Origin of the sequence: Sphingomonas sp. (genome assembly GCF_039595165.1) — a bacterium.
GTDB lineage: Bacteria > Pseudomonadota > Alphaproteobacteria > Sphingomonadales > Sphingomonadaceae > Sphingomonas.
Window position 1 is genome coordinate 1 of record NZ_JBCNMA010000013.1, and the last position, 51271, is coordinate 51271.

Here is a 51271-nt window from a genome sequence, read left to right on the forward strand (position 1 = left end):
CTGGACGAAGATGCCCTCGAGCTCGATGTCGTGCTCCGCGCCCGAGCTGCGGTCCTTGTAAGTGAGGCCAGTCACCTTCTCGGCACCGTTGACGCGCGTGGTGAGCGCCGACGTGATGACCTTGACGTTGGACAGGCTGGCGAGCTTGCGCTGGAGCACGGCGTCGGCGCGGAGCTGGCTGTCATATTCGATCAGCGTGACGTGCGCGACGATGCCGGCGAGGTCGATCGCCGCCTCGACCCCGGAATTGCCGCCGCCGATCACCGCGACGCGCTTGCCCTTGAACAGCGGGCCGTCGCAGTGCGGGCAATAGGCGACGCCCTTGTTGCGATACTCCTCCTCGCCGGGGACGCCCATCTGGCGCCAGCGCGCGCCGGTGGAGAGGATGACCGTCCTGGCCTTGAGGCTGGCGCCGTTGGCCAGCACCACCTCGTGGAGCCCACCTTCGCGCGTCGCCGGGACGAGCTTGTCGGCGCGCTGGAGGTTCATGATGTCGACGTCATTGTCCTTGACGTGGCCTTCGAGCTGCGCGGCGAGCTTGGGACCTTCGGTATAGGGGACCGAGATGAAGTTCTCGATGCCCATCGTGTCGAGCACCTGGCCGCCGAAACGCTCGGCGGCTACGCCGACGCGCAGCCCCTTGCGCGCGGTGTAGATCGCCGCGGCCGCGCCGGCAGGGCCGCCGCCGACCACGAGCACGTCGAACGGCTCCTTGGCGCCGAGCTTCTCCGCCGCCTTGGCTTCGGCACCGCTGTCGAGCCTGGCGACGATCTGCTCGAGTTCCATCCGGCCCGAGCCGAACGGCTGGCCGTTGAGGAAGACGGTGGGGACGGCGAGCACCCGGCGGGCGTCGACCTCGTCCTTGAACAGCGCGCCGTCGATCGCGACGTGGCTGATCCTGGGGTTGAGCACCGCCATCAGGTTGAGCGCCTGCACCACGTCGGGGCAGTTCTGGCACGACAACGAGAAATAAGTCTCGAAATGCAGCTCGCCTTCGAGCCCCTTGACCTGCTCGATCACCTCCTGCGCGGCTTTGGAGGGGTGGCCGCCAACCTGGAGCAGGGCGAGAACCAGCGAGGTGAACTCGTGACCCATCGGGATGCCGGCGAAGCGCACGCCGATGTCGGTCCCGGCGCGGCGGATCATGAAGCTCGGCTTGCGCTTATCGTCGCCGCGGACGAGCGTGATCTTGCCGCTGAGCTCGGCGATCTCGGTGAGCAGGGTTTCGAGCTCGTGCGACTTGGCGTCATCGCCCAGGCTGGCGACCAGCTCCACCGATTCGCGGATATGGACCAGATAGCCCTCGAGCTGCTGCTTGAGATGTGCGTCGAGCATCGGAAACTCCTGAAACTGAAAACAAAACGGCCCGGGGCGACGGGAAGATTCGCCCCGGGCCGCCTGTGCGCCCGCTAAGGGGGAGGGGAGCGAGCGCTTGGGATCTTGCTTAGATCTTGCCGACGAGGTCGAGCGACGGGGCGAGGGTCTCTTCACCCTCTTCCCACTTGGCCGGGCAGACTTCGCCGGGGTGCGCCGCAACATACTGTGCCGCCTTGATCTTGCGCAGCAGCTCCTGCGCGTTGCGGCCGACGCCCTCGCTGGTGATCTCGACGATCTGGATCACGCCCTCGGGATCGATGACGAAGGTGCCGCGATCGGCCAGGCCCTGGCTCTCGCGCAGCACGTCGAAATTGGTCGCCAGCGCGTGGTTCTGGTCGCCCAGCATGTAATAGTTGATCTTGCCGATCGCGGGCGAGGTGTCGTGCCACGCCTTGTGGCTGAAATGCGTGTCGGTCGACACCGAATACACCTCGACGCCCATCTTCTGGAGGGTCGGGTAGACGTCGGCGAGGTCCTCGAGCTCGGTCGGGCAGACGAAGGTGAAGTCGGCCGGATAGAAGAAGAAGACGGCCCACTTGCCGCGCACGTCGGCGTCGGTGACCTCGACGAACTTGCCTTCCTTGAAGGCGGTCGCGGTGAACGGCTTGAGCGAGCTTCCGATGAGGGCCATGTTCTGGTTTCTCCGTTATGATGCAGTGCAGCTTGTGCGACGCCGCATCTAGGGTGCGGCGCAGCGCGAGTGAAATGGGAAGTCTCGTTCGGATTGATCGAGACAATCACTCAATTTCGGAGAATTGATCGGGCGATCAGACCAGCGCTTTGTAGACGCTGTAGCTGCTGGTAAGCGTCAGCACGATGCCGACCATGATCAGCAGCGTCTTGGTCGGCACCCGCTTGGCGAGCAGGGCACCGAACGGCGCAGCCAGCACGCCGCCGACGAGCAGGCCGACGACCGCCTCGGTGAATGCCGAGAGGCCGAGGTGGAAGATGAAGGTGATCGACACCGACAGGGTGAGGAAGAACTCGACGCTGTTGACCGTGCCGATCGTGTAGCGCGGCTGCGTGCCCTGGATCAGCAGGTTGCTGGTGACCACCGGGCCCCAGCCACCGCCGCCCGCCGCGTCGAGGAAACCGCCGGCGAGGCCGAGCGGCTCGACCACCCTCGGCTCCTTGTGATGGCGCGTCGGGAAGCTGATCCCGCGCCACAGCAGGTAGATGCCAATCGCCGCGAGATAAGCCATCACGAACGGCCGCGTGACCGAAGCGTCGAGCGAGGTGAGCAGATAGGCGCCGGTGACGCCGCCGATCACGCCGGGGACGAGCAGGCGGAAGAACAGCTTCCAGTTCACATTCTTGTGGATCGCATGGCTGATGCCCGAGACGCCGGTGGTGAAGCATTCGGCGAGATGGACGCCGGCCGACGCGGTGGCCGGAGGCACGCCGAGGACGCTGACCAGCAGAGTGCTCGAGATCACGCCGAACGCCATGCCCAGCGCGCCGTCGACGATCTGCGCGGCGAAACCGACAGCGAGGAAAGGAAGCAATGCCTGGAAGTCGAAGGCTTCGAACATCAATCCTCTTTCGCGCTGGTTGCGGGCGGCCGGGTGTGGCCCGGCATTTCAATCCCTACAAGATACATCGTGTTTAGACGAGACAAGCGGGAAAAATGCGCCAAGCTGGAAAAGTCATTGTTCCATGCCTAAATAGCCGCGCAGACAAAGGGGCCTGTTCCATGTTCCGTCGTCTCGGAGCCTATCTCGATTCGATTCGCGCGCGGGATCCCGCGCCACGGAGTCGCGCGGAAATCCTGCTTTATCCAGGGGTTTGGGCGCTGTTCTGGCACCGCGTCGCGCACCGGCTGTATCGCGCCGACCTGTTCTTCCTCGCCCGTTTCGTGAACCACGGCTCGCGCTGGCTGACCGGCATCGATATCCATCCGGGTGCGAAGATCGGGCGCAATTTTTTCATCGATCATGGCTTCGTGGTGATCGGCGAGACTGCCGAGATCGGGAATGACGTCACCATCTACCAGTGTGTGACACTCGGCGGGACGAGCCCCGACAATGGCGTCGCGGGCAAGCGGCACCCCACGCTGATGGACGGCGTGATCATCGGCTCGGGCGCGCAGGTGCTGGGGCCGATCACGGTGAGCCCGCGCGCGCGCATCGGCGCCAATGCGGTGGTGACCAAGGACGTGCCCGAGGGCGCGGTGATGGTCGGCATCCCGGCCAAGGCGACCTTGGTCGAAGCCGACAAGTGGCAGAAGGATTTCGTGCCTTATGGCACGCCGTGCAGCGAGCTCTACGACCCTGCGACGCAGAAGCTCGAGATCATGCGCTGCGAGCTCGAGGCGATGCGCAAGCGCGTCGACGAGTTGCTCGCCGAGCGTGAGACCCGGCGCAACGCCGAGGAGCAGCGCGACCGCGCGTGACCGGCATCGTCACCCCGTTTCCGCTGCGCGCGCCCGGCCAGGTCGGGTTCGAACGCGCCGAGCTGACGCGCATCCTCGACCTTTACGGTCGCATGGTCGCCGCCGGGCACTGGAAGGACTATGCCATCCAGATGGGCCGCGACGCTGCGGTCTTCGCCGCCTTCCGCCGCGCCGCCGAGCGGCCCGAGTTCCGGGTCGAGAAGCGCCCGGCGCTGCGCAACCGCCAGGGCATGTGGGCGCTGGTCAACGAGGCCGGCGCGGTGCTCAAGCGCGGGCACGAACTCGGCCCGGTGCTCGCCCCGGTCGAGCGGCGGCTGATGAAGCTGGTCGAGGACTAGGACAGGCCGCGGCGCCTCAGGCGGTGAAGCGCTTGGTGAAGCCCTTCACATTGCCCGCTTCCGCCGGCATCGCATCGACTCGCTCGACCTGCGCCATCATCGGCCCTTCGCGGCAGCGGTCGACAAAGGTGTCGAGCGCCATGTCCTCGCCGTCCGCGAGGATCTCGACTCGCCCGTCCTGAAGGTTGCGGACCCATCCGATCACGCCGAGCTGGCGCGCGGTGCGCACCGCCCAATCGCGATACCCGACGCGCTGCACGCGTCCCTCGATCACCAAACGCTGAGCACTCATATTCACTTGACCCCGCACACATGCGCCAACGCGGCGCATGCGATTGTCATAATTCAGGGATGGGGCGGCTGCGAAGGCCGCTCAGGCGCGAATCCGGGGCATTTCAGCGCGGATTCAGTGGTGTTAGGGTGCCGCGCATGAAGATCGACCTCAGCCACTACGAAAGGGGCGACAAGTTCGCCGGCGACTATGACGACGCGCTCGCAGCGGTGCAGGAGCGGCTGGAGCACATCCAGGTCGCGCACATCGTGCACAAGCGCGCCGCGATCCTGGTACTCGAAGGCTGGGACGCCGCGGGCAAGGGCGGGATCATCAAGCGCATGACCGCGCAATGGGACCCGCGCTTCTTCGAGGTGATGCCGATCAGCGCGCCGAGCGAGAACGAGCTCGCGCATCATTTCCTGTGGCGTTTCTGGCGACAGCTGCCCGCCAAGGGCCATATCGCGATCTTCGACCGCAGCTGGTACGGCCGCGTGCTGGTCGAGCGCGTCGAGGGCTATGCCGGCAAGGCCGAGTGGACGCGCGGCTATGACGAGATCAACGATTTCGAGGCGCAGCAGATCGACGCGGGGGCGACGGTGGTGAAGCTGTTCGTTCACATCACGCAGGAGAAGCAGGACAAGGAGCTCGCGGAGCGGCTCGACGATCCGTGGAAACGGTGGAAGACGGGCCCCGACGACTATCGCAACCGGGCGAGGCGGGCGGACTATATCGACGCGATCGAAGAGATGTTCGCGCGGACCAGCACCAAGGCCGCGCCGTGGACGGTGATCGACGGCAACAGCCGCAAGGCGGCGCGGATCGCGGCGCTTACCGCGATCGCTGACCAGCTCGCGGCGAAGGTGCCGATGGTGCCGCCCGCGATCGATCCCGAATTCGAGAAGATGGCGCGGCGCGCGCTGGCCGCAGGCAAGCCCTAGGTCGAGTTGCTGTCGGCGCCGCGCGCCGGCTTCACCGCGGTATCGTTGTCGATATCGTCCTGCTTCTCGACGTCGGCGCGCGCCTCAGGATCGCGGACGCGGTCGAGCTCGTTCCGTGACGCCATGTCGCGCGCGAGATTGCCGCCGCCGCTGCCCTGCGCCTCGGGGAAGGTGTCCTCTTCCTCGATCAGGTCGGCATCGGTGGTCGCGCTGTCGGTCTTGTTGATGTCCATCATCCGTCTCCTCGCATCCTCAATGGGCGAGGCGGGGAGGCGTTCCGTCAGGCGGGTGCGAACTGCCCGTTTTCGTCCATGACGTGCAGCACGCCATCGGCGATCGCGAAATAGGCGCCGTGGATCGTGAGCAGCCCCTTCGCCTCTCGCTCGGGGATGCAGGGGAAGGTGCGCAGATTGGCGATCGAGACCCGAACGGTCTCGAGCTCGAGGGCGCGGATCGCTTCAGGGCCATGGCCGTGTTGCTTCACGATGCGGTCGCGCGCCTCGTCGAGCAGATCGACCCAGTGCGCGATGAAGCCGCCTTCCCCCGGGCGGGCCCCGGCGAAGCGGTGCGAGAAGGCGGCATGAACGCCCCCGCATGCGCCATGCCCCATCACCACGATCTCTTCGACTTCAAGCTGAGTGACCGCGAATTCGAGTGCGGCGCTGACGCCGTGGCGGCCGCCACCGAGCTCGAAGGGAGGCACAAGGTTGGCGATGTTGCGCACCACGAACACCTCGCCCGGGTGTGTGCCGAAGATCGTCGCGGGGTCGACGCGACTGTCGGAGCAGGCGATGACCATCACTTTCGGACTCTGGCCGTGGCTCAGTTCCGCCCAGCGCGCATGCTCGCGCGGCCACTCCTCGGCGCGGAAGCGATGATAGCCGGCGACGAGATCGGAGAAGTGGGTGTGAGTCATACGGTCCCCCATGACGCAGGCGGTAGGGGCTGGCAAGCCGCGGGCGGGATCGCTATCTGCGCCCCATGAGCGAAATGGCCCCGATCCCCGAAGCCCGTCCAGAACGCCAGCGCAAACCCGACTGGATCCGCGTTAAGGCGCCGACCTCCGCCGGATTCGCCGCGACGCGCGCGCTGATGCGATCGAAGAGCCTGACGACGGTGTGCGAGGAAGCGGCCTGCCCGAACATCGGCGAATGCTGGAGCAAGAAGCACGCGACGGTGATGATCCTGGGCGACACCTGCACCCGTGCCTGCGCTTTCTGCAACGTCAAGACCGGCATGCCGCGCGCCGTCGATCCGATGGAGCCGAACAACGTTGCCGACGCCGCGGTGCAGATGGGGCTCGAGCATATCGTGATCACCTCGGTCGACCGGGACGACCTGCCCGACGGCGGGGCGAAGCAGTTCGTCAAGGTGATCGAGGCGATCCGCAAGGCGAGCCCTACCACCACGATCGAGATTCTGACGCCCGACTTCCGTAACAAGCACGAGCAGGCGATCGAGATGATCGTCGCGGCGCGGCCCGACGTCTACAACCACAATCTCGAGACGGTGCCGCGGCTCTATCCGACGATTCGCCCGGGTGCGCGCTATTATGCCTCGATCCGGCTGCTGGAGACGGTCAAGAAGCTCGATCCGTCGATCTTCACCAAGTCGGGCGTGATGCTCGGGCTGGGCGAGGAGCGGCTCGAGGTCCATCAGGTGATGGATGACATGCGCTCGGCCGACATCGATTTCCTGACGATGGGCCAGTATCTCCAGCCCACACCGCGCCACGCCAAGGTGCAGGATTTCGTGACCCCGCAGGCGTTCGACGCCTATGCCGCGATCGCCCGGGCCAAGGGCTTTCTGCTGGTCGCCTCCTCGCCGCTGACGCGGTCGAGCTACCATGCCGGCGACGACTTCGCGAAGATGAAGGCGGCGCGAGAGGCCAAGCTGGCAAAGGCGGCGGTTCCGGCCTGATGCCGAAGCACAGCGAGACCCGGCGGCTGCCCTATACGCCGGAGCAGATGTTCGACCTGGTCGCCGATGTCGGCCGCTATGGCGAGTTCCTGCCCTGGGTCAGCGCGGTGCGGGTCCGGTCGGACAGCGAGACCGAGATGGTCGCGGACCTGATCGTCGGCTTCAAGGGGCTGCGCGAGACGTTCAGCAGCCGGGTCGAGAAGCAGCGGCCGGAGCATATCCGGGTCGACTATCTCGACGGGCCGCTCAAGCACCTCCACAACGACTGGACCTTCCGGCCCGACGGGCAGGGCGGGGTGCTGATCGACTTCTGCGTCGACTTCGCCTTCAAGAGCCGGGTGTTCGAGATGCTGGCGGGGCAGGTATTCGACCGCGCGCTGCGGATGATGATCAACGCGTTCGAGGAACGCGCGGCGCGGCTCTACGGCGATTCGACGTCGGGCGCGGCGGGCTCGCCGGGGAGCAGCAGCTCGAGCGCGCACAGCGCCGCCTGAAGCCGCACGCCGCCGCGGCCGAGATCGCCGAACTCGCGAGTATCGGCGACCACCACATCGGGGTTGGCATCCTTCTCGGCACGGGCGAAGACGACATGGCCGACGGGCTTCTTGTCGCTCCCGCCGCCGGGGCCGGCGATGCCGGTGATCGCCACCGCGACATCGGCGCCGCTTTCCTCGAGCGCGCCCTGCGCCATGCTCCACGCCGTCGCGATCGACACCGCGCCGAAGGTCTCCAGCACGTCGCGGCTGACCTTGAGCTCGGCCATCTTGGCGTTGTTCGAGTAGACCACGAATCCGGCCATCAGCACCTCGGACGAGCCGGGGATTTCGGTGATCGCGGCGCTGACCAGGCCGCCGGTGCAGCTTTCGGCGACCGCGACGGTGCGGCCGGCGAGGCGGTTGGCATCGACGACCTTACGGGCGGCCTCGACCAGCTTCTGGGGGAGAATCGTGTCCATCATCGCGGGCGGGCCATAGTGCATATCGGAAGCCTTGGCGCGCGCTTTTCGTCATTCTGGCTGAGCTGGAGCAGCGCGGCGAACACCGCCGCGAGATTGCGCGGCGGCAGCGGCGCGAGATTGGACACGATCTTGTCCAGCCCCGGACAATCGGCGGGCTGGATCTGTTGCGCGATCGCGGGCGCGACGATCGTGCGCACCGCGGGCATCGCGAACTGCGAGTCGGCGATCGCCTCCCCGCCCGGCCCGAGCAGCTTGCGGATGCCGCCCTGCGCCGCGGGCATCGCGGGCGCCACACCGGCGTTGATGCGCGCCAGGAATGCGGCGCTGGGCTGGCGAAGGAACGGCTGCTGCGGGCAGGCGCGGCCCATCTCGCGGATGACATCGGGCAGCATCACCTGGAACAGCGCTTCGGCCTCGCCATCGGTGAGACACGGACGGGCGGATTGGGCCGAGGCGGCGGTCGAAGCAGCAAGGCCGGCCCAGAGCAGGGCCGTGGCGGCGAGACGGGAAATACGCATGGGAGTTACTCCGGTACACGGACCGTGGCGATGGCCTGGGCGGCCATGCCTTCGCCGCGGCCGGTGAAGCCCAGCCGCTCGGTGGTGGTCGCCTTGAGGCTAACCCGTGAGACGGGGAGGCTCAAGATGGCGGCGATGCTGGCGCGGATCGCCTCGCGGTGCGGGCCGATCTTGGGCGCCTCGCAGATCAGGGTGAGGTCGACGAAGTCGATGGTCCCGCCCTGTTCTCGAACCAGTGCGGCGGCGTGTTCGAGAAACCGCGCCGAAGCCGCGCCGCGCCATTGGGGGTCACTCGGCGGGAAGTGCATGCCGATATCGCCCGCGCCGATCGTGCCGAGCAGCGCGTCGGTGATGGCGTGGAGCGCGACGTCGGCGTCGCTGTGGCCCGATAGGCCCCTGTCGTGGGAGATCAGGATGCCGCCGAGCCACAGCTCCTGCCCCGCTTCGAAGCGGTGGACGTCGAAGCCAGTGGCGCTGCGCGAGACCAGGGGGGGAGCATGGCGGGCCTCGGCGGCGGCGAAGTCCTGGGGGTGGGTGATCTTTTCGAGCATGGGGTCTCCCGGGACCAGCATGACGTCATGGCCCGCGCGGCGGAGCATCTGAGCGTCGTCGGTGGCCTCTTCATGTTCCGGCCACACGCGGTGGGCGGCGAGGATCGCGTCGAAGTGGAAGGCTTGAGGCGTCTGGATGCGGTTGAGGCCGGTACGGGGCACGTTGTTGCCGAGCGTCGCGTCGCCATGGGCCAGCGTGTCCGCGACGGGGAGGACGGGGACGGCCCCCGGAGCGTGGTCGAGCGCTTCGAGCAGGGCGTCGATCACGGCAGCGGGGAGGAAGGGGCGGGCGGCGTCGTGGATGAGGACACGGGTGACGCCCTTGGCTGCGAGGGATTCCAGGCCGGCGCGGACGGAGTCGCGGCGTTCGGTGCCGCCAGTGACGAAATTGACAGATTCACCGAGATTTTCGCGGGTGTAAACTTCCTGCCCTTCGCCGATGACGACGGTGACTTCGGTTATCGCGGGGTGGGAAGATAGCGCAGCAACACTATGCGTGAGCATGGGTTTTCCGCAGAGCATAGCGAACTGCTTGGGGACGGAGCCGCCGGCGCGGACACCCTTTCCGGCGGCGACGATGAGGGCGGCGATTGTCATTGGATGCGGGCCGCGGAGGTTCGGAAAGTCCCAAAAGTCACACTGCCACGCGCGCGAAGGCGTAAGCATGCCGCGAGCGAACGGATAACGGGATGGGAGACGGGGTTTCGCATCCCGGCTGCGTAGCGTTTGGAGGGCGTGTAGGAAAGTTTGCTAGGCCTACGGATTAGCGGATCTTTGGTTGGCTTGGACGGAACGGCGCAAAAACCCTCAACACGGTCGGTGCCTCATCGGAGATCTTTCCAACCGCGCATCGTGGTAGATGAGCTTCATCTTGAAGCGGTCGGTCTCAATCATTGTGGCAAACATATCTCGCCGCAGCCGCGCTGACCAAACCGCAGCCTCCTTGTCGTCGTTGAGAAAAACGAAACCCGGATCGGCCAGTGACCAGTTTGTACCGAAAGGATATCCGCCCGGTTCCCCGGCCGCCTCCCAGCGTTCATAGTCGGTCAGTTCATCGCGCCAGGAATGCTGCCAGGTGTCATCACTCAACGCGGTCGCATTGGTCGAACTCGACGACATGGGTAAGCGTGAGCAAATAGGTTCCGCGCGCGGGATCGAAGCAGTTTTCGATCTCGAAGACATAATCGCGGCCATGATCCGCGAGGCCGTGCCCCATAACGCCGAAATCGTCCGTCGGTAGATGGTGGTCGTGCAGAAGCTGAAGGAGCGGACTCATTCCGAAGTCGTAGAAGTGGGCGACACGGCTTACAAGCTGGCGCAGGCGAAGAAGCGGGACACTGGCTCAAGGCCCGGGGTGATGGAGAGAGGAGACAAGAAGACACTCCCCAACGCCTCCCGCAGGCGGGAGGGGCAAGAAGAGATCGGCGATAGTACCTCCCTTGCATCTCCCCCGTTGCGCCTGTAGAGGCCGCTGCCTATTTTTCAGGCACACATGACGATGCTCAAGCCCATCCAGATCGGCCCGGTGACGGTCGAGACGCCGGTGCTGCTCGCGCCGATGACGGGGGTCACCGACCTGCCGTTCCGCCGGCTCGTGCGCCGCTACGGCTCGGGGCTCAACGTCACGGAGATGATCGCGAGCCAGGCGGCGATCCGCGAGACGCGCCAGTCGATCCAGAAGGCGGCATGGGACCCGATCGAGGAGCCGGTGTCGATGCAGCTGGTCGGCTGCACGCCCTATGAGATGGGCGAGGCGGCGAAGCTCAACGAGGATCGCGGGGCGGCGATCATCGACATCAACATGGGCTGCCCGGTGCGCAAGGTGACCAATGGCGATGCCGGGTCGGCGCTGATGCGCGTGCCGGAGCTGGCCGCGCAGCTGATCGAGGCGTGCGTCAAGGCCGTGAAGGTGCCGGTGACCGTCAAGATGCGCATGGGCTGGTGCCATGACAGCCTCAACGCGCCCGAGTTGGCGCGCGTCGCCGAGGATATCGGCGCCAAGATGATCACGGTGCACGGGCGCACCCGCAACCAGATGTACAAGGGCAGCGCCGACTGGGCGTTCGTCCGCAAGGTCAAGGATGCGGTGTCGATCCCGGTGATCGTCAACGGCGACATCTGTTCGCCCGAGGATGCGCGCACGGCGCTCGAGCAGTCGGGCGCCGACGGTGTGATGATCGGGCGCGGTGCGTATGGCAGGCCGTGGCTGCTGCGCCAGGTAATGGACTCGCTGAGCGGGCAGGGGGAACGGCCGGACCCGAGCATCGACGAGCAATATGCCCTGATCGCAGAGCATTACGCCACGATGCTCGACCATTATGGCGAGATGACCGGCGTCAACCTCATGCGCAAGCACATCGGTTGGTACACCAAGGGGCTCCACGGTTCGGCGGAGTTCCGCAACAAGGTGAACCAGGAAGCCAAGGCGGCGACGGTGCTGGCGATGCTCGACGAGTTCTATGGCCAGTTCCGCGGAAAGCCGCTGCACGAGCTATGGCCCCGCCAAGAAGCGGCCTGAGGCCGCCGCCGCAAGCCGGCGAGCCCGACCTGACCGAGATTTTCGGCGGCCTGCCGGTGGCCGCGCTGGTGCTCGATCCGCAGGACCGGGTGGTGCGCGCCAACATGGCGTGCGAGCATCTGCTCAATCATAGCGAAAAGGCGATGCTGGGACAGCGGCTCGATCGCATCGTGACGCCGCCCGAAGGCTATCTGGGGCGGCGCGACGGGCACGGCTTCGCGGCCTTCGACGTCGAGATCGAGCCGACCCGGTCGCCGCGCATCCGCGTCGATTTCGTCGAGCAGCCGATCACCGAGCATCCCGGCTGGCGCATCGTGACCTTGCACCAGGCGCCGACCTCGCGCCGGCTGTCGGTGGGCGCCGACCGCAGTGCCGGCGCGCGCGCCGCGGTGGGTGCGGCGGCGATGCTGGCGCACGAGATCAAGAACCCGTTGTCGGGCATCCGCGGTGCGGCGCAGCTGCTGGCCGATGACGGCGGCGAAGGGCGCGCCGAGCTCACCCAGCTGATCACCACCGAGGTCGACCGCATCGCCGCGCTGATCGACCGGATGCAGGACTTCACCGACACGCGCCCGCCCAAGCTGGCGCCGCACAACATCTATCCGTTGCTCGACCATGCGCGGCGCGTTGCACTGGCCGGGTTTGCGCGCGGGATCGTGATCGAGGAGCGCTTCGATCCCTCGCTGCCGCCGGTGATGATGGACAAGGACGCGTTCCAGCAGGTGGCGATGAACTTGCTCAAGAACGCCGCCGAGGCCCTCAAGGACACGCCCGAGCCGCGGATCGTGCTGGCGACTCAGTATCGCCATGGCGTCGCGATGCGGCCGGCGCCCGACCAGCCGCGGCGCTGGCTGCCGATCGAATTCTCGGTCAGCGACAACGGGCCGGGCGCGCCGGCCGACATCGCCAGCCATTTGTTCGAGCCCTTCGTGTCGGGCAAGCCCGAGGGCAAGGGGCTGGGCCTTCCGCTGGTCGAGAAGCTGGTGCGCGACATGGGCGGGGTGGTCGAATATGCGCGGGCGGGCGATCCCGAGATGACGGTGTTCCGCGTCAACTTGCCGAGGGCGGACGGGTGATGCTCGACTGGGTCGATATCGTCGGCTGGGCCGGCGCGGTGCTGGTGCTGGCGGCCTATGGCCTCGTCTCGACCAAGCGGCTCGACGGCGACAGCGTGATCTATCAGCTGCTCAACGTCGCGGGTGCGGCGGGGATGCTGGTCAACACCTATGTCCGCGGGGCACTGCCCTCGGCGGCGCTCAACGTGATCTGGATCGGAGTCGGCATCTACGTGCTGGCGCGGATCGCGTTTCGAACGCGGCAAGACGCATGAGCGTGACCGGCTCCGTCCTGATCTGCGACGACGACGCCGCGATCCGCACCGTCGTGACCCAGGCGCTGCGCCGGGCCGGGCATCGCGTGACCGCCGCGGCCTCGCTGGGCGAGCTCAAGCGGGAAATGCGCGGTGCCATCCCCGACGTGGTGGTGACCGACGTGGTGCTGCCCGACGGCAACGGGCTCGACTTCGTCGCGACGCTGACAGGGGAATATCCCGACCTGCCGGTGATCGTGCTGTCGGCGCAGAACACGCTGGCGACCGCGGTGCGCGCGACCGAGGCGGGGGCGTTCGATTACCTGCCCAAGCCGTTCGACCTCGACGCGCTGACCACCGCTGTCGGGAGCGCGCTGGCGCGCGGGCGGCGGCTGGTCGACGACCTCCCCGCCGCGGAGGATCATGCGCTGTCGCTGATCGGGCGCTCGCCGGCGATGCAGGACGTGTACCGGGTCATCGCGCGGGTGGTCTCGAACGAGCTCACCGTGCTGATCAGCGGGGAGAGCGGGACCGGCAAGGAGCTGGTGGCGCAGGCGATCCACGATCTGGGGCCGCGGCGGCGCGCGCCGTTCGTCGCGCTCAACATGGCGGCGATTCCGCGCGAGCTGATCGAGGCCGAGCTGTTCGGGCATGAGAAGGGCGCCTTCACCGGCGCGGCGGCGCGGGTGGCGGGCAAGTTCGAGCAGGCGTCGGGCGGCACGCTGTTCCTCGACGAGATCGGCGACATGCCGATGGAGGCGCAGACTCGGCTGCTGCGCGTGCTGCAGTCGGGCGAGTTCACGACGGTGGGCGGGGCGCGGGCGATCCGTGCGGACGTGCGCATCGTCGCGGCGACCAACAAGGACCTGATGGGGCAGGTGGTGGCGGGGGCGTTCCGCGAGGACCTGTTCTACCGCCTCAACGTGGTGCCGATCGCGCTGCCGGCGCTGCGCGAACGCCGGCAGGACATCAAGCTGCTCGCGCGGCATTTCCTCGACCGTGCGGTCGAGGACGGGCTGCCGCGCAAGGCGATCGGCGACGATGCGATCGCGGCGCTCGAGGCGCATGACTGGCCAGGCAATGTCCGCGAGCTCGAGAACCTGATGCGGCGCATGGCCGCGCTGCACCGCGACGAGTGGATCGACGCGGCGGCGGTGCGCACGATGCTGGGCGAGGCGGCGGCCTTGCTTCCCGCGGCGCGCGACGAGGGGATCGAAGCGGCGGTGCATGCGCGGCTGGCGCGGATCGCGGTGGAGGAGCCCAAGGTGCTGGAGGACGGCACGCTCTACGACCGCATCATCGGCGAGGTCGAACGCCCGCTGATCGAGGCGATGCTGGCACGCCATGGCCAGAACCAGCTGCGCGCGGCGCGGGCGCTAGGGATCAATCGGAATACGTTGCGCAAGCGGCTGGATACGCTGGGGATCGATGTCGGCGGGCGGCAGGACGATGCGGTCTAGCGGCGGCGCGTTCGAATAAGTGTGTTTTCAAGGCAACGGTCTTGTTGTAGCCCTGCAACGATGACTGCCGTCGCCGAGCCGATTGTCGAGACCGAAGTGCCCGCGCGGCGCTTCACGGTTACGCCAATCCTCGAGCTGGTGGTGTTCGGGATCGCGGTCGGCGTGATGCTGACCACTTACTTTGTGGTCAGCGGCAATACCGGATCGCAACGGTTGTTGACCCCGCCACTGGTCGCGCTGCTGCTGGTGTCGAACCTCGTGCCGCTGGTCGCGCTGATCGTGCTGATCGGCCGCCGTATCGCGATGCAGCGCGCGGCGCGTTCGCCGCTCGGCGGGCGGGCGCGGCTGCACGTTCGGCTGGTGGCGATCTTCTCGATCCTGGCCAGCGTGCCGACCATCTTCGTGTCGATCGTGGCATCGCTGCTGTTCCAGTATGGCGTCGAGTTCTGGTACTCCGATCGCGCGCGATCGATGCTGGAGAATGCGTCTGCGGTGGCAACCGGCAGCTTCGACGATCTCAGTCAGCGTGTCGGCGCGAATACCGAAGCGATGGCAATCGACCTAGCGGTCCGCCTGACCGAGGTGCCGATCGACAGCCAGGACTTCATCAATACCCTGTTGGTGCAAACGACGCAGCGCGAGCTTTCCGAAGCGGCGATCGTCCGGCAGTCCGGAAATGGCGAGCTGCAGACGCTTGCGATTCTGAATCCCTACGAGCGCCTCATCGAGGAGCAGGTCAGCGCCAGCGCGATCCGCGAGCTCAAGGCAGGAAAGAAGCCCGTGGTGGTCGAGGATGCCGGCGGGCGCATCCGCGCGCTCACTCGCTTCCCCAACAGTCAAGATACGTACCTCTACGCCGCGCGCGTCGTCGACCCTGCGCTGCTGGAACGCAAGGCGCGGGCGGAATCAGTGGTGAGCAGCTATCGCACACTGACCGAGCGCTCGCGCACGCTGCAGCTGCAGTTCAACGTCGCGCTGCTGCTGCTGTCGTTGCTGATCGTGGGCCTCGCGGTATGGGTCGCGCTGGAGATCGCCGACCGGCTCGTGCGGCCCGTCGGCGACCTGGTGAAGGCGGCGCGCGACGTGGCCGAGGGCGATCTCGGCACACGCGTACCGACGCCCAAGTCCGAGGACGAGATCGGCATCCTCGCCACCGCGTTCAACCGCATGACCGACCGGCTGCAGGAGCAGACCAACGCGCTGGTCGACGCCAATGCCGAATCCGAGAGCCGCCGCGCGCTGATCGAGGCGGTGATGTCCGGCGTGACCGCGGGCGTGGTGTCGATCGACGCCGACCGCCGCATCCGCGTGATCAACAGCTCGGCCATGGCGCTGCTCAACCCCGGCGAGGCGCCGGTCGGGCGCGTGCTCGGCGAGATCGCGCCCGAGCTCGACGCGGTGCTCGACGGCGCGCTGCGCGAGGATATCGTGCAGATCACCACCGGCGGCGAGGCGCGTACGCTGGCGGTGAAGGTCACCCGCGACGAGGCGGGGCAGGTGCTGACCTTCGACGACATCACGCAGCAGTTGCTCGACCAGCGCCGCGCGGCCTGGTCCGACGTGGCGCGGCGCATCGCGCACGAGATCAAGAACCCGCTGACCCCGATCCAGCTCGCCGCCGAGCGCCTCCAGCGGCGCTACGGCAAACAAGTCGATGCCGAGGACGGCACCTTCGCCAAGCTCACCGACACGATCGTGCGCCAGGTCGGCGACCTGCGGCGCATGGTCGACGAATTCTCGTCCTTCGCGCGCATGCCCAAGCCGATCTTCCGCGAGGAGTCGCTGCTCGACATCGCACGCCAGACGATGTTCCTGCACGAGGTGGCGAAGCCCGAGATCCGCTTCAGCCTCACTCATCCCGATCCGGTGCCGACCCTGGTGTGCGACCGCCGCCAGCTCGGCCAGGCGCTGACGAACCTGGTCAAGAACGCGGTCGAGGCGGTCGAGGCGCGCACCGAGACCGAGAGCGGCGAGCCGGGCATGGTGTCGATGACGATTCGGGCCGGCGAGGGGCATCAGCTGCTGCTCGACATCGCCGACAACGGCATCGGGCTGCCCGCCGAGCGCGAGCGGATCGTCGAGCCCTATATGACGACGCGAAGCCGCGGCACCGGCCTGGGGCTCGCGATCGTCAAGAAGATCGTCGAGGAGCATTTCGGGACGATGGCGTTCGCCGACCGGCCGGGCGGCGGCACGCTCGTCACCTTGTGCTTCGACACCGCCACGCTGGAGCGGTTGACGGGAACCGGCGGCGAGGACGGGGAGGCGCCGGGGGGCGCCGTGCCCGCCGCACTCACAAGAACGAAGAACGGGTAGGCGTATGACGTTGGACATTCTGGTCGTCGACGACGAGAGCGACATCCGCGAGCTGGTCGCGGGCGTGCTCGAGGACGAGGGCTATGAAACGCGCGGCGCGGCGGACAGCGACGCCGCGCTGGAGGCGATCGCCGAGCGGCGGCCGAGCCTGGTGCTGCTCGACGTGTGGCTGCAGGGATCGCGGCTCGACGGGCTCGAGCTGCTCGACGAGATCAAGCGGCGCGACGCCTCGATCCCGGTGCTGGTGATTTCGGGCCATGGCAACCTCGACACCGCGGTGGCGGCGATCCGGCGCGGCGCATCCGACTTCATCGAGAAGCCGTTCGAGGCCGAGCGACTGCTGCTGCTGGTCGAGCGCGCGACCGAGACCGAGCGGCTGCGGCGCGAAGTCGCCTCGCTGCGCGCGAGCGTGGGGCGTGAGACCGACCTCACCGGCAGCTCGGGATCGATCAACGGGGTGCGCGCGACGCTCAAGCGCGTGGCGGCGACGGGCAGCCGGGTGATGATCACCGGTGGCCCGGGCACCGGCAAGGAGGTTGCCGCGCGGCTGCTGCACGAGTGGAGCAACCGCGCGACCGGGCCATTCGTGATCGTCAGCGCGGCGCGGATGACCCCGGAGCGCGTCGAGGAGGAGCTGTTCGGCGTCGAGGACGGCGACCTGGTCCATCCGGGACTGCTCGAGCAGGCTCATGGCGGGACCTTGTTCCTCGACGAGATCGCCGACATGCCAATGGCGACTCAGGGTCGCATCCTGCGCGTGCTGACCGAGCAGAAGTTCAACCGCGTCGGCGGGCAGCGCCAGGTCAAGGTCGATGTCCGCGTGGTCTCCGCGACCGCGCGCGACCTGATGGGCGAGATCGCCGAGGGACGCTTCCGCGAGGACCTGTTCTACCGGCTCAACGTCGTGCCGGTGGCGATCCCTCATCTGACCGAGCGGCGCGAGGACATCCCGCCGCTGGTCGAGCATTTCGTCGCGCATTACGCCAACGAGCGCCGCGTGCCGACGCCTGAGGTCGCACCCGATGCGATGGTCGCGCTGCAAAGCTATGAATGGCCGGGCAATGTCCGCCAGCTGCGCAACGTGGTCGAAGCGACGGTGATCCTCGCGCCGGGCGACCGGATCGGCCGCATCGACATCGACATGCTGCCGACCGAAGTGCTCGGCCGGCGCAATAGCGAGAGCGACGGCGCCGGCGCGACCGCGATGATGGGCGCGCCGCTCAAGGAAGCGCGCGAGACGTTCGAGCGCGAGTATCTGCGCATCCAGATCCGGCGCTTTTCGGGCAACATCTCGCGCACCGCGCACTTCATCGGGATGGAGCGCTCGGCACTGCACCGCAAGCTCAAGCTACTCGGGATCCACGAGGGTCGCGAGGAATGATCGAATCCTCCCCCGCCAAGGGTGGCGGGATTTCCAGCATCACGCTGCCGTTACGTAAACGCTTGTCGGGCGAGCTATAGACCTTCGCCTGCCGACCCCTTACATTGCCGCCACGCGCCTCGGGTGGCGCGCCTCCGACGCCGGGAAACGGCGCCATTGCGGGAAAAATCCCGCCAAGAACAGGACCGCTAATATGGCCGACAAGCAGACCTCGCTCCAGGACCTCTTCCTGAACGCGCTCCGCAAATCCAAGACCCCCGTCACGATGTTCCTGGTCAAGGGCGTCAAGCTGCAGGGCATCGTCACCTGGTTCGACAATTTCTCCGTGCTGCTGCGCCGCGACGGCCAGTCGCAACTGATCTACAAGCACGCCATCTCCACGATCATGCCCTCGGGCGCGGTCGACGTCGCGTCGATCGTCGACGCGGTGCCCGAGAACGCCTCCAAGAACCCGGTTCTGCAGGAGATTTTCCTGAACGCCGTCAAGCGGCAGCAGGAGAATGTCACGATGTTCCTGGTCAATGGCGTGATGCTGCAGGGCGGGATTGCGGCGTTCGACCTGTTCTGCATGCTGCTCCAGCGCGACGGGGTCTACCAACTGGTCTACAAGCACGCGGTGTCGACCATTCAGCCGGCGCATCCGCTGAACCTCGCCGACGATGGCGAGGAGGGGTGAGGGGCGACCTCGCCTAGCGGCCTATGAGTACCGGCTTCGATCGTGATCAGGACGAATTCGCGCGCGGCGCGCGAGCAGTCGTCGTCTATCCCGACCTCGGCGGCAGCACACGTGACGCCGAGGCGCGGCTGGAGGAGACCGCCGGCCTCGCGCTCGCCATCGGCGTGGAAGTGGTCGAGCGCGTGCCGCTGCGCATCCGCGCGCCCAAGCCGGGCACGCTGATCGGATCGGGCCAGGTCGAAGCGCTCGCCGAGACGGTGCGCGACCGCGAGCTGGGGCTCGCCGTGTTCGACGCCGCACTGACCCCGGTGCAGCAGCGCAACCTGGAGACCGGGCTCGGCTGCAAAGTGATCGACCGGACCGGGCTGATCCTCGAGATCTTCGGCGAGCGCGCCCGGACGGCCGAGGGCCGGTTGCAGGTCGAGCTTGCGCATCTGGACTATCAGGCGGGCCGGCTCGTGCGCAGCTGGACTCACCTCGAGCGCCAGCGCGGCGGCTTCGGCTTCCTCGGCGGCCCGGGCGAGACTCAGATCGAGGCCGACCGCCGGCTGATCCGCGACCGCATGGCGCGGCTGAAGCGCGAGCTCGATTCGGTGAGCCGCACGCGCGGGCTGCACCGCGAGCGGCGCCAGCGCGCGCCGTGGCCGGTGATCGCGCTGGTGGGCTACACCAACGCCGGAAAGTCCACGCTTTTCAATCGTATGACCGGCGCTGACGTCATGGCGGAGAATCTGCTGTTCGCGACGCTCGACCCGACATTGCGGCAGATTTCGCTGCCGGGCATCGACAAGGCGATCCTCTCCGACACGGTGGGTTTCGTCTCGGAACTGCCCACCCAGCTCGTTGCCGCGTTCAAGGCGACGCTCGAGGAAGTGGTGTCGGCCGACCTCCTGATCCATGTCCGCGATATCGCCCATCCCGACAGCGCCGCGCAGAAGGACGATGTCGAGAAGGTACTGAGCGAACTGGGCGTCGATGCGGCAACGCCGCGGCTCGAGGCGTGGAACAAGCTCGACCTGCTCGACGACGCGCGCCGCGGCGGGTTGCTCGCCGAGGCGGACAAGCGTGACGATGTCGTCGCGGTGTCGGCGCTGAGCGGGGAGGGGATCGATACGCTGGTCGACAAGGTGTCGGGCCTGCTCACCCAGGGCCATCGCCGCTACACCATCACGCTCGATCCCAGCGACGGCGCAGGTGCGGCATGGCTTCACCAGCATGGCGACGTCGTCGAGCACTGGATGGCCGGCGAACGCGCGGTCTATGAGGTGCGGATGGCACCCAAGGATTATGAGAGGTTCGAGGTTCGAGGCGCATGATGTTGAACAAGCGTGCGTTTCTTGCGCTTGCAACAATCGCGCTCGTCTCCGCCGCACCGCCCGAGCCGGCGACCGTGCGGGTCCGGCTGGTGACCTCGGCGGGCAACATCACGGTGGCGCTCGACGCGCGGCGGGCACCGAAGACGGTCGCCAACTTCATGTTCTATGTCGATGACGGGCGGCTGGAGGGCACGAGCTTCTACCGCACGGCGCGGCGCAAGGGTGACCCGAAGCTGGGCTTCGTCCAGGGCGGGATCGGCACCGACGCGCGACGGATCCTGCCCGCTCTGCCGCTCGAGCCGACCAGTCGCACGGGGATCAGGCATGTGAGCGGCGCGATCTCGATGGCGCATGGGCTCGATCCCAATTCGGCGAACGGCAATTTCTCGATCATGGTCGGCGACAATCCCGCGCTCGACGCGCGGCCGGGCAATCCCGGTTTTGCGGCGTTCGGCAAGGTGGTCGGCGGGATGGACGTGGTGCGCCGCATCCTCGCGCTGCCGAGCGGAGGCGGGCGCGGGGTGATGCGCGGGCAGATGATCCTCAAGCCGGTGCGGATCCTGCGCGCAGAGCGGCTCGACGGGGCGCCGCGCCCGAGCGGACGCCCCAAGCCGTGGCTGATCAAGATGCCGTGGCGCGACAGCTGACCGAACCGTCAGCTTTTCCCCTCGATCGGGCGATTCCCACTTGCTGCAACGCAGCATCATCGTCACATTGTAGGGATGGATACCAACGGGGCCGACTCGCCGGCCAACCCGACACCGATCGTGCTGGAGGGGATCGTCAGACAGCTATGCCTGACCGCGACCTATAACCGCACGCGCATGGTGCTGGCGCCGCACATCCTCTACCAGCGCGGCGAGGCGCTCTATGTCGACGCTCAGGTGGTGTCGCGCGACTTCGTGATCCCGCGCGAGGAGAAGATCGGCACGTTCAAGATCGACGGGCTCAAGGGCCTGACGCTGACCGAGCGGAGCTTCGCGATCAGCAAGCTGTTCGAGCCCGAAGCCGAGAAATATGCCGGCACCACGCTGATGGCGGTCGAGACGGCGGTCAGCGCCGCTTAGCGGCCACCCACAATTCCTCTTTCGCATTGAGCGAGAGCCCGGCGAAGGCGTCGCCGGCCTCCGCTTCCATCGCGCGAAAGCGGCCTTCGAACTTGGCATTGGCGGCGCGAAGCGCGGCTTCGGGGTCGATGCCGAGCTTGCGCGACCAGTTGACCACCGCGAACAGCAAGTCGCCGATCTCCTCCGCGCGAGTCGCGTCGTCGGCCGCCTCGACCTCGGCGAGTTCCTCGTCGATCTTGGCGCGGGCGCCGCTGGGATCGGGCCAGTCGAAGCCGGTGCGTGCGGCGCGCTTCTGGAGCTTCTCGGCACGGGTGAGGGCGGGGAGACCGATCGCGACGCCGTCGAGCGCGCCCGCCGCCCCCTTGCTCCCCCGCTCGGCGGCCTTGATTTGTTCCCAGAGGTGATGGCCGCCCTCGGCCGCGCCACGGAAGATGTGCGGATGGCGGCGCTCCATCTTGTCGCAGATCCCGGCAATGACGTCGGCCAGGTCGAATTGGCCGGCTTCTTCCGCCATGCGGCTATGGAAGATCACCTGGAGCAGCAGGTCGCCAAGCTCGTCCTTGAGATCGGGCATATCGTGGCGTTCGATCGCGTCGGCGACCTCATAGGCTTCCTCGATCGTGTACGGCGCGATCGTGGCGAAGGTCTGGACGGTATCCCATTCGCAGCCGGTCACGGGATCGCGCAGCCGCGCCATGATCGCCATCAGCCGCTCGATCCCGGGGGGCTCGATCGCCGCGAGATCGATGGCAGGGGGCAATTTCCGGTCACTCATACGAAAGTCCGATAATACACATTATGTTAAATCACATTGCGGTTGCGGTGCGCGGTTGCGGCTCGAGGATCAGGACGTTCCCCTCCACCCGCCACGAACGCAGTCGCGACAGGAAGTTCATCCCCAGCACGTCGAGATCGCCGAAGCTCGGCGCGACGAACACGACGAGGTCGTCGGTGCCGAGCGGCCCGACCTCGACTCGCTCGGCGCGTGCGCGACGTGCCTCAACCGTGCCGTTGGCAGTCGACACGCGCACCGGCGCGCCGCGGTCATAGTCGATGCCGGCAGCCTGCGCGGTCGCCGCGCTGATCGCGCTCACCGTGGCGCCGCTGTCGATCAGCATGCGCCGCTCGACGCCGTTGATCGTCGCACGCGCCCAGAAATGGCCGTCGGGCGACAGGCGAATGCGCACGGTCTCGCCCTCGGCGACCTGTGGGGCTTCCGAGATGCCGATCTGCGCGCCGAGCGTATTTAGCTGGTCGAGGATCGTGTGACGGTTGACGACCAGGAGATAGAGCAGCCCGCCGATCACCGCCCAGCCGAGGATCGTCTTGACGATGAAACCCATGGGCAGCCGCCGGATGCTGAGCGAGCCCAGAACCAGCACCAGGAACCCGACCAGCGCGACGAGCTGAACGATCTGCGATTCGTTCAAACCTGAATCTCCATGCCGTCATAGCCGGGCTCGACCCCTTTGGGCAGCTCGGCCAGCAGCGTTCTATAGTCCATCGTCTTGTCCATATGCACGAGGACGGTGCGGCGTGCACCGCATTTGCGCGCCCAGGCGAGCGTCTGTGCCAGATGTGGGTGCGTCGGATGCGGCTCGTGGCGGAGCGCATCCGCGACCCACAGGTCGAGGCCAGTATAGAGCCGTTCCATGTCCGCGGTAAATTCATTGAAATCAGTTGCATATCCAACTGATCTCCCATCATGTTCAAAGCGCAGGCCGGCCGAGATGATGCCGCCATGCGGCTGATCGACCGTGCCGATCCGGATATCGCCGATGGTCATGCCGTCGGCGAGGAGGTCCATCGTCGCGGTCGCGCGATACGGGCCACCGCCCTCGAACACATAGCGGAAGCGCTCGGGCAGGCCGCGCATCGTCGCCTCCGGGGCGAACCCCGGCACCGGGGCGCCGCGCATGTGCATCAGCTGACGCAGGTCGTCGATGCCGTGGCAGTGATCGGCATGGTCGTGAGTCCAGATGACCGCATCGACGTCCGCGACATCGGCAGCGAGCAACTGTGCGCGCATGTCGGGACTGGTGTCGACGAGGATACGCGTGGTCGCGCTCTCGACCAGGATCGAGGCGCGGGTGCGGCGGTTGCGCGGCTCGCCAGGGTCGCAGGTCCCCCAGTCGTTGCCGATCCTCGGGACGCCCGAGGAAGTCCCGGAGCCGAGGATGCGGACTTTCACGCCCCCACCCTTACACCAACGTTTTCGCGAACAGTTCGTGGAAGTTGGCGCGCGTCGCCTCGGCCAGCTCCTCGGGATCCTCGCCGCGCAGCTGCGCGAGGAAGCGACAGGTGTCGGCGACGAAGGCCGGCTCGCCGGTCTTGCCCCGGTGCGGCACGGGAGCAAGGAAGGGGGCGTCGGTCTCGATCAGCAACCGCTCCAGCGGCAGGCGCGCGGCGGTGTCCTGGAGGTCGCGGGCATTCTTGAAGGTCACGATGCCGGAGATCGAGATGTAGAAGCCGAGCTCCATTGCCTTGTCGGCGAAATCGCCGCTCGCAGTGAAGCAGTGGATCACGCCGGGATAGGCGCCCTTCCCCATCTCGTCGGCGAGGATGCGTGCCGTGTCTTCCTCGGCGTCGCGGGTGTGGACGATCAGCGGGAGGCCGGTCTCGCGGCTCGCGGCGATATGGGCGCGGAAGCTCGCCTGCTGGCGGGCGCGGTCGCTATGGTCGTAATAATAGTCGAGCCCGGTCTCGCCGATGCCCACCACGCGCGGATGCCGGGCGCGATCGACGAGCCTGGCAGTGTCGATGTGCGGATGCTCGTCCGCCTCGTGGGGGTGGATGCCGACGGTGGCCCAGACGTCGGGCTCGCGCTCGGCGGTGGCGAGCACCTCGTCCCATTCGCGCTCGCGCGTGGCGATGTTGAGCATCGCCACCACGCCGCTCGCGCGGGCGCGCGCCAGGATGTCGGGCTGCTGCTCGCCGAGCCCCTTGTAGTTCAAGTGGCAATGGCTGTCGGCAAGCCTCATGCGGCCGCGTCCGCCAGCTCGAGCCGCGGAAACACGCCGGTCGGCGGCGCGAGGCGGAAGCTCGAGGAGGTCAAGGCGTCGTACCAGCCCTTGTCGTCGAGCGCGGCGTGATCGCGCGCGTCCTGGCCGAGCTGGTCGAGGATTTTGCCGGCGGATTCGGGGATCACCGGCAGCACCAGGATGGCGAGATCGCGGATCGCGCGGACGAGGGTGCCGAGCACGGCGTGCATCCGCTCAGCGTCGGTCTTGCGCAGCGCCCAGGGTGCCTGCGCATCGATATACTGGTTGCAGGCGAAGACAGCGCGCATCCACGCTTCCAGCGCCTGGCCGAGCGCGAGGTTCCCGAACGCCTCGCGGAACTCGCGGCCGGCGTCGTCCACGATGGCGAGCAGTTCGGCATCGGCTGCGTCACCGCGCCCCGCCCCCGGCAGCTCACCCTCGAGGTTCTTGGCGATGAACGCCAGCGTGCGTTGCGCGAGATTGCCGAAGCTGTTGGCGAGATCGGCGTTGGCGCGGGTGACGATCGCTTCGTCGCTGAAGCTGCCGTCGCTGCCGAAATTGACCTCGCGCAGCAGGAAATAGCGCAGCGCATCGACGCCATAGAGCCGCGCCAGCTCCATCGGGTCCACGACATTGCCCGTCGATTTCGACATCTTCTCGCCGCGGTTGAGGATGAAGCCGTGTGCGAACACCTGTTTGGGCAGCGCGATGCCGGCGGACATCAGGAACGCCGGCCAGTAGACGGTATGGAAGCGCGTGATGTCCTTGCCGATCAGATGCAGGTTCGCCGGCCAGTAATGTGCCAGCGGGGCATTCGTGTCGGGATAGCCGATACCCGTCAGATAGTTGGTCAGCGCGTCGACCCAGACATACATGACGTGCCCCGGCGAATCCGGCACCGGCACGCCCCAGTCGAAGCTGGTGCGCGAGATCGACAGGTCGACCAGCCCGCCCTCGACGAACTTGACGATCTCGTTGCGCGACCGCTCGGGCCGGATGAAATCGGGCTGCGCGACATAGAGGTCGAGCAGCTTCTGCTGGTAGTTGGAGAGCTTGAAGAACCACGTCTCCTCGGCGGTCCACTCGACCGGCGTGCCCTGGGGCGAAAGCCTGACGCCCCCTTCCCCTTCGGTCAGCTCCTTCTCCTCGTAGAACGCCTCGTCGCGGACCGAGTACCAGCCCTCGTAGCGGTCGAGATAGAGATCGCCATTGGCCTCCATCGCCTGCCAGATCGCCTGGCTGGCGGCATAGTGATCGGCGTCGACGGTGCGGATGAAGCGATCATATGAAATATTCAGATCGCGTGCCATATCACTGAAATAGGATGACATTTCATCCGCAAGCTGGCGCGCAGTGAGGTCGCGTGCACGGGCGGTCTGCGCCATCTTGAGGCCATGCTCGTCGGTACCGGTCATGAAGCGCACGTCGCGCCCCGCCTGGCGCTGGAAGCGGGCGATCGCATCGGCGGCGATCATTTCATAGGCATGCCCGATATGCGGCTTGCCGTTGGGGTAATGGATCGCGGTGGTGATGTAATAGGGTTCGGCCATGCGGCGGCTCTAGAACAAGCGCGCGCGGGTTTGAAGCGCTAGCGCGCCGCCAGCCGTGCGAGAATGCCGCCCATCTCGAATACCGTCGCCTGCGCGTCGAGCGACTGGGCGAGCGCGAGCGGGCCGAGCTGGGCGGCCTGTTCATAGGCGTCGAGCGCGTCGGCGAGCGCCCTGCCCTGCTTGCCGCGCGCCTCTGCGGCGATGAAGGCGGGGACGCGGGCGAGGAACGCCTCATAGCGCGGCTGTGCGGCCTTGGGCCCGAGGGTTTTGGCGAGCCGCGAGCGGACCGCGTTGTCCGGGTCGCCGCGGGTGGCGATCGCCGACATCTCCGTATCCAGCGTGGCGAGATCGAGCCCGGCAAAGCCCAGCGCCTTGCCCGGCGAGCCGCCGCCGGCCTTGACCAGCGCGTCGATCTCGGCCGCGCTCGCCGTAGGCAGCTCGGCACGCAGCACCGAGGCGACCTCGGCATCGCTCAGCGGGTCGAAGCGCAGCAGGCGGCAGCGCGAGCGGATCGTGGGGAGCAGCCGGCCGGGGGAATGGCTGACGAGCAGGAAGATCGTCCCCTCGGGCGGTTCCTCGAGATTCTTGAGCAGCGCGTTGGCGGCGCCGGGGCGCTCGACGTCGTCGATCGCATCGATCACCACGACTCGCCGCGCCGACATGCTCGGCTTGGTCGCGAACATCGGACCCAGGCCGCGCACCTGCGCGATCGGGATCGAGCGCGCCAGATTCTCGCCGGGCTTGTCGGGATCCTTGGGCAGCCGCGCCATTTCGCGATAGTCGGGATGCGCGCCGGCCTCGATCATGCGGCGCGTGGGGCTGTCTTCGGGCACGTCGAAATCGCCGGCCCCGCCCTTCCCCGCCGCCTCGGCCAGCATGCGCATCGCCGCCTGGCGCGCGAAGCTCGCCTTGCCGACGCCCTCGGGGCCGGCGAACAGCCAGGCGTGGTGGAGCTGAGCGCCGGACATGGCGGCACGGAAGGCGGCCTTTGCCGCGGCGTTGCCGGCAAGTGACGTCATGGCAGCAGGTCGGCGAGCGCGTCGAGAAGTGACGCCGTGACGTCATCCTTCTCGCGCGAGGCGTCGATCACGCGAACCCGATCGGGCTCGGCCGCGGCGATGCGGCGGAAGTGCGCGGCGACCGCGGCGTGGAAGTCCGGCCCGCGCGCGCCGAAGCGGTCGTTGGCCCCGCCGTCACGCGCCAAAGCGCGCTCAGCGCCTGCCCCGGCGGGCAAGTCGAGAAAGAAGGTACGGTCGGGCAGCAGGCCCTTCGAGCCGAAGCCGTGCAGCGCGAGGATCGCGGCGTCGTCGATATCCTGCGCGCCCTGATAGGCGCGGGTCGAATCGACATAGCGGTCGCAGATCACCCAGCTGCCGGATTCGACCGCGGGGCGGATCAGCTTCTCGACATGGTCGGCGCGCGCGGCGGCGAACAGCAGCGTCTCGGCATGCGCGCTCCAGCGGTTGACCGCGCCCTGCATCAGCAGGCCGCGGATCGCTTCCGCCCCCTCGGTGCCGCCCGGCTCGCGAGTCAGCACCACGGGGATGCCGCGTTGCTCCAGCGCTTCCGCCAGCCGGCGCGCCTGGGTGGACTTGCCGGCGCCCTCCCCGCCCTCGAGGCTGAGGAAGCGCCCCCTCACGCGAACAGCGACATGAGGCCGGCCCAGGCGCGGCCGAAGAAGCCCGCCTCGCCGACATCGGCCTCCGCCACCAGCGGCATGCGCTGCTCGGGCAGGCCCGGCGCGGTGACGACGAGATCGGCAATGTGCGTGCCGGCCTTGATCGGCGCCTTGATCGGGCCCTGATAGACGACCTTGGCGCTGAACTGCGGGCTGGTGCCGGCGGGGATCGCCACGGCGAGGTCCCGCGGGGCGATCAGGCCGACCTCGGACGCGTCGCCGAGCTGGACCTGCGCGGCATCGACCTTGCGGCCCTTGCTGACGACCTTCTGCGAGGACCAGGCACGGAAGCCCCAGTTCATGAACTTGACCGATTCATCGATGCGCTGGTTGAAGCTGCCGAGCCCGGCGACGACCATCACCAGACGGCGGCCATTCTGCTGCGCCGAGCCGGTGAAGCCGTAGCCCGCCTCCTCGGTATGGCCGGTCTTGAGGCCGTCGGCGCCCTGTACCTTGCCGAGTAGCGGGTCGCGGTTGGCCTGGGTGATCGGCGCGCCGCCCATGGTGGTGCCGAAGGTGAAGCTCTCGCGCGAGTAGAAGCGCTTGTAAAGGTCCGGATGGTTCGAGATCGTCGCCTTTGCGAGCTTGGCGAGATCGCGCGCCGTGACATAAGTGCGGCCCTCGTCGGGCCAGCCGTTCGAGGTGCCGAAGCGGCTGTTGGACAGGCCGATCTCCTTCGCCTTCTGGTTCATCAGGTTGACGAAGGCTTCCTCGGTCCCGGCGATCGCCTCGGCCAGCACGACGCAGGCGTCATTGCCGGAGACGACGACGATGCCGTTGAGCAGATTCTCGACGCTCACCTTCTGACCCGGCGACAGGAACATCGTCGAACCCGCTGAAGGGCCGTGCCATTTCGCCCAGGTCTCCGGCCGCACATCGACCATCTGGTCGAGCTTGAGCTTGCCCTGCTTGATCAGGTCGAACGCGACATAGGCGGTCATCATCTTGGCCATCGACGCGGGCGGCATACGCCGATCGGCGTCCTTGGCGAAGAGCACCGCGCCCGAGGACAGATCCTCCATGAACGCGACCGGCGCCGCGGTGTCGAACGGCGGGGTCTGCGCGGCGGTCGGCGCGATGACGGTGGCAAAGGCGGCGGCGGTAAGCAGGAACGTCTTCATGGGTCTCTTCAAGTCCGAAAGATGGGTCAGGGAACGGAGATCAGGCGGGCATCGCCATAGCCGCGTTTGGCGGCGTCGGCACGCGCGCGCTCGGCGGCGGCGCGGTTGGGGAACGGGCCGAGCTGGACGCGATGGAAGTTGCCCGCGCTTCGCACGCTGCCGCCGAGCTGGTCGGCAAGCGCACGGGCACGCTGGGCATTGGACAGGGCGGCGACCTGGACGAACAGGCCGCTGGTGGCGCGGGCGGGCCTGGCGGGCACCGGCGCGGTGGGCGGCGCTTTGGCCGGCTGGACCTTCGCGGGGCGCGGCCCCGGGCGGGGCGGCGGGGCGGCCTTGGCCACGGCCGGCGTCTGCTCGGCGAGCTTCCGGCGCAGTCCGACGAGCAATGCCTGGGGGGCATCGGCGCGCGGCGGCGCGGCCTGCCCGGCGGACAGCAACACCGAATCCTGCGGGGTCACGGTGACGCGGCGCACGCGCACGGCCGGATTGCCCGACACGCCAAGCTGCGCGGCGGCACCGCCGGAGAGCTCGATCAGCCCTTGCCCCTCTCCGCGTACCTGCACCAGGATGGTCTTGCCGCTGTCGAGCGCGGTGACCTCGGCGAAGCTGCCCGCGGTCAGCTCGTCGCTCAGCGCGAAGACGCCCTGGCCTTCGGCGTAACCGGCCAGGCCGACACGATCGTAACGCGCCTCACCGGGACGCAATTGCGAGGACCCCTGCGGGCCGGCGCTGGGCGGAGGGCCATCTTCCGCGCCAATCGGCGACGATTCGTCCTGGGCCGTCGCGGGCGGCAGCTCCTCGAGACGCTGCGCCGCGCTCGCGCCGCTCCCGACGAACATCAGCAGGGGCAGGAGCAGGCTAGTGTTCGACTTCATCGGCGAGCAACCCCACGGACAGCGCATAGAAATTGGAGCAGTTATAGTCGAGGATCACGCGGTAGTTGCCGGTGAGCAGATAGGCGGTCCTGCCCGGTCCGTCGGGCTCGAGCAAGGTCGCCTGGATATTGGCGTCGGGCCAGCTTCCCGATTGCGGGACGATGCCGAGCGCGCGCCACTCGGCCATCGTCTTCCACCTCGAGTGCCGGTCGAACACGCGGCCACAGCGCGGCGAGTTTGTGCGGTTGGCGATCGCGGCGCGGTCGAAGCCCGAGGGCACGTTGACCGCGACGCCCCAGGGCTGGCCCGGCCGCCACCCGGCGTTGACGAAGTAATTGGCGATCGAGGCGAGCGTATCCGCCTCGTTCGACCAGATGTTGGCGACGCCGTCGCCGTCGCCGTCGCGAGCGAGGCGCAGATAGATCGAGGGCAGGAACTGCGGATAGCCGAACGCCCCCGCCCAGCTTCCCACCAGCCGCTCGCGCGGTACGCCACGGTCGATCATCTTCATCGTCGCGATGAACTCGCCCGAGAAGAGCGTGCGGCGGCGGCCCTCATAGGCGAGCGTCGCCAAGCTGCGCGGCAGGTCGAAATCGCCGGTGTAGCTGCCGTAATTGGTCTCGTGCCCGAAGATCGCGACCATGATCGATTCGGGTACCCCAGTCTCGCGCTCGACTCGTGCGAGCTGCGCGCGCAGGCGGCGATAAGTCGCGCGGCCACGGTTGATCCGGGCGGCATCGACATGGCGCGCCTTGTACGGCGCGAAGTTCGGGATCGGGGCGTTGGGATTGGTCCCGCCGGGCTGATCGCGGTCGAGTGCGACCACGCGCGGATTGTAGCTGAGCGTCGGCAGCACTCGGTCGAGCGTCCGCGCGCTCACCCCTTCGCGCAGCGCCTGCTGGCGGAGGGGTCCGTTGATATAGGCCTGGAACCCAGCCTCGTCCTGAGCCGCGGCAGGAGCGCCGGCGACCATGCACGCCGCAATCACCGTTCCCGCCAAACCGATACGCCGTACAAGGCCCTGAAAATCCCGCATCCGGCATCTGTGCCACAGCGTTTGGCGGGCATGAACCCCCTGCTTGCCGAAAAGGCGAGGCTCTTGCAGAAAACACGGCGAACGCCCAAAGGCGCGGTCGCGCGGAGAGGTGGCCGAGTGGTTTAAGGCAGCGGTCTTGAAAACCGCCGTGGGTTCACGCTCACCGTGGGTTCGAATCCCACCCTCTCCGCCAATTGCGCTCGATCTGCACAATCAGGCGGGAACATAGGTCAGCCTGACCGTTTCCTCGCCGATGACGTCGGTGGAAACCAAGCGGAGCCGCGGTCGCGGACCGGCGAAGAACGGTTTGCCGCGACCGAGCACGACCGGATGGAAGTAAAGCCGATATTCGTCGATCAGGCCGAGGTCGGTGAGGCTTCCTGCGAGCGCCGGTCCGGAAACCGCGATCTCCCCGTCGAGCCGGGCCTTCAGAGGCGCAGCGTGGCGAAAGTGGCGCCGCCGGTCAGCTCCGGCCGATCAACCGCTTCGCGATCGTGTCCGCCACCTCGCTCGACGGCGCGCCGGTGCGCTCGCTCTCGTCCCACACCTCGTCGAGCCGCTCGGGGATCTTGGCGATACGCGCCTCGACCTCGGCGCGGTTGCCCTTGCCGAGATATTCGAGGCCGACATTGATGATGCCGCCGGCGTTGATGACATAGTCCGGCGCATAGAGGATGCCGCGGGCATGGATGCGCGCGCCCTCCGCCGGCGTCGCCAGCTGGTTGTTGGCACCGCCCGCGACGACCTTGCAGTCGAGCGCGGCGATCGACTCTTCGGTCAGGATCGCGCCGAGCGCGTTGGGGCTGATCACATCGGCCGCGACGCGCAGGATTTCGTCGGCTGCGACCGTATCGGCGCCCAGTTCGGCCGCCAGCGCCGCCGCCTTGTCGGCGTTGACGTCGGCCAGCGTCAGCTTGGCGGCGTCCGCGGCGAGACGGCGGGCGAGCCCCCCGCCGACGCTGCCGACACCCTGGATCGCGACATGGATGCCCGCCATCGAGTCCGCGCCGAGCGCGCGCTTAGCCGCGGCCTTGACGCCGAGATAGATGCCGAGCGCAGTGAACGGGCCGGGGTCGCCGCCCGCCTCCCCGCCTTCGACCGGCAGGCCGGAGACGTGGCGCGTGCGGGTCGCGATGACCTTCATCCGCTCCTCGGACATGCCGACATCCTCGGCGGTAACGTAGCGGCCGCCGAGCGATTCGACCGCCTCGCCGAAAGCGAGCAGCTGCGCCTCGCTGATCGTCGCGCCGCGCTCGGGTGCCAGCACCACGCCCTTGCCGCCGCCGAGCGGAAGCCCCGCCATCGCGTTCTTGAACGACATGCCGCGCGATAGGCGCAGCGCGTCGGTGATCGCCGCGCCGCTATCGGCATAGTGCCAGAAGCGCACCCCGCCCGCCGCCGGTCCGAGCTGGGTCGAGTGGATCGCGATGACCGCCCTGAGTCCACTCGCCGGATCGGTGATGAGGTGCACGCCCTCATGCTCGTCGAAATCGGGAAGGTCCCAGACCGCGCTCATACGCCCGCTCCACTTGCGCTAACAAAATTTCCGAAGCGCGTAATATTGTTCTGCGCGACGAAGCGCCAGCCCTAATGTAGCGAGGCGGAAAAATGGGGCGACCGACGGGACTTGAACCCGCAACCCCCGGCATCACAAGCCGGTGCTCTAACCAATTGAACTACGGTCGCCGTGGAGCCGGGCGCTTAGCGGCACGACAGGCTTACCGTCAAGCCACTCTCCGGAAGACGGCGCGATATGGGGATGGCGGGTCCCCGCGGCAACCGCGCCGCTGCCCCGTGCGATGCGAATCGCCTCCTCGGCGGTGATCCGCCCTTCCCGCGCCAGTGTCCGCGCCGAGGCCGCGAGCGTGGGGGCGGCGAGGAAGGCGTGGCGGGCGAGCAACGCGGCATCGCGTCCCTCGGCGAGCAGGCCGTGGAAGGCGGTATCGACCGCGATCGCCTCGAACGCGAGCGCTGTTTCGGCATAGCCGGTGCCGTCGCACGCGCCGCAGCCGGCCGGTCGATAGATCACCGTGCCGGGATCGATGCCGAGCAGCGCCGACTCGGACGCTTGCGCCTGGTCCGGAAGCCGGCACGCGCCGCACAGCCGCCGCGCGCCATGCGCCGCGACCACGGCGCGCAAGCCGGCGCCGAGCAAATGGCGCTCGATCCGCAGCCCGCGCAGCTGATCGATCGCGGCGACAGCACCGGGCGCGTCGCTGGCGACGACGATGCGCTGGCCCGTGCGCGCGAGATCGAAGGCCAGCGCCGCGGTGGTCCGGTCGAGCAGGCCGTCGACGAGGATCGCGTCGCAATCCATCCGCGCCGCCGCTTCGAGGGCAGCGCGTTCGCCCGCGACCCACGGTGCGTAACCGCGCCGCGCCGATCCGGCGAGCGCCTCGGCAAGGCCACGCCGGTCGCCGGCATCAGGCGCCGCGGCGAGCACGACGCCGCCCGCCAGCGCCAGCGCGCCGGCGATCGACTTGCGCATGCCGCCGGGCATGCCGAGCCTGGCGAGCGAATCATGGGCTGCGCCGTGCGCGTCGATCCGGATCACGATGCGGCCGTCCATGCGGCTGGCGTCGGGCCGCGAGCCCGCCAGGTCGAGCCAGGGCGGCGGGGCCTGGAACTGCGCGATCGGCGCAAGCCCCTGCCCTTGTCGTGTCATCGCGGTGACCGACCCGCCCTCCACGCGCAGATGCAAGGTGGTGGCGCCATCGCGCGCGGCGGCGGCGATGAGGTCTTCAAGAGCCGGCACCGGTGTCATGTGTCGCAGCTATGTCGCTTGCATGACAGTTTCACTTCCATTTCATGACTCTTTCGAGACGTTCTTTCGATGGGTCTTGCACAGCTGGCGATCCCGAAAACCTTCTGGCATCTAGCGCCAATGATCACCCCCTCCGGCTTTCCCATCGAACCGGTCGTCGAGCGGCTGTCACGCGAGCCGGGCGTCCAGAAAGTGCCGAGCCCCAAGCTCACGCTCTTCGTGCGCAAGAACTTCCTCGAGCCCGAATTGTGTGCTGAGCTGATGGCGCTGATCGACCATGACCGGCGGCCGTCGCTGGTGTCCGACTATAATGGCGACAACGCCTTCCGGACGAGCGAGACCTGCGACCTCTCCGCCGATCTCCCGGCGACTCAGGAAGTCGACCGGCGGATCGCCGCATTGACCGGCCTGTCGCCCGCGCATGGCGAGCCGCTGCAAGGGCAGCGCTACGCCATCGGCCAGGAGTTCAAGGCGCACACCGACTATTTCGAGCCGACCGGCGTGGACTTCACCAAGTTCTGCTCGGTCGCGGGCCAGCGCACCTGGACGGTGATGATCTATCTCAACGACGTCGAGGCGGGTGGTGCGACGCGGTTCAAGGCGATCGACAAAATCGTGCAGCCGGAGACCGGGAAATTGCTCGCGTGGAGCAACCTGCGCGCCAACGGCACGCCCAATCCCTCGACCCTGCATCACGCGATGAAGGTCCGCGCGGGCCTCAAATACGTCATCACCAAATGGTTTCGCGAACGCCCTTGGGGCTGAGGCAAGAAGAAGCCCCGGCCGCGCAGGAGCGACCGGGGCCTTCCCCCTTTTATTCCGACCGCGCGGCGATCAGAATTTTGCGCTGGCGCTGATGCTGAACACCCGGCCCAGGCGATAGCGGTTGATGTGGACGAGGCCGTTTTCGCCGAAGTCCTGATACTCGCTGTAGCGCGTGCCGGTGAGGTTGCGCGCCTCGAACTTGAGCTCTAACTCGCCACCCAGCACGTCGATCCCCTGGCGCGCGACGACATCGAGCCGGATGCCCGGCTTTTCGATGATGTCGGGCAGCAGGTTCGGACCGCGGTTGGTCACGCGCTCGCTGGCATAGTTGAACAGCACCGTCAGCTGCGAGAGCGATTCGGTGTCCTCAATGCCGAACTGGAAGTTGACCAAATGATCCGACTGGCCGGTGAGCGGCGCGCCGTCACGGAAGATCAGGTTGGCGGGCAGCAGCACCGGCGTGCCGCTGCCGTTCTGGATCGGGCTCGGCACCAGCGAGTCGTCGGCTTCGATCTCCGACTTGGTGTAGGTGTAGTTGAGCGACAGCATCAGCCGGCGCGTGGCGAAGAACTCGCTGCCCAGCGTGTCGAGCGGGACGTACTTCAGCACCTCGAACTCGGCGCCGTAGAGCTTCGCCGACGGGGCGTAGGAGAAGCCGGTCTGCAGCGGCGATTCGTTGGTCGGGAAGAACGCGACCTGCTCGGTCGGATTCTTGATGTCCTTGTAGAAGCCGGCGAGCGTGATGCGCTGGCCCTTGGGCATGAACCACTCGTAGCGCGCCTCGAAGTTCTTGAGCTCCGAGTCCCGCAGCTGCGGGTTGCCGAAGAACAGGCGGTCGGATTCGAAGTCGCGATAGACCTGCGGCGCGAGCTCGCGGAATTGCGGGCGCGCGATCGTCTTCGAGCCGTGGAGACGCAGCTGCATGTCGGGCGCGAAGTTCCAGGTGACCGTCGCGGCCGGCAGCCAATAGTCATTGGCGATCGTGGTGCCGACGAACTGAGTCGAGCTGGTCGTCACCGTCTGCTTGCCGTCCTCGTAGCGCACGCCGAGCGTGGCGCGCAGCCCGTCGGCGAGCTCGCCTTCGGCCTGGAGGTAACCGGCATGGATCCGCAGCTTGGCGTCGTACGCCGCCGCGCCGTCCGCGCCCGAGACGTTGAACAGCCGGATACAGCCCTCGCCGTCCGGGTTGACGCAGGCGTTCATGATCGAGTCGACCGAGAGCAGCAGGTCGGGCCGCAGATAGCTCCACGGCGTCGAGATGCTGCCGCCGAGATACGAGCGGTAGCGGAAGTCGTAGCGGAACGAGGCGCGCTGCGTGTCGCTGTAGAAATAGCCCGCCGAGATCGTGATCGGCCGCGCCGTCGGCAGGCGATAGGCGACGTCCGCCTGGCCGCTCCACAGATCCTCGCTGAGCTCGCTGAACGCGATCGTCGCGGCTTCGCCGAGGCCGTTGAGGCTGTTGACGTAAGCGCCCTGTCCGCCCGCGGCATTCTTGTCGAAGCGGTAGCTGAAATAGCGCTCATACGGCGCGTTGCGCTCGGTATTGGCGTAGCTGCCGCGCAGGTCGACCTTGAAATCGTCGAACTTGAACTCGCCCGCTATCTGGGTGTTGATCAGCTGGCGCTCGAACCAGTTGGTGTTCTGCTGGACGACGAGATCGCCGCTGCTGTTCGGATAGATCGTCGCCGCACCGAGACGCGCCTGCTTGAGCGTGTCGTGGATATAGACGTTGGTCCAGCGCACCTTGTGCTCGCCGAACTCGGCGCCGAAGCCGAGCAGGCCGTTCACCACCGCGCGATTGTCGGTGAGCACGGTGTGGAAGTCGCTGCGCAGCGCGCCGTCGACGTCCGTGGTGTCCTGCTGGGTCGCGTCGCGGGTGCGGAAGCTGTTGCTGACGCTCGCCGAGGCGATCACGCCGAGGCGGACCGAGCCGACATCGACCGAGTGGCCGAGGTTGAGGTCGCCGCTCCAGTTGGGCGGGAGGTGATAGTTGGCCCCGACCAGCGTGGTCTCGGCGTTGGTCAGCGTCGCGATCTGTGCCGAGCTGAATCCCGGCTGGGTCAGACCGCCCTCGCGGATGAAGGCCGGAACGTCGCGCTCGCCGGTGTCGTAGCCGAGCGTGTCGAGACGGCCGCCGTCATAGACATAGCCGAGCTCGCTGGTCGAAACGGTATCGAACCCCACCGACCCGCCGAACTGGATGAAGCTCTCCTCAGGCACCGCGCGGGTGGTGAGGTTGATCACGCCGCCGCCGAACTCGCCGGGATAGTTCACCGAATAGGTCTTCTGGACCAGCGCCGAGCCGACGATCGTGGTCGGGAAGATGTCGAGCGGCACGGTACGCTTGAGCGGCTCGGGCGAGGGCAGCGGCGAGCCGTTGAGCATCGACGAGGAATAGCGGTCGCCGAGGCCGCGGACGAAGACGAAGCCGTTGCCGACGACGCTGAGGCCGGTAACGCGGGTCAGCGCGCCGGCGATGTCGCCCTCACCCGTGCGGGCGATGTCCTCGGCCGACAGGACCGAGATCACCTGCGGCGTCGCGCGGATGACGTTGGGGATGTTGCGGCCCGTGACGACGATTTCCTCGCCGGCATCGACATCGACGCCGGGCGCCGAGATCTCCGGGGTTTCCTGCGCGTCGGCCGGAGCTTCGGCCTCGGTCTCGACCTGGGCCGGAGACGTGGTGGTTGCGGGCGGCGTGGCGATGTCCTGCGCCAGCGCCGCCGGCGACACCAGCTGGGTCGAGACGAGGAGCAGGGTTCCAAATGCGAGGCGCTTGGTCATGGTCGCGGGTCCGGAGTCTTGAGGTCTGTCTTGTTGGCGAATGCCGGGACAGCGGGGTCAACCGCCGCCCCGGCACAAGCCGTCGAGCGCAAGGGCGCGGGATTACGCGCCGTTGCAGGCGAAGTAGACCGAGTTGAACTTCGGCGGGCCTTCCTCCTGCAGCGCCGCGTCGGCCGGACGGATCGTCGTCTTGCCGCCGGCGGTCGTCGCGCCCGCCACGATGTTGAGGCACGGGACCGCGGACTTCACGATGCCGTTGACGAAGGTATAGTCCGCGCCGCCGCGGAGACGGATCGCCGCGGGCGCGGCAGCCGTCTGGATGAAGGTGAAGTTCGCGAGACGGCCGAACTGGCGCGGCAGGAAGTCCTCGTTGTTGTTCGAGTCGATCTCGGTCGAGAAGGAGTCGTTGGTCGCGCCGATGGTCTTCTGCACCACGATCGCGAACTGGATGAAACCGCGCCAGCCCACATCGGTATCCAGGCCGTCGTCGTCCGAGCCGGTGAGCGCGAGATATTTGAGGTTGCTGGTGCCGCCGAAGATCTCGATGCCGTCGTCCGAGCTGTTGTGGACCTGAACGTGGTCGATCACGGTGCCCGAGCCGACGCCGCCGAGGGTCAGACCCTGCAGCTCGTTGCCGAGGCTGATCTCGGTGCCCGAATAGCGGATCTGGACATACTGGACGGTGCCGCTGCTGTCGTTCTGGACGTTGCCGCCGTAGAGTGCGTTGCCGGTGCCCTCGACGACGTTCTCGCAGGTCGTGCTGGTGCCGCCGGCGTCGTTCGAGCCGGTCGAGCAGTTCGAGATCGGCGCGCGGCCGGCGAGGATGATGCCGCCCCACTGGCCCTGGCTCGCATCCGAGTTGGTCGCCGGGTTGAGGTTCTGCGTCGAGGTGAAGATGATCGGCGCGCTGGCGGTGCCGATCGCGTTCATCTTCGAACCGCGGTTGACGACCAGGAAGTCGTTCGCGGCATCGGCGTTGTTGGCGACGAACAGCACGCCCGCACCGATGTTCAGCGTCGCCGCGGCGCCGCCGGCGCCGGTCGCGCCGACATCGGTGCCGACATCGACGCGGCCGTTGATCTGATAGGCGACGCCGTCGACCTTGTTCAGCGTGACGGTGCCCGAGATCAGCGCCGGGAGGCGGCACAGGCGATAGTTGGTGTTGGTGCCGGCGTCGGTGGTGCCGGCCGGGCACGCGCTGGCGGCCGGAGCCGCAGCCGAACGCGCCAGCGAGGCGATGCAGGTGCTGGCCGTGGGAGCGGGCGACGCGCCGAAGTTCGCGGTGCTCGAGTTGCAGGTCCAGTTCTGGAACGCGGTGTCACCCGCGCCGCCGATCGCGCCGATGAAGCTCGTGCTCACGAAGAACGCGTTCAGCGTCGAGGCGTTGAAGGGGGTGACACCCGCGGCGGCGCCCTGCGCGACCAGCGCGTTGAGCGGGTTCGAGCCGGCGACGGTGTTGTTGGTGCCCGCGTTGAAGACGGTGAGCTGCTCGTCGCGCGTCACGGTCACGCCGTTCACGGTGGTCTCGGCGAACGAAGCGGTGGGGGTCGGCGACGGCGACGGCGACGGGCTCGGCGAAGGGCTCGGCGAGGGCGGCGGGACGACGATCGTGCCCGGTCCAGGCGAGGCGACGCTCGACGCGCCGTCGCAGGCAGCCAGCGTGGCGCCAGCGACGCTGGTCATCAGAATGATGCTGAAACGCTTGAAGTCGGCCATGAAAATCTCCGTTCCGGTGACCCGGTCTATCTGGGTGCGGGCGCACTGGCCCCGGATCGACTCGGAACATCCCCCTGCCGATCGCAGGGGCCGCGCTAGGCATGTCACATGACGCGCGGATGGGATTTCGGAGAAAGTTCAGTGACTGATTTGTGACTGATTGGTGACGATGCTGCAGCGCCACAGTTCTCGACGTACCGACGATATTGCATCTCGCGCGGGCAAAGAAAAACCCGCCAGGCGGCGCCCGGCGGGTCTTTGCGGATGGTGGGCGCGGCAAGGATTGAACTTGCGACCCCTGCGGTGTGAACACAGTGCTCTACCACTGAGCTACGCGCCCAAGCTCCGGCGAACCAAAGCCCCCCGATCGCTCGGGGAGCGGAGCCTCTAGGAGGACGGAGCGGGCTTGTCCAGCCCCGTCGCCCAAATCAATCCATGGCTGTCAGTTGACCGCGTCCTTGAGGCCCTTGCCGGCCTTGAACTTGGGCTGCGACGAGGCCTTGATCGCCATCGGCTCGCCGGTGCGCGGGTTGCGGCCGGTCGACGCCTTGCGCTTCGAGACCGAGAACGTGCCGAAGCCGACGAGGCGGACTTCATCGCCCTTCTTGAGCGCGGTGGTGACCGCGTCGAACACCGCTTCCACGGCCTTGCTCGCATCGCCCTTGCCGAGCCCAGCGGTGTCAGCGACCGTCGCGATCAGTTCCTGCTTGTTCATGCCCTTAGAACCCCTGCTCTTCTGTGGCTTTTGTGATGAGAAGACTCGCGGCGTCGAAACGCCGGTTGGGCAGCAAACAGTCTTGGCCCGCCGCTGTAAAGCGGAAAGCGCGCAAAATGCGCCGAACCCACGCGATAATCTGCCTTAATGCTCCGTCGACTAGTGGCGAAGCGTCTCCCCTCCGGTCAGCTGCGCGGGCGGCTGCGCCGCGAGCTCGTCGGCCTCGGTCCAGTCGATCGCGGCGAGCGGTTCGGTCAGCGCGAGCTCGAGCACCTGGTCGACATGCGCGACGGGGATGATCTTCAGGCCCTCGCGGATGTTCGCCGGGATCTCGGCGAGATCCTTCTCATTCTCCTGCGGGATCAGCACGGTGGTGATGCCCCCACGGAGCGCGGCGAGCAGCTTTTCCTTGAGCCCGCCGATCGGCAGCACGCGGCCGCGCAGCGTGACCTCGCCGGTCATCGCCACGTCCTTGCGCACCGGCACGCCGTTGAGCGTCGAGACGATCGCGGTGACGATGCCGATGCCGGCCGACGGGCCGTCCTTGGGCACCGCGCCTTCGGGCAGGTGGATATGGATGTCCTTGCGCGCGAAGATGCTGGGCTTGATGCCATAGGCCGGGGCGCGCGCCTTGATGAAGCTGAACGCGGCCTCGACCGATTCCTTCATCACGTCGCCGAGCTTGCCGGTGGTCTTGATCGCGCCCTTGCCGGGCACGGTGACGCTCTCGATCGTCAGCAGCTCGCCGCCGACCTCGGTCCAGGCAAGCCCGGTGACCGCGCCGATCTGGTGCTCCTCCTCGCCGATGCCGAAGCGGTATTTCCGCACCCCGGCGAACTCGTGGAGGTTCTCGGGCGTCACCGTGACGCTCTCGGCCTTGCCCTCGAGAATGCGGCGCAGGGCCTTGCGCGCGAGCTTGGCGATCTCGCGCTCGAGCGTGCGGACACCGGCTTCGCGGGTATAGTAGCGGATCAGGTCGCGCAGGCCCGCCTGAGTCAGCTCGAACTCCTCGGGCTTGAGCCCGTGGGCGTCGATCTGCTTCTCGACCAGATGGCGGGTCGCGATCTCGACCTTCTCGTCCTCGGTATAGCCCTCGAGCCGGATGATCTCCATGCGATCGAGCAAAGGCTGAGGCAAATTCAATGAATTAGCTGTCGTAACGAACATCACGTCCGAAAGATCGACGTCAATCTCCAGATAATGATCGTTGAACTTGCTGTTCTGCTCGGGATCGAGCACCTCGAGCAGCGCCGAGGCGGGATCGCCGCGGAAGTCCTGACCGAGCTTGTCGATCTCGTCGAGCAGGAACAGCGGATTGGAGGTGCCGGCCTTTTTCAGGTTCGACACGATCTTGCCCGGCAGCGAGCCGATATAGGTGCGGCGGTGGCCGCGGATCTCGGCCTCGTCGCGCACGCCGCCGAGCGACTGGCGGATGAACTCGCGCCCCGTCGCCTTGGCGATCGACTTGCCGAGCGAGGTCTTGCCGACGCCCGGGGGGCCGACGAGGCACAGGATCGGACCCTTGAGCTTGTTGGTGCGCGCCTGCACCGCGAGATACTCGACGATGCGGTCCTTGACCTTCTCGAGGCCATAGTGATCCGCGTCGAGCACTTCTTCGGCCTCGACGAGGTCCTTCTTGAGCTTCGACTTCTTGCCCCAGGGCAGGCCGAGCAGCACGTCGAGATAGTTGCGCACGACAGTCGCCTCGGCGCTCATCGGCGCCATGGTCTTGAGTTTCTTGAGCTCGCCCTGCGCCTTGGCGCGCGCTTCCTTCGACAGCTTGAGCGTGGCGATCTTCTGGGTCAGCTCGGCGATCTCGTCGCCCTCGCCTTCCTCGCCCTCGTTACCCAGCTCGCGCTGGATCGCCTTCAGCTGCTCGTTGAGATAATATTCGCGCTGGGTCTTCTCCATCTGGCGCTTGACGCGCGAGCGGATCTTCTTCTCGACCTGAAGCACGCCGAGCTCGCCCTCCATGAAGGCGAAGACCATCTCGAGCCGCTTCTGCGGATCGGCCTCGACCAGCAGCGACTGCTTGTCGGCGACCTTGACCGCGATGTTGCCGGCGATCGCGTCGGCGAGGCGCGAAGCCTCCTCGATCTCGCCGAGCTGGACGGCGGTCTCCGCCGGCAGCTTGCGGTTGAGCTTGGCATAGTTCTCGAACTGGTCGACCGCCGAGCGCATCAGCGCCTGGATCTCGGTACCCTCGACCTCCTTCTCGTCGACCGGCGCGACGGTGGCGGTGAGGAAGCCGTTCGCCTCTTCGACCGCCTCGAGCCGGCCGCGCTCCTTGCCCGCGACGAGCACGCGCACCGTGCCGTCGGGGAGCTTGAGCAGCTGCATCACCTCGGCCGAGACGCCGATGTCGTAGAGGTCCTCGCGGCCGGGATCGTCCTGTGCGGGATCGAGCTGCGCGACGAGGAAGATCTCCTTGTCGTCGGCCATCGCCGCTTCGAGCGCGGCGACCGACTTGTCGCGGCCGACGAACAGCGGCACGATCATGTGCGGGAAGACGACGATGTCGCGGAGCGGAAGGACGGGATAGGTGGACTTCATGTGTACTCCAGGGTCCGCCGCTGGGAGCGGATTCGTTCAACTATATGGGGTGTGGGGGCGCGGCATCAATCGGGGGCTGTGGACGGCTGCATTTCTTCTTTGTTCCCCGACACTTGCGCAGAAGGGCGAGCCGCCGATCACGCCCCTCACGATGCGCTCCGGGGGCGAGATCGAGGCGGAGCGCGCTGCGCTGAAAGTGGAACATGTCACACTAGATGTTGGCTTGCAGCCCGAACGGCGTTTCCTTTCCGGGGTGGCGGAGCTGACACTGTCGACACGTATCCAACAGACCCGGCTGCTGATCGACCTGGACAAGAACTTCAGCGTCTCGGCGATCACGATCGACGGGACGCCGCTCAAGGCCGGGAGCTGGCGCAATCCCGACGGGCGGCTGGCGATCGACCTGCCAAAACCGGTCGCGGCGGGCGGAAAAGTGGTGGCGAAGATCACTTACGCCGGAACCCCGCACGAGGCGGTCAACGCGCCCTGGGACGACGGCATCGTCTGGTCGAGCTGGCAGGGCAAGCCGTGGGTCGCGACCACCGCGCAGGGCTATGGCTGCGACCTGTACTGGCCGTGCCTCGACTTCCCGGCGGGGGAGGTGCCCGAGATCAAGCTGGCGATCACCACGCCCGCCGGCACCCAGGCGATCGCCAACGGCAAGCTCGTCTCGGTCGAGCCGGCCGCGGGCGGCACCTCGCGCTGGACGTGGGTGGCGAAGAACATCAACCCCTATCTCGTCGCGATCAACATCGGCCCCTATGGCGAGATCAAGGGGTCCTACGACAGCAAGTTCGGCAACAAGGTGCCGCTGCACCTATGGCACCTCGCGGGCAAGGAGAAGCAGGCCGCCGGGCTGTTCGCCGAGTTCGCGCCGACGCTCGACTTCTTCGAGAGCATGATCGGCCCCTTCCCCTTCGCCGACGAGAAACTGGGCGTGGTCGAGACGCCGCACATGGGCATGGAGCACCAGACGGTGAATGCCTATGGCAACGACTACAGAAAGGACGAGACCGGGTTCGACTGGCTGTTCCAGCACGAGCTGGCGCACGAATGGTTCGGCAACCAGGTGACCGCGGCCAATTGGGACGATTTCTGGCTGCACGAGGGCTATGGCCAGTACATGCAGCCGCTCTATGGCCAGTGGCGCGAGGGCGAGGCGCGCTATGCCGCGATGATGGCGAGCCAGCGGCGCAACATCCTCAACCGCAAGCCGCTGGTGTCGGGCAAGGTCAAGACCTCCGAGGACGTCTATCAGGACGCCAATGGCGGGCCCGGACAGGACATCTACTACAAGGGCGCCTGGGTGCTGCACACGCTGCGCTACCTGATCGGCGACAAGGCGTTCTTCGATGCGACGCGGCGGCTGGTCTATGGCCGGCCCGATCCCAGGCCGGGCAATTTCAAGCCGCGCTTCGCCTCGACGCCCGAGTTCGAGCAGCTGATGAACGCGGCGGCGGGGCGTGACCTGAGCTGGTTCTTCGACGTCTATCTGCGCGAGGCGGCGCTGCCCGAGCTGGTCGAGACGCGGGCGGGCGGCAGGCTGACCTTGAGCTGGAAGACGCCGAAGGGCGAGCCCTTTCCGCTGCCGGTCGAGGTCGCGGTGGACGGCACGGTGCGCAAGCTCGCGATGGCGGGCGGCAGCGAGACGATCGAGGTGCCAGCCGGCGCGCATGTGGTGGTCGACCCGATGGCGCGCGTGCTGCGGCGGAACGAAGCGATCGAGGCGATGCAGAAGCGCTAGGCACGCGCGGCGTGAATCCGTGATCCCGCTTCGCAGAGCCGGTCGAGCAGCCAGGCGAGTCCGGCATCGGCCAGCGCCGCGCGCGAAACGAAGGCGTTGAGGCGGAAGGTGCCGAGGGGGAGCGGCGGATCCTGGACGGCGATGCCGAAGCGCGCCGCGTAGCGCGCCGCGAACTGGCGCGGGATCGCGCAGACCAGATCGGTCTCGGGCAGGATCGCGCAGGCGAACATGAAGTTGGGCACCGTGAGCGCGACGCGGCGCGACCGGCCGTCCCGCGCGAGCACTTCGTCGACGAAGCCGTGCGGGTCCCCGGTGAGCGAAACGACGAGATGCCGGCTCGCACAATAAGCGGGCAGGCTCGGGTCCCGCTGGAAGGGGTGCCCCGCGCGCATCGCGAGAACGAAGTCTTCCTCATAGAGCAATCGCTTCTCGAATCGGACGGGCGCCTCCCCCGCCGGTATCACCGCGATGTCGAGCGCGCGGGTCTCGAGCTCGGAGAACGCGTCGCGCCACGCGCGATCGGGCGCGGTCTCCCCGGCGATCGGGAGGAGCTGGCGAATGCCGATATCGATCCCCGGCGCGGCGGCGGCGAGCGCGGCGAGCAGCGGCTGGAGGAATACCGCGGAGACGCCGTCCGGCGCGCCGACCGCCATGCGCCGAGTCGAGGTCGCGGGATCGAACGCCTCGGCGCTGGACAGGACGGTCCGCACGCGCCGCAACACATCGGCGATAGACGGCGCCAGCTCGTTCGCGCGGTCGGTCGGAACCACGCCCTTGGGGGTCTTGAGAAAGACCGGGTCGTTGAGCAGCCGGCGGAGGCGGCCGAGCCCGTGGCTGACCGCCGAAGGCGACAGGCTGAGCCGGTCGGCGGCGCGGCCGACATGCCCCTCCTCGAACACCGCCTCGAACAGCACGAGCAGGTTGAGGTCGGCGCGGGACAGATCGATTTCATTCAGCATATCGGTGAAATCATACCATTTTATGCATCACGCGGAACCCGTCATCTGAAGCGAACCGGGACACATGCCCGGCCACTTCCAGATCGAGGGATTTGATCATGATCTTGAGCCGTTTCTTCGCAATCTTCGCCGCCGGCGCCGCGACCACCGCGACGCTCGGCGCGTTCGGTGCGCTCGCCCAGGTCGGGCCCGACCCGCGTGTCGCCGAACTCGCCGATCGCGCCGCGCAGGCGCACGCCAGCCTGATGCGCGGCGACATCGCGCGCTATCGCAGCGTGATGCCGATCGCGTCCGATTTCACGCTGATGGACCCGTTCGGCGGAAAGCCGACCGGAACGCCCGCTTCGGATGCGCACTGGCAACGGATCGGCCGCTTCTTCCGCGACGGCCGCGACGCGCGGTTCGACCTGATCCGCGCCTATCACGCGCCCGACCTGGTCGTGCTCGTCGCCAACGAATATGCGCATGTCGCGGTGGGATCGCTCGCGGCGCAGGACTGGTCGCTCCGCGTCACGCTGGTGTTCCGCCGTCACGAGGACGGATGGCAGCTGGTGCACCGCCACGCCGATCCGCTGGTCAAGGGCGTCAGCCTCGAGCGGGCGGCGCAGCTCACGCTCGGCCGGTTCGCGCACATGACGGGCGCTTGAGCTGGCCCGTCCTCCTACACCGCGCGCAGGTGCTGGCGGCCGACCCGCACCTGGTCGCGGCCATTGCGCTTGGCGGCGTAGAGCGCTTCGCTGGCGCGGGTGACGGCCTGGTCGAAGGGACCGCCCTCGAGATCGACCACGCCACCGGAGAAGGAGATCGGGATCGTGTCCGGCCCCTCCACCGCGCCCGCGGCGAGGCGGCGGGTCAGGCGGTGGAGGATCACGCCCGCCTCCTGCTCGCTGGTCGCGGGGAAGAACACCGCGAAGGCGACCCCGCCCCAGCGCGCGACGATGTCGCCGCTGCGCAGCACGCGCGAGAGGAAGCCGGCGAAGTCGCGCAGCACCTGATCGCCGGCGTCGCGGCCATATTGCTCGTTGATCGCCTTGAACTGATCGAGGTCGAGCAGCGCGACCGCGCCTTCGCCCGCCACCGCGGTCTGCGAGAGAAAGCCGCGGCGATTCCACAGGCCGGTCAGCGGATCGCGATAGGCGGCGCTGTCGAGCGAGACCACGCGCGCGCCGGCGGCCTGCGCGACGCGATCGATGCCGGCGATGAGCTCGCCGAGCAACTCGTTGCGGCGCACCGCGCGGATCGCGGAGAGCTGGCGGCGATTGGTCGACGCGATCGCCTCGCTCGCCGAGCGCGCGACGATGAGCAGGCTGTCGATCGCGAGCAGGATGAAGGCGATGCCGATCAGCGTCGCGCCGAGCACCACGCCGAGCGTCGACCAGTCGATCACGCCCCGCGCCGCCTGCCACAGCGCGAGCGCGACCAGCGGGAGCGCGGCGCTGACGCAGCACAGCGCGAAGATCCGCGGCCTGAGACTGCGTGGGAAGATGGGGCGCCTCGCCCGGTCGAATCGCAAACCTACCTCCGCATGCCGCCCCGGCGGGAGCTCAGGCTTCGGCGAGATTGGTAAACGGCACCCCAATCCGATTGGTTAATCCTGTGGGCGAATCATCGACCAGAAATGCGGCCCGCCGCCGGGAACGTCCCATTCGTCGCGGACGCGGAAGCCGAGCTTCTCGTAGAAACCGATATTGGCTTGCTTGCCGGTCTCGAGATAGGCGGTGGCGTTGCCGATGCGGTCGAGCCCGGCCTGCACCACCGCGGCCCCCAGCCCCTCGCCCTGACGCGCCGGATCGGCGCCGGCGATGTGGAGATACCAGAAGGGCTGTGGCGGGAAATGCGCCTCGACCGAATCACCGATGCGCTTGAAGCGGAAGAAGGCGCTGCCGGCCGCACGCCAGACTCGCCACAGCTCGCGCAAGCCGCCCTCGGGGGCGTTGGGCGCGTGCCAGAGCGTCGCGGCGCTGCAATCGCCGGTGACCAGCCGCATGTTCGGCGCCGCGTTCGCGTCGAAGAACATGTCGAAGACCCTGGGCCCGCGCCGAGCGCGGACGGCCGGGTCGGGGAACACCCAGTCGAATATGGGATCCTGGTCGAAGGCGCGGGTCAGCGTCGCGACGACGCGTGGCTTGTCGGCCGGCGTCGCCTCGCGGACCTCAGTGGGCGTCGGCTTTCCCATGGAACAGCTTCCCTGCGACGAAGGCGATGACGGCACCGATGACGAGACCGACGATGCCCGACCCGATCGCCGTAACGACCCAGCCGATCAGGCCGTTCCCATGGCCCACCGCCTCGGCGGCGTGGTGGATGACCTCCTCGGGCGCGTGCCAGCCGAGCTGGGCGGCGCCGTGGACGAGGATGCCGCCGCCGACCCAGATCATCGCCGCGGTGCCGATGATCGAGAGCGCGCGCATCACCACCGGCATGCCCTTGACCAGCCCGCGGCCGACCGCCTGGGCGAGCCGCGCCGGGCGCTGCGCGAGGTGGAGGCCGATATCGTCCATCTTCACGATCAGCGCGACCACGCCATAGACCGCGGCGGTGATCGCGAGGCCGACCACCGCGAGCACCGCGGCGCGGGTGACGAAGGGCTGGTCGGCGACCTCGGCGAGCGCGATCGCCATGATCTCGGCCGACAGGATCAGGTCGGTGCGGATCGCGCCGGCGACCTTGCTCGCCTCGAGATGCGCGGGATCGCCGGTCGCTTCCTCCTCGGCGCCGTGATGGCCGCCGGCGACCGCCTCGAGCACCTTCTCCGCGCCCTCGAAGCACAGGAACGCGCCGCCGAGCATCAGCAGCGGGGTGATCGCCCAGGGCACGAGCCAGCTGAGCAGCAGCGCGCCGGGGAGCAGCAGCAACAGCTTGTTGCGCAGCGAGCCCATCGCGATCTTCCAGATGATCGGCAGCTCGCGATCGGGGGTCAGTCCGGTGACGTAGCGCGGGGTGACCGCGGTATCGTCGATCACCACGCCCGCGGCCTTGGTCCCCGCCTTGCCCGCCGCAGCGCCGACATCGTCGAGCGAGGCGGCGGCGAGCTTGGTGATGGCGGCGACGTCGTCGAGCAGGGCGGCGAGGCCAGAGGGCATGGGAAGTCCTTCGATTACGGATGAATGCGCCGCAAGGGCGGCAACGGGCATAGCGGGGAATGCGGGCGGGCGGAACGGGGAAGCGCGTCGCCTTTATTCCTCCCCCGGAGGGGGAGGGGGACCGGCGCAGCCGGTGGAGGGGTAGTCTCCATGCGCAGTGACGACGATGTGCCGGACGACCGCCTCCAAATCGCGCATCACTTCCGTCGCCGGGATGCGCAGAGTTCGGACACCCTGCCCCAGCACCCAGGCGTCGCGAGCGGCATCACGCTCAGGCCGATCGCCGCGCCCGTGCGCCTCGCCATCGACTTCGACCGCCAGCTTGAAGCGCGGGCAGAAGAAATCGAGCACATATTCTCCGGCGGGATGCTGCTTGCGGAAGCGCAGGCCGGCGGGGCGTTGCTGGAGCGCCTGCCACAGCAGGATTTCCGGCAGCGTCATTTGCCGGCGCAGTTGCTTGGCCCGCCTTTGCGTTTGCTTCGGGCCGTGCAGCATATGGCGACCTATCCCTCCACCAGCTTCGCTGGTCCCCCTCCCCCTCCGGGGGAGGAATTAGGATATGGCTAAAGGTCGTGAAAAGGAAACGGGCGCCGGTTGACCCGACGCCCGTTCGTGTTCGGTCGATGTCCGGCTGGATCAGGCGGCGTCGCCCGTGCCCGCCTTCTTCTTCTCGGCATAGACGCGGATCGGTTCCTTGCGGCCCTCGACCACGTCCTTGTCGATCATCACCTCGTCGACGCCGTCCATCGACGGCAGGTCGAACATCGTATCGAGCAGGATGCCCTCGAGGATCGAGCGCAGGCCGCGGGCGCCGGTCTTGCGCTCGATCGCCTTCTTGGAGACCGAGACGAGCGCGTCGTCGGTGAAGCCGAGCTTGACGTTCTCCATCTCGAACAGCTTCTGATACTGCTTGACCAGCGCGTTCTTCGGCTCGGTCAGGATCTTGACCAGGGCCGCGATGTCGAGGTCCTCGAGCGTCGCGACGACCGGGAGACGGCCGACGAACTCGGGGATCAGGCCGAACTTGAGCAGATCCTCCGGCTCGGTCTGGCGCAGCACCTCGCCGGTGCGGCGCTCTTCCGGCGCGGCGACATAGGCGCCGAAGCCGATCGACTTGCCCTGGAGGCGGTCGCCGATGATCTTCTCGAGGCCGCTGAACGCGCCGCCGCAGATGAACAGGATGTTGGTCGTGTCGACCTGCAGGAACTCCTGCTGCGGATGCTTGCGGCCGCCCTGCGGCGGGACCGAGGCGGTGGTGCCTTCCATCAGCTTGAGCAGCGCCTGCTGGACGCCCTCGCCCGACACGTCGCGGGTGATCGAGGGATTCTCGGCCTTGCGGCTGATCTTGTCGATCTCGTCGATATAGACGATGCCGCGCTGCGCCCGCTCGACATTATAGTCGGAGGCCTGGAGCAGCTTGAGGATGATGTTCTCGACATCCTCGCCGACATAGCCGGCTTCGGTGAGTGTCGTCGCATCGGCCATGGTGAAGGGCACGTCGAGGATGCGCGCCAGCGTCTGGGCGAGCAGCGTCTTGCCGCAGCCGGTGGGGCCGACGAGCAGGATGTTCGACTTGGCGAGCTCGACCTCGGCGCCCTTGGCGCCGTGGTTGAGGCGCTTGTAGTGGTTGTGCACCGCCACCGAGAGCACGCGCTTCGCCTGCTTCTGGCCGATCACATAATCGTCCAGGACGTCGCAGATCTCCTGCGGCGTCGGAACGCCGCCGTCCTTCTTGCTCACGAGCGCCGACTTGGTCTCCTCGCGGATGATGTCGTTGCAGAGCTCGACGCACTCGTCGCAGATGAACACGGTCGGTCCGGCGATGAGCTTGCGCACCTCGTGCTGCGATTTCCCGCAGAACGAGCAGTAGAGCGTGCTCTTCGAATCGCCGCCGCTAAGCTTCGTCATTCAGTCTTCCTTTGCGTGCCGGCCAGTTACGCAGCCCGGCATCCTACACCCGGGATCATCCCCGGCAATCCAAATTCGCCTTCTACCCCAACAAGGGTGAGCGGGAGATTAAGCGGCGCCGCCCTCGCTGTCAGCGGGCTGCGGGCGCTTTTCATACACTTCGTCGACCAGACCGAACGCCTTGGCCTCGTCCGCTTCGAGGAAGGTGTCGCGGTCCATCGCGGCCTCGATCTTCTCGAGCGGCTGGCCGGTATATTTCACATAGAGGTCGTTCATGCGCTTCTTGATGCGCAGGATCTCCTTGGCCTGGATCTCGATGTCCGAAGCCATGCCCTGCGCCCCGCCCGACGGCTGGTGCACCATGATGCGGGCGTTGGTGAGCGCGACGCGCAGCCCCGGCTCGCCGGCCGCCAGCAGGAAGCTGCCCATCGACGCCGCCTGGCCGATGCACACCGTGCCGACGCGCGGGCGGATGTACTGCATCGTGTCGTGGATCGCCATGCCGGCGGTGACCACGCCGCCCGGCGAGTTGATGTACATCCAGATGTCCTTCTTCGGGTTCTCGGACTCGAGGAAGAGCAGCTGGGCGGTGATCAGCGAGGCCATGTGATCCTCGATCGGCCCCGTGATGAACACGATCCGCTCGCGCAGCAGGCGCGAATAGATGTCGAAGCTGCGCTCGCCGCGGCTCGACTGCTCGATGACGATGGGAACCAGCGCGCCGGTGACGGGATCGTGGGTAAAGCCTTCAGGGGTCATATGACCGGAAAGGGGATGCATGTGCGGGAATCTCGTGCGTTTGTTTTTGCCCGGAGCCTACATCGGCGCTCGGTCAGCGCGGCGCAAGGGGGGAAGACGGTGAACGGAGGCACTTGAGCCGCCGGCGCCGGGATCCTCCCGCGCCAGGGGGAAGTGGCATGCGAAGCATGACGGAGGGGGCGGAAGCACCACATCAGCGTTCTGGGATCCGCCCCCTCCGTCGCCTACGGCGCCACCTCCCCCTGGCGGGGGAGGATTGCTCCGCTCAGCCAGGCGAAGCGGTGCCCGCGTGCCGCGGCAGACGCACGCGGACGACGAAGCCGTGCGCATCGCGCTCGAAGTCGATCTCCCCGCCATGGCCGCGCACCACGTCGCGGCTGATCGTGAGGCCGAGCCCGGTGCCGCCGGTCTCGCGGCCGCGCGAGCTTTCGAGCCGCACGAACGGGGCGAAGGCGCGCTCGGCATCCTCGGGCGGGATACCGGGTCCGCGGTCGCGGAACGCGATCGCGACCTGGTCCGCGCCGTCCGCGAGCACGATGTGCACCGCCTCGCCATATTTGCAGCCATTGGCGATGAGGTTGGCGAAGGCGCGCCGCATCGCCACCGCCCGGCAGCGCAAGTCGAGATGGTCGGGCCCGTCATAGACCACGTCCTCGCCGAGGTCGTGATAGGCGTCGGCGAGGCTGATCAGCAGCGCGGCGACGTCGACCGTCTCCATCGGGTCGCGGCTCGCCTCCTCGCGCATGAAGGCGAGCGCGTCGGCGACCATCGTCTCCATCTCGGCGAGGTTGGACTGGAGCTGCGCGCGCTGGGCGGGGTCCTCGACATATTCGGCGAGCAGCCGCAGCCGCGTGAGCGGGGTGCGCAGGTCGTGCGAGATCGCGGCGAGCATCTGCACGCGCTCGTCGACATAGCGTTTGAGGCGAAGCTGCATCGCGTCGAAGGTCTCGGCGATGGCGGCGACATCGACC

Annotated in this window: 54 protein-coding genes and 3 tRNA genes; 19 read left to right on the forward strand and 38 right to left on the reverse strand. The window is 67.6% G+C overall.

The genetic code is table 11. The features are described from left to right. The 3 genes from ahpF to ABDV68_RS04005 form a co-directional block, all read right to left on the reverse strand. On the reverse strand, positions 1-1335 hold a 1335-nt coding region (gene ahpF, locus ABDV68_RS03995), incomplete at its 3' end, for an alkyl hydroperoxide reductase subunit F (protein WP_343518364.1). A 109-nt stretch (positions 1336-1444) separates the two neighbouring features. Beyond that, on the reverse strand, positions 1445-2008 hold the full coding sequence (gene ahpC, locus ABDV68_RS04000; protein ID WP_343518365.1) for an alkyl hydroperoxide reductase subunit C: 564 nt from the start codon (positions 2006-2008) through the stop codon (positions 1445-1447). A 136-nt stretch (positions 2009-2144) separates the two neighbouring features. After that, positions 2145-2909 carry a sulfite exporter TauE/SafE family protein gene (locus ABDV68_RS04005; protein ID WP_343518366.1) on the reverse strand — a complete coding sequence of 255 codons (765 nt, stop codon included), beginning with the start codon at positions 2907-2909 and terminating at the stop codon, positions 2145-2147. A gap of 161 nt (positions 2910-3070) precedes the next feature. Here ABDV68_RS04005 and epsC point away from each other — a divergent pair, with 161 nt between their 5' ends. Both epsC and ABDV68_RS04015 read left to right on the forward strand, forming a co-directional pair. Next, on the forward strand, positions 3071-3769 hold the full coding sequence (gene epsC, locus ABDV68_RS04010; protein WP_343518367.1) for a serine O-acetyltransferase EpsC: 699 nt from the start codon (positions 3071-3073) through the stop codon (positions 3767-3769). Then, a complete protein-coding gene (locus ABDV68_RS04015) occupies positions 3766-4107 on the forward strand; it encodes a DUF2794 domain-containing protein (RefSeq protein WP_343518368.1) in 342 nt (113 codons plus the stop codon). The genes epsC and ABDV68_RS04015 overlap by 4 nt, the downstream gene beginning before the upstream one ends. A gap of 16 nt (positions 4108-4123) precedes the next feature. On the opposite strand, the gene ABDV68_RS04020 is transcribed toward ABDV68_RS04015, so the two are convergent. Beyond that, positions 4124-4399: an acylphosphatase gene (locus ABDV68_RS04020; protein WP_343518369.1), complete on the reverse strand. Its 276-nt coding sequence runs from the start codon at positions 4397-4399 to the stop codon at positions 4124-4126. 137 nt (positions 4400-4536) lie between these two features. Here ABDV68_RS04020 and ABDV68_RS04025 point away from each other — a divergent pair, with 137 nt between their 5' ends. Continuing rightward, positions 4537-5319 (forward strand): polyphosphate kinase, encoded by a 783-nt coding sequence (locus tag ABDV68_RS04025; protein ID WP_343518370.1) that lies wholly within the window; start codon positions 4537-4539, stop codon positions 5317-5319. Here ABDV68_RS04025 and ABDV68_RS04030 read toward each other — a convergent pair. Continuing rightward, on the reverse strand, positions 5316-5552 hold the full coding sequence (locus ABDV68_RS04030) for a hypothetical protein (RefSeq protein WP_343518371.1): 237 nt from the start codon (positions 5550-5552) through the stop codon (positions 5316-5318). The genes ABDV68_RS04025 and ABDV68_RS04030 overlap by 4 nt on opposite strands. Before the next feature lie 47 nt (positions 5553-5599). Next, positions 5600-6235, reverse strand: coding sequence for a carbonic anhydrase (locus ABDV68_RS04035; RefSeq protein ID WP_343518372.1), 636 nt, complete (start codon positions 6233-6235; stop codon positions 5600-5602). 65 nt (positions 6236-6300) lie between these two features. On the opposite strand from ABDV68_RS04035, the gene lipA reads away from it, so the two are divergent. Together lipA and ABDV68_RS04045 are read left to right on the forward strand one after the other, a co-directional pair. Then, a complete protein-coding gene (lipA, locus tag ABDV68_RS04040; protein ID WP_343518373.1) occupies positions 6301-7239 on the forward strand; it encodes a lipoyl synthase in 939 nt (312 codons plus the stop codon). Further along, on the forward strand, positions 7239-7733 hold the full coding sequence (locus tag ABDV68_RS04045; protein WP_343518374.1) for a type II toxin-antitoxin system RatA family toxin: 495 nt from the start codon (positions 7239-7241) through the stop codon (positions 7731-7733). Before lipA ends, ABDV68_RS04045 begins: the two co-directional genes overlap by 1 nt. On the opposite strand, the gene ABDV68_RS04050 is transcribed toward ABDV68_RS04045, so the two are convergent. The 5 genes from ABDV68_RS04050 to ABDV68_RS04070 form a co-directional block, all read right to left on the reverse strand. After that, positions 7661-8197 carry a CinA family protein gene (locus tag ABDV68_RS04050; protein WP_343518414.1) on the reverse strand — a complete coding sequence of 179 codons (537 nt, stop codon included), beginning with the start codon at positions 8195-8197 and terminating at the stop codon, positions 7661-7663. The genes ABDV68_RS04045 and ABDV68_RS04050 overlap by 73 nt on opposite strands. Beyond that, positions 8194-8715, reverse strand: coding sequence for a hypothetical protein (locus ABDV68_RS04055; RefSeq protein WP_343518375.1), 522 nt, complete (start codon positions 8713-8715; stop codon positions 8194-8196). Before ABDV68_RS04055 ends, ABDV68_RS04050 begins: the two co-directional genes overlap by 4 nt. Before the next feature lie 5 nt (positions 8716-8720). Continuing rightward, complete coding sequence (locus ABDV68_RS04060) at positions 8721-9863, reverse strand: bifunctional 2-C-methyl-D-erythritol 4-phosphate cytidylyltransferase/2-C-methyl-D-erythritol 2,4-cyclodiphosphate synthase (RefSeq protein WP_343518376.1); 1143 nt, start codon at positions 9861-9863, stop codon at positions 8721-8723. A 210-nt stretch (positions 9864-10073) separates the two neighbouring features. Continuing rightward, positions 10074-10355, reverse strand: coding sequence for a hypothetical protein (locus ABDV68_RS04065; RefSeq protein WP_343518377.1), 282 nt, complete (start codon positions 10353-10355; stop codon positions 10074-10076). Further along, on the reverse strand, positions 10348-10542 hold the full coding sequence (locus ABDV68_RS04070; protein ID WP_343518378.1) for a hypothetical protein: 195 nt from the start codon (positions 10540-10542) through the stop codon (positions 10348-10350). The genes ABDV68_RS04065 and ABDV68_RS04070 overlap by 8 nt, the downstream gene beginning before the upstream one ends. Positions 10543-10758: 216 nt before the next feature. Between ABDV68_RS04070 and dusB the strand changes: the two genes are divergently transcribed. The 10 genes from dusB (at position 10759) to ABDV68_RS04120 (ending at position 21309) form a co-directional block, all read left to right on the forward strand. Beyond that, entirely contained in the window at positions 10759-11784 is a 1026-nt protein-coding gene (gene dusB / locus ABDV68_RS04075) for a tRNA dihydrouridine synthase DusB (protein ID WP_343518379.1), read from the forward strand. Further along, positions 11760-12860: an ATP-binding protein gene (locus ABDV68_RS04080; RefSeq protein WP_343518380.1), complete on the forward strand. Its 1101-nt coding sequence runs from the start codon at positions 11760-11762 to the stop codon at positions 12858-12860. The genes dusB and ABDV68_RS04080 overlap by 25 nt, the downstream gene beginning before the upstream one ends. Then, positions 12860-13114: a hypothetical protein gene (locus tag ABDV68_RS04085; protein WP_343518381.1), complete on the forward strand. Its 255-nt coding sequence runs from the start codon at positions 12860-12862 to the stop codon at positions 13112-13114. Before ABDV68_RS04080 ends, ABDV68_RS04085 begins: the two co-directional genes overlap by 1 nt. Beyond that, positions 13111-14553: a nitrogen regulation protein NR(I) gene (ntrC, locus tag ABDV68_RS04090; protein ID WP_343518382.1), complete on the forward strand. Its 1443-nt coding sequence runs from the start codon at positions 13111-13113 to the stop codon at positions 14551-14553. The genes ABDV68_RS04085 and ntrC overlap by 4 nt, the downstream gene beginning before the upstream one ends. A 60-nt stretch (positions 14554-14613) precedes the next feature. Continuing rightward, positions 14614-16869: an ATP-binding protein gene (locus ABDV68_RS04095; protein ID WP_343518383.1), complete on the forward strand. Its 2256-nt coding sequence runs from the start codon at positions 14614-14616 to the stop codon at positions 16867-16869. A 4-nt stretch (positions 16870-16873) separates the two neighbouring features. After that, a complete protein-coding gene (locus ABDV68_RS04100) occupies positions 16874-18250 on the forward strand; it encodes a sigma-54 dependent transcriptional regulator (RefSeq protein WP_343518384.1) in 1377 nt (458 codons plus the stop codon). A gap of 103 nt (positions 18251-18353) precedes the next feature. Next, the gene (gene hfq / locus ABDV68_RS04105) at positions 18354-18926 is read left to right on the forward strand and encodes an RNA chaperone Hfq (RefSeq protein WP_343518415.1); all 573 of its coding nucleotides are present in this window, start codon (positions 18354-18356) and stop codon (positions 18924-18926) included. A 23-nt stretch (positions 18927-18949) separates the two neighbouring features. Further along, positions 18950-20242, forward strand: coding sequence for a GTPase HflX (gene hflX / locus ABDV68_RS04110; protein ID WP_343518385.1), 1293 nt, complete (start codon positions 18950-18952; stop codon positions 20240-20242). Further along, positions 20239-20889, forward strand: a complete 651-nt coding sequence (locus tag ABDV68_RS04115; protein WP_343518386.1) for a peptidylprolyl isomerase — start codon at positions 20239-20241, stop codon at positions 20887-20889. Before hflX ends, ABDV68_RS04115 begins: the two co-directional genes overlap by 4 nt. 75 nt (positions 20890-20964) lie before the next feature. Continuing rightward, positions 20965-21309: a hypothetical protein gene (locus ABDV68_RS04120; protein ID WP_343518387.1), complete on the forward strand. Its 345-nt coding sequence runs from the start codon at positions 20965-20967 to the stop codon at positions 21307-21309. Here ABDV68_RS04120 and mazG read toward each other — a convergent pair. From mazG to ABDV68_RS04170, 10 genes are read right to left on the reverse strand one after another with little or no spacing between them, the layout of a single operon-like run. Beyond that, a complete protein-coding gene (mazG, locus tag ABDV68_RS04125; RefSeq protein ID WP_343518388.1) occupies positions 21296-22084 on the reverse strand; it encodes a nucleoside triphosphate pyrophosphohydrolase in 789 nt (262 codons plus the stop codon). The genes ABDV68_RS04120 and mazG overlap by 14 nt on opposite strands. A 31-nt stretch (positions 22085-22115) precedes the next feature. After that, a complete protein-coding gene (locus ABDV68_RS04130) occupies positions 22116-22739 on the reverse strand; it encodes a TIGR02281 family clan AA aspartic protease (protein WP_343518389.1) in 624 nt (207 codons plus the stop codon). Next, on the reverse strand, positions 22736-23500 hold the full coding sequence (locus tag ABDV68_RS04135) for an MBL fold metallo-hydrolase (RefSeq protein WP_343518390.1): 765 nt from the start codon (positions 23498-23500) through the stop codon (positions 22736-22738). The genes ABDV68_RS04130 and ABDV68_RS04135 overlap by 4 nt, the downstream gene beginning before the upstream one ends. Before the next feature lie 10 nt (positions 23501-23510). Continuing rightward, positions 23511-24290, reverse strand: a complete 780-nt coding sequence (locus ABDV68_RS04140) for a TatD family hydrolase (RefSeq protein WP_343518391.1) — start codon at positions 24288-24290, stop codon at positions 23511-23513. Continuing rightward, entirely contained in the window at positions 24287-25840 is a 1554-nt protein-coding gene (gene metG, locus ABDV68_RS04145; protein ID WP_343518392.1) for a methionine--tRNA ligase, read from the reverse strand. Before metG ends, ABDV68_RS04140 begins: the two co-directional genes overlap by 4 nt. A gap of 38 nt (positions 25841-25878) precedes the next feature. After that, positions 25879-26859, reverse strand: coding sequence for a DNA polymerase III subunit delta' (locus ABDV68_RS04150; RefSeq protein ID WP_343518393.1), 981 nt, complete (start codon positions 26857-26859; stop codon positions 25879-25881). Beyond that, positions 26856-27479, reverse strand: a complete 624-nt coding sequence (gene tmk / locus ABDV68_RS04155; RefSeq protein ID WP_343518394.1) for a dTMP kinase — start codon at positions 27477-27479, stop codon at positions 26856-26858. The genes ABDV68_RS04150 and tmk overlap by 4 nt, the downstream gene beginning before the upstream one ends. After that, positions 27476-28639, reverse strand: a complete 1164-nt coding sequence (locus ABDV68_RS04160) for a D-alanyl-D-alanine carboxypeptidase family protein (RefSeq protein WP_343518395.1) — start codon at positions 28637-28639, stop codon at positions 27476-27478. Before ABDV68_RS04160 ends, tmk begins: the two co-directional genes overlap by 4 nt. Positions 28640-28665: 26 nt before the next feature. Continuing rightward, positions 28666-29514: an SPOR domain-containing protein gene (locus tag ABDV68_RS04165; RefSeq protein WP_343518396.1), complete on the reverse strand. Its 849-nt coding sequence runs from the start codon at positions 29512-29514 to the stop codon at positions 28666-28668. Beyond that, positions 29498-30487, reverse strand: a complete 990-nt coding sequence (locus tag ABDV68_RS04170) for a lytic murein transglycosylase (RefSeq protein WP_343518397.1) — start codon at positions 30485-30487, stop codon at positions 29498-29500. Before ABDV68_RS04170 ends, ABDV68_RS04165 begins: the two co-directional genes overlap by 17 nt. Positions 30488-30653: 166 nt before the next feature. Here ABDV68_RS04170 and ABDV68_RS04175 point away from each other — a divergent pair. Beyond that, positions 30654-30743: transfer RNA gene (locus ABDV68_RS04175), tRNA-Ser, on the forward strand. 20 nt (positions 30744-30763) lie between these two features. Here the strand turns inward: ABDV68_RS04175 and ABDV68_RS04180 are convergent. The 4 genes from ABDV68_RS04180 to ABDV68_RS04195 all read right to left on the reverse strand — a co-directional run bounded on the left by ABDV68_RS04180 (position 30764) and on the right by ABDV68_RS04195 (position 33314). Further along, positions 30764-30982 carry a dihydrofolate reductase family protein gene (locus tag ABDV68_RS04180; protein WP_343518416.1) on the reverse strand — a complete coding sequence of 73 codons (219 nt, stop codon included), beginning with the start codon at positions 30980-30982 and terminating at the stop codon, positions 30764-30766. 31 nt (positions 30983-31013) lie between these two features. Further along, positions 31014-32066: a Glu/Leu/Phe/Val dehydrogenase dimerization domain-containing protein gene (locus tag ABDV68_RS04185; RefSeq protein ID WP_343518398.1), complete on the reverse strand. Its 1053-nt coding sequence runs from the start codon at positions 32064-32066 to the stop codon at positions 31014-31016. Positions 32067-32159: 93 nt separating this feature from the next. Continuing rightward, positions 32160-32236 (reverse strand) — tRNA-His (locus ABDV68_RS04190). Continuing rightward, positions 32214-33314 (reverse strand): hypothetical protein, encoded by a 1101-nt coding sequence (locus ABDV68_RS04195; protein ID WP_343518399.1) that lies wholly within the window; start codon positions 33312-33314, stop codon positions 32214-32216. Before ABDV68_RS04195 ends, ABDV68_RS04190 begins: the two co-directional genes overlap by 23 nt. 120 nt (positions 33315-33434) lie before the next feature. Here ABDV68_RS04195 and ABDV68_RS04200 point away from each other — a divergent pair, with 120 nt between their 5' ends. After that, positions 33435-34079, forward strand: a complete 645-nt coding sequence (locus tag ABDV68_RS04200; RefSeq protein ID WP_343518400.1) for a 2OG-Fe(II) oxygenase — start codon at positions 33435-33437, stop codon at positions 34077-34079. 69 nt (positions 34080-34148) lie between these two features. On the opposite strand, the gene ABDV68_RS04205 is transcribed toward ABDV68_RS04200, so the two are convergent. The 5 genes from ABDV68_RS04205 to lon all read right to left on the reverse strand — a co-directional run bounded on the left by ABDV68_RS04205 (position 34149) and on the right by lon (position 41847). Next, entirely contained in the window at positions 34149-36863 is a 2715-nt protein-coding gene (locus tag ABDV68_RS04205; protein WP_343518401.1) for a TonB-dependent receptor, read from the reverse strand. 102 nt (positions 36864-36965) lie between these two features. Continuing rightward, the gene (locus tag ABDV68_RS04210; RefSeq protein ID WP_343518402.1) at positions 36966-38579 is read right to left on the reverse strand and encodes a hypothetical protein; all 1614 of its coding nucleotides are present in this window, start codon (positions 38577-38579) and stop codon (positions 36966-36968) included. Positions 38580-38844: 265 nt separating this feature from the next. Continuing rightward, positions 38845-38919: transfer RNA gene (locus ABDV68_RS04215), tRNA-Val, on the reverse strand. A gap of 102 nt (positions 38920-39021) precedes the next feature. Then, complete coding sequence (locus ABDV68_RS04220) at positions 39022-39294, reverse strand: HU family DNA-binding protein (protein WP_343518403.1); 273 nt, start codon at positions 39292-39294, stop codon at positions 39022-39024. 159 nt (positions 39295-39453) lie between these two features. Further along, on the reverse strand, positions 39454-41847 hold the full coding sequence (lon, locus tag ABDV68_RS04225) for an endopeptidase La (protein ID WP_343518404.1): 2394 nt from the start codon (positions 41845-41847) through the stop codon (positions 39454-39456). Between the two features lie 253 nt (positions 41848-42100). Between lon and ABDV68_RS04230 the strand changes: the two genes are divergently transcribed. Continuing rightward, positions 42101-43591 (forward strand): M1 family metallopeptidase, encoded by a 1491-nt coding sequence (locus ABDV68_RS04230; protein WP_343518405.1) that lies wholly within the window; start codon positions 42101-42103, stop codon positions 43589-43591. Here ABDV68_RS04230 and ABDV68_RS04235 read toward each other — a convergent pair. Further along, positions 43588-44550 carry a LysR substrate-binding domain-containing protein gene (locus tag ABDV68_RS04235; protein ID WP_343518406.1) on the reverse strand — a complete coding sequence of 321 codons (963 nt, stop codon included), beginning with the start codon at positions 44548-44550 and terminating at the stop codon, positions 43588-43590. The two genes, ABDV68_RS04230 and ABDV68_RS04235, sit on opposite strands and share 4 nt — an antisense overlap. 98 nt (positions 44551-44648) lie before the next feature. On the opposite strand from ABDV68_RS04235, the gene ABDV68_RS04240 reads away from it, so the two are divergent. Next, complete coding sequence (locus tag ABDV68_RS04240; RefSeq protein ID WP_343518407.1) at positions 44649-45197, forward strand: nuclear transport factor 2 family protein; 549 nt, start codon at positions 44649-44651, stop codon at positions 45195-45197. Between the two features lie 14 nt (positions 45198-45211). Here ABDV68_RS04240 and ABDV68_RS04245 read toward each other — a convergent pair whose 3' ends face one another. The 7 genes from ABDV68_RS04245 to ABDV68_RS04275 all read right to left on the reverse strand — a co-directional run. Continuing rightward, positions 45212-46063 carry a GGDEF domain-containing protein gene (locus tag ABDV68_RS04245; protein WP_343518408.1) on the reverse strand — a complete coding sequence of 284 codons (852 nt, stop codon included), beginning with the start codon at positions 46061-46063 and terminating at the stop codon, positions 45212-45214. A 75-nt stretch (positions 46064-46138) separates the two neighbouring features. Continuing rightward, complete coding sequence (locus ABDV68_RS04250; RefSeq protein ID WP_343518409.1) at positions 46139-46726, reverse strand: GNAT family N-acetyltransferase; 588 nt, start codon at positions 46724-46726, stop codon at positions 46139-46141. Then, positions 46704-47633 carry a DUF808 domain-containing protein gene (locus tag ABDV68_RS04255; protein WP_343518410.1) on the reverse strand — a complete coding sequence of 310 codons (930 nt, stop codon included), beginning with the start codon at positions 47631-47633 and terminating at the stop codon, positions 46704-46706. Before ABDV68_RS04255 ends, ABDV68_RS04250 begins: the two co-directional genes overlap by 23 nt. A 93-nt stretch (positions 47634-47726) precedes the next feature. Beyond that, on the reverse strand, positions 47727-48128 hold the full coding sequence (locus tag ABDV68_RS04260) for an endonuclease domain-containing protein (RefSeq protein WP_343518411.1): 402 nt from the start codon (positions 48126-48128) through the stop codon (positions 47727-47729). A gap of 141 nt (positions 48129-48269) precedes the next feature. Then, on the reverse strand, positions 48270-49541 hold the full coding sequence (clpX, locus tag ABDV68_RS04265; RefSeq protein WP_331026894.1) for an ATP-dependent Clp protease ATP-binding subunit ClpX: 1272 nt from the start codon (positions 49539-49541) through the stop codon (positions 48270-48272). Positions 49542-49649: 108 nt separating this feature from the next. Next, positions 49650-50321: an ATP-dependent Clp endopeptidase proteolytic subunit ClpP gene (gene clpP, locus ABDV68_RS04270; protein WP_343518412.1), complete on the reverse strand. Its 672-nt coding sequence runs from the start codon at positions 50319-50321 to the stop codon at positions 49650-49652. Positions 50322-50565: 244 nt separating this feature from the next. Beyond that, on the reverse strand, positions 50566-51271 hold a 706-nt coding region (locus tag ABDV68_RS04275), incomplete at its 5' end, for a HAMP domain-containing sensor histidine kinase (RefSeq protein WP_343518413.1).

Excerpts from the sequence above, each read along its gene's own strand:
- ahpC (WP_343518365.1), bottom strand. The coding sequence starts at position 2,008 with ATGGCCCTCATCGGAAGCTCGCTCAAGCCGTTCACCGCGACCGCCTTC.
- ABDV68_RS04005 (WP_343518366.1), bottom strand. The coding sequence starts at position 2,909 with ATGTTCGAAGCCTTCGACTTCCAGGCATTGCTTCCTTTCCTCGCTGTC.
- epsC (WP_343518367.1), top strand. The coding sequence starts at position 3,071 with ATGTTCCGTCGTCTCGGAGCCTATCTCGATTCGATTCGCGCGCGGGAT.
- ABDV68_RS04020 (WP_343518369.1), bottom strand. The coding sequence starts at position 4,399 with ATGAGTGCTCAGCGTTTGGTGATCGAGGGACGCGTGCAGCGCGTCGGG.
- ABDV68_RS04025 (WP_343518370.1), top strand. The coding sequence starts at position 4,537 with ATGAAGATCGACCTCAGCCACTACGAAAGGGGCGACAAGTTCGCCGGC.
- ABDV68_RS04030 (WP_343518371.1), bottom strand. The coding sequence starts at position 5,552 with ATGGACATCAACAAGACCGACAGCGCGACCACCGATGCCGACCTGATC.
- ABDV68_RS04035 (WP_343518372.1), bottom strand. The coding sequence starts at position 6,235 with ATGACTCACACCCACTTCTCCGATCTCGTCGCCGGCTATCATCGCTTC.
- lipA (WP_343518373.1), top strand. The coding sequence starts at position 6,301 with ATGAGCGAAATGGCCCCGATCCCCGAAGCCCGTCCAGAACGCCAGCGC.
- ABDV68_RS04045 (WP_343518374.1), top strand. The coding sequence starts at position 7,239 with ATGCCGAAGCACAGCGAGACCCGGCGGCTGCCCTATACGCCGGAGCAG.
- ABDV68_RS04050 (WP_343518414.1), bottom strand. The coding sequence starts at position 8,197 with ATGATGGACACGATTCTCCCCCAGAAGCTGGTCGAGGCCGCCCGTAAG.
- ABDV68_RS04055 (WP_343518375.1), bottom strand. The coding sequence starts at position 8,715 with ATGCGTATTTCCCGTCTCGCCGCCACGGCCCTGCTCTGGGCCGGCCTT.
- ABDV68_RS04060 (WP_343518376.1), bottom strand. The coding sequence starts at position 9,863 with ATGACAATCGCCGCCCTCATCGTCGCCGCCGGAAAGGGTGTCCGCGCC.
- ABDV68_RS04070 (WP_343518378.1), bottom strand. The coding sequence starts at position 10,542 with ATGAGTCCGCTCCTTCAGCTTCTGCACGACCACCATCTACCGACGGAC.
- dusB (WP_343518379.1), top strand. The coding sequence starts at position 10,759 with ATGACGATGCTCAAGCCCATCCAGATCGGCCCGGTGACGGTCGAGACG.
- ABDV68_RS04080 (WP_343518380.1), top strand. The coding sequence starts at position 11,760 with ATGGCCCCGCCAAGAAGCGGCCTGAGGCCGCCGCCGCAAGCCGGCGAG.
- ABDV68_RS04085 (WP_343518381.1), top strand. The coding sequence starts at position 12,860 with ATGCTCGACTGGGTCGATATCGTCGGCTGGGCCGGCGCGGTGCTGGTG.
- ntrC (WP_343518382.1), top strand. The coding sequence starts at position 13,111 with ATGAGCGTGACCGGCTCCGTCCTGATCTGCGACGACGACGCCGCGATC.
- ABDV68_RS04095 (WP_343518383.1), top strand. The coding sequence starts at position 14,614 with ATGACTGCCGTCGCCGAGCCGATTGTCGAGACCGAAGTGCCCGCGCGG.
- ABDV68_RS04100 (WP_343518384.1), top strand. The coding sequence starts at position 16,874 with ATGACGTTGGACATTCTGGTCGTCGACGACGAGAGCGACATCCGCGAG.
- hflX (WP_343518385.1), top strand. The coding sequence starts at position 18,950 with ATGAGTACCGGCTTCGATCGTGATCAGGACGAATTCGCGCGCGGCGCG.
- ABDV68_RS04115 (WP_343518386.1), top strand. The coding sequence starts at position 20,239 with ATGATGTTGAACAAGCGTGCGTTTCTTGCGCTTGCAACAATCGCGCTC.
- ABDV68_RS04120 (WP_343518387.1), top strand. The coding sequence starts at position 20,965 with ATGGATACCAACGGGGCCGACTCGCCGGCCAACCCGACACCGATCGTG.
- mazG (WP_343518388.1), bottom strand. The coding sequence starts at position 22,084 with ATGAGTGACCGGAAATTGCCCCCTGCCATCGATCTCGCGGCGATCGAG.
- ABDV68_RS04140 (WP_343518391.1), bottom strand. The coding sequence starts at position 24,290 with ATGAGGCTTGCCGACAGCCATTGCCACTTGAACTACAAGGGGCTCGGC.
- metG (WP_343518392.1), bottom strand. The coding sequence starts at position 25,840 with ATGGCCGAACCCTATTACATCACCACCGCGATCCATTACCCCAACGGC.
- ABDV68_RS04150 (WP_343518393.1), bottom strand. The coding sequence starts at position 26,859 with ATGACGTCACTTGCCGGCAACGCCGCGGCAAAGGCCGCCTTCCGTGCC.
- ABDV68_RS04160 (WP_343518395.1), bottom strand. The coding sequence starts at position 28,639 with ATGAAGACGTTCCTGCTTACCGCCGCCGCCTTTGCCACCGTCATCGCG.
- ABDV68_RS04165 (WP_343518396.1), bottom strand. The coding sequence starts at position 29,514 with ATGAAGTCGAACACTAGCCTGCTCCTGCCCCTGCTGATGTTCGTCGGG.
- ABDV68_RS04170 (WP_343518397.1), bottom strand. The coding sequence starts at position 30,487 with ATGGTCGCCGGCGCTCCTGCCGCGGCTCAGGACGAGGCTGGGTTCCAG.
- ABDV68_RS04185 (WP_343518398.1), bottom strand. The coding sequence starts at position 32,066 with ATGAGCGCGGTCTGGGACCTTCCCGATTTCGACGAGCATGAGGGCGTG.
- ABDV68_RS04195 (WP_343518399.1), bottom strand. The coding sequence starts at position 33,314 with ATGACACCGGTGCCGGCTCTTGAAGACCTCATCGCCGCCGCCGCGCGC.
- ABDV68_RS04200 (WP_343518400.1), top strand. The coding sequence starts at position 33,435 with ATGATCACCCCCTCCGGCTTTCCCATCGAACCGGTCGTCGAGCGGCTG.
- ABDV68_RS04205 (WP_343518401.1), bottom strand. The coding sequence starts at position 36,863 with ATGACCAAGCGCCTCGCATTTGGAACCCTGCTCCTCGTCTCGACCCAG.
- ABDV68_RS04210 (WP_343518402.1), bottom strand. The coding sequence starts at position 38,579 with ATGGCCGACTTCAAGCGTTTCAGCATCATTCTGATGACCAGCGTCGCT.
- ABDV68_RS04220 (WP_343518403.1), bottom strand. The coding sequence starts at position 39,294 with ATGAACAAGCAGGAACTGATCGCGACGGTCGCTGACACCGCTGGGCTC.
- lon (WP_343518404.1), bottom strand. The coding sequence starts at position 41,847 with ATGAAGTCCACCTATCCCGTCCTTCCGCTCCGCGACATCGTCGTCTTC.
- ABDV68_RS04235 (WP_343518406.1), bottom strand. The coding sequence starts at position 44,550 with ATGCTGAATGAAATCGATCTGTCCCGCGCCGACCTCAACCTGCTCGTG.
- ABDV68_RS04240 (WP_343518407.1), top strand. The coding sequence starts at position 44,649 with ATGATCTTGAGCCGTTTCTTCGCAATCTTCGCCGCCGGCGCCGCGACC.
- ABDV68_RS04250 (WP_343518409.1), bottom strand. The coding sequence starts at position 46,726 with ATGGGAAAGCCGACGCCCACTGAGGTCCGCGAGGCGACGCCGGCCGAC.
- ABDV68_RS04255 (WP_343518410.1), bottom strand. The coding sequence starts at position 47,633 with ATGCCCTCTGGCCTCGCCGCCCTGCTCGACGACGTCGCCGCCATCACC.
- ABDV68_RS04260 (WP_343518411.1), bottom strand. The coding sequence starts at position 48,128 with ATGCTGCACGGCCCGAAGCAAACGCAAAGGCGGGCCAAGCAACTGCGC.
- clpX (WP_331026894.1), bottom strand. The coding sequence starts at position 49,541 with ATGACGAAGCTTAGCGGCGGCGATTCGAAGAGCACGCTCTACTGCTCG.
- clpP (WP_343518412.1), bottom strand. The coding sequence starts at position 50,321 with ATGCATCCCCTTTCCGGTCATATGACCCCTGAAGGCTTTACCCACGAT.